The 56,782-nt window shown below is 56.8% G+C and carries 53 protein-coding genes and 1 tRNA gene (1 of these 54 only partly in view); 32 read left to right on the top strand and 22 right to left on the bottom strand.

The genetic code is table 11. The features are described 5' to 3' along the window. The 4 genes in view from BXY66_RS10045 to mraY are tightly spaced (at most 18 nt apart) and all read left to right on the top strand, a layout consistent with a single transcriptional unit that may run on beyond the window. Positions 1-812 carry the 3' portion of a peptidoglycan D,D-transpeptidase FtsI family protein gene (locus BXY66_RS10045; RefSeq protein WP_132859971.1) on the top strand. It extends 973 nt beyond the left edge of the window, so the window shows 812 of its 1,785 coding nt (coding positions 974-1,785); its start codon lies off the left edge, out of view; it ends in the stop codon at positions 810-812. A gap of 18 nt (positions 813-830) precedes the next feature. After that, positions 831-2,312, top strand: coding sequence for a UDP-N-acetylmuramoyl-L-alanyl-D-glutamate--2,6-diaminopimelate ligase (locus BXY66_RS10040; RefSeq protein ID WP_132859970.1), 1,482 nt, complete (start codon positions 831-833; stop codon positions 2,310-2,312). Next, the gene (locus BXY66_RS10035) at positions 2,309-3,751 is read left to right on the top strand and encodes a UDP-N-acetylmuramoyl-tripeptide--D-alanyl-D-alanine ligase (protein WP_132859969.1); all 1,443 of its coding nucleotides are present in this window, start codon (positions 2,309-2,311) and stop codon (positions 3,749-3,751) included. Before BXY66_RS10040 ends, BXY66_RS10035 begins: the two co-directional genes overlap by 4 nt. Further along, the gene (gene mraY / locus BXY66_RS10030; protein ID WP_132859968.1) at positions 3,752-4,834 is read left to right on the top strand and encodes a phospho-N-acetylmuramoyl-pentapeptide-transferase; all 1,083 of its coding nucleotides are present in this window, start codon (positions 3,752-3,754) and stop codon (positions 4,832-4,834) included. Positions 4,835-4,836: 2 nt separating this feature from the next. On the opposite strand, the gene BXY66_RS10025 is transcribed toward mraY, so the two are convergent. After that, complete coding sequence (locus tag BXY66_RS10025) at positions 4,837-5,292, bottom strand: hypothetical protein (protein WP_165929146.1); 456 nt, start codon at positions 5,290-5,292, stop codon at positions 4,837-4,839. Between the two features lie 258 nt (positions 5,293-5,550). Here BXY66_RS10025 and murD point away from each other — a divergent pair, with 258 nt between their 5' ends. Then, complete coding sequence (murD, locus tag BXY66_RS10020) at positions 5,551-6,951, top strand: UDP-N-acetylmuramoyl-L-alanine--D-glutamate ligase (protein ID WP_132859966.1); 1,401 nt, start codon at positions 5,551-5,553, stop codon at positions 6,949-6,951. Between the two features lie 164 nt (positions 6,952-7,115). After that, positions 7,116-7,436, top strand: a complete 321-nt coding sequence (locus BXY66_RS10015; protein WP_243694339.1) for an HPF/RaiA family ribosome-associated protein — start codon at positions 7,116-7,118, stop codon at positions 7,434-7,436. A 58-nt stretch (positions 7,437-7,494) separates the two neighbouring features. Here the strand turns inward: BXY66_RS10015 and BXY66_RS10010 are convergent, their stop codons facing one another. After that, positions 7,495-8,676, bottom strand: coding sequence for a BaiN/RdsA family NAD(P)/FAD-dependent oxidoreductase (locus BXY66_RS10010; protein WP_132859965.1), 1,182 nt, complete (start codon positions 8,674-8,676; stop codon positions 7,495-7,497). A 186-nt stretch (positions 8,677-8,862) separates the two neighbouring features. Here BXY66_RS10010 and ftsW point away from each other — a divergent pair, with 186 nt between their 5' ends. The 16 genes from ftsW to BXY66_RS09930 all read left to right on the top strand — a co-directional run bounded on the left by ftsW (position 8,863) and on the right by BXY66_RS09930 (position 26,423). Further along, positions 8,863-10,029 carry a putative lipid II flippase FtsW gene (ftsW, locus tag BXY66_RS10005; RefSeq protein WP_132860414.1) on the top strand — a complete coding sequence of 389 codons (1,167 nt, stop codon included), beginning with the start codon at positions 8,863-8,865 and terminating at the stop codon, positions 10,027-10,029. After that, positions 10,026-11,120 (top strand): UDP-N-acetylglucosamine--N-acetylmuramyl-(pentapeptide) pyrophosphoryl-undecaprenol N-acetylglucosamine transferase, encoded by a 1,095-nt coding sequence (locus BXY66_RS10000; protein ID WP_132859964.1) that lies wholly within the window; start codon positions 10,026-10,028, stop codon positions 11,118-11,120. Before ftsW ends, BXY66_RS10000 begins: the two co-directional genes overlap by 4 nt. Before the next feature lie 4 nt (positions 11,121-11,124). Then, a complete protein-coding gene (gene murC / locus BXY66_RS09995; RefSeq protein WP_132859963.1) occupies positions 11,125-12,531 on the top strand; it encodes a UDP-N-acetylmuramate--L-alanine ligase in 1,407 nt (468 codons plus the stop codon). Between the two features lie 64 nt (positions 12,532-12,595). Continuing rightward, positions 12,596-13,798, top strand: coding sequence for an APC family permease (locus BXY66_RS09990; RefSeq protein WP_132859962.1), 1,203 nt, complete (start codon positions 12,596-12,598; stop codon positions 13,796-13,798). Continuing rightward, the gene (locus BXY66_RS09985; RefSeq protein WP_132859961.1) at positions 13,799-14,056 is read left to right on the top strand and encodes a DUF2484 family protein; all 258 of its coding nucleotides are present in this window, start codon (positions 13,799-13,801) and stop codon (positions 14,054-14,056) included. Beyond that, positions 14,053-14,298 carry a DUF2484 family protein gene (locus tag BXY66_RS09980; RefSeq protein WP_132859960.1) on the top strand — a complete coding sequence of 82 codons (246 nt, stop codon included), beginning with the start codon at positions 14,053-14,055 and terminating at the stop codon, positions 14,296-14,298. Before BXY66_RS09985 ends, BXY66_RS09980 begins: the two co-directional genes overlap by 4 nt. After that, entirely contained in the window at positions 14,298-14,606 is a 309-nt protein-coding gene (locus BXY66_RS09975; protein WP_132859959.1) for a hypothetical protein, read from the top strand. Before BXY66_RS09980 ends, BXY66_RS09975 begins: the two co-directional genes overlap by 1 nt. A gap of 70 nt (positions 14,607-14,676) precedes the next feature. After that, entirely contained in the window at positions 14,677-15,603 is a 927-nt protein-coding gene (gene murB / locus BXY66_RS09970; protein WP_132859958.1) for a UDP-N-acetylmuramate dehydrogenase, read from the top strand. A 126-nt stretch (positions 15,604-15,729) separates the two neighbouring features. Further along, positions 15,730-16,644, top strand: coding sequence for a D-alanine--D-alanine ligase (locus BXY66_RS09965; protein ID WP_132859957.1), 915 nt, complete (start codon positions 15,730-15,732; stop codon positions 16,642-16,644). Continuing rightward, the gene (locus BXY66_RS09960) at positions 16,632-17,501 is read left to right on the top strand and encodes a cell division protein FtsQ/DivIB (protein WP_132859956.1); all 870 of its coding nucleotides are present in this window, start codon (positions 16,632-16,634) and stop codon (positions 17,499-17,501) included. The genes BXY66_RS09965 and BXY66_RS09960 overlap by 13 nt, the downstream gene beginning before the upstream one ends. Position 17,502: 1 nt before the next feature. Continuing rightward, positions 17,503-18,837, top strand: a complete 1,335-nt coding sequence (ftsA, locus tag BXY66_RS09955; protein ID WP_207911302.1) for a cell division protein FtsA — start codon at positions 17,503-17,505, stop codon at positions 18,835-18,837. A 354-nt stretch (positions 18,838-19,191) separates the two neighbouring features. Further along, positions 19,192-20,856, top strand: coding sequence for a cell division protein FtsZ (gene ftsZ, locus BXY66_RS09950; protein ID WP_132859955.1), 1,665 nt, complete (start codon positions 19,192-19,194; stop codon positions 20,854-20,856). Between the two features lie 209 nt (positions 20,857-21,065). Beyond that, entirely contained in the window at positions 21,066-21,989 is a 924-nt protein-coding gene (lpxC, locus tag BXY66_RS09945; RefSeq protein WP_132859954.1) for a UDP-3-O-acyl-N-acetylglucosamine deacetylase, read from the top strand. A gap of 109 nt (positions 21,990-22,098) precedes the next feature. Further along, entirely contained in the window at positions 22,099-22,953 is an 855-nt protein-coding gene (locus BXY66_RS09940; RefSeq protein WP_132859953.1) for an outer membrane protein assembly factor BamD, read from the top strand. A 36-nt stretch (positions 22,954-22,989) separates the two neighbouring features. Beyond that, positions 22,990-24,636 carry a DNA repair protein RecN gene (recN, locus tag BXY66_RS09935; RefSeq protein ID WP_132859952.1) on the top strand — a complete coding sequence of 549 codons (1,647 nt, stop codon included), beginning with the start codon at positions 22,990-22,992 and terminating at the stop codon, positions 24,634-24,636. A gap of 98 nt (positions 24,637-24,734) precedes the next feature. After that, the gene (locus BXY66_RS09930; protein ID WP_132859951.1) at positions 24,735-26,423 is read left to right on the top strand and encodes a chloride channel protein; all 1,689 of its coding nucleotides are present in this window, start codon (positions 24,735-24,737) and stop codon (positions 26,421-26,423) included. Between the two features lie 6 nt (positions 26,424-26,429). Here the strand turns inward: BXY66_RS09930 and BXY66_RS09925 are convergent, their stop codons facing one another. The 7 genes from BXY66_RS09925 to metF form a co-directional block, all read right to left on the bottom strand. Further along, complete coding sequence (locus BXY66_RS09925; RefSeq protein ID WP_132859950.1) at positions 26,430-27,083, bottom strand: DUF3299 domain-containing protein; 654 nt, start codon at positions 27,081-27,083, stop codon at positions 26,430-26,432. A 33-nt stretch (positions 27,084-27,116) separates the two neighbouring features. Beyond that, positions 27,117-28,361, bottom strand: coding sequence for an ABC transporter permease (locus BXY66_RS09920; protein WP_165929145.1), 1,245 nt, complete (start codon positions 28,359-28,361; stop codon positions 27,117-27,119). Continuing rightward, positions 28,358-29,041, bottom strand: coding sequence for an ABC transporter ATP-binding protein (locus BXY66_RS09915; protein WP_132859949.1), 684 nt, complete (start codon positions 29,039-29,041; stop codon positions 28,358-28,360). Before BXY66_RS09915 ends, BXY66_RS09920 begins: the two co-directional genes overlap by 4 nt. A 42-nt stretch (positions 29,042-29,083) precedes the next feature. Then, entirely contained in the window at positions 29,084-29,425 is a 342-nt protein-coding gene (locus BXY66_RS09910; protein ID WP_132859948.1) for a DUF427 domain-containing protein, read from the bottom strand. A gap of 94 nt (positions 29,426-29,519) precedes the next feature. Then, positions 29,520-31,328 (bottom strand): aminopeptidase P family protein, encoded by a 1,809-nt coding sequence (locus BXY66_RS09905; protein ID WP_132859947.1) that lies wholly within the window; start codon positions 31,326-31,328, stop codon positions 29,520-29,522. A 108-nt stretch (positions 31,329-31,436) separates the two neighbouring features. After that, positions 31,437-31,931: a PaaI family thioesterase gene (locus tag BXY66_RS09900; protein WP_132859946.1), complete on the bottom strand. Its 495-nt coding sequence runs from the start codon at positions 31,929-31,931 to the stop codon at positions 31,437-31,439. 70 nt (positions 31,932-32,001) lie between these two features. Beyond that, on the bottom strand, positions 32,002-32,868 hold the full coding sequence (metF, locus tag BXY66_RS09895; protein WP_132859945.1) for a methylenetetrahydrofolate reductase [NAD(P)H]: 867 nt from the start codon (positions 32,866-32,868) through the stop codon (positions 32,002-32,004). 98 nt (positions 32,869-32,966) lie between these two features. Between metF and BXY66_RS09890 the strand changes: the two genes are divergently transcribed. Beyond that, the gene (locus tag BXY66_RS09890; protein ID WP_132860411.1) at positions 32,967-33,872 is read left to right on the top strand and encodes a LysR family transcriptional regulator; all 906 of its coding nucleotides are present in this window, start codon (positions 32,967-32,969) and stop codon (positions 33,870-33,872) included. A 154-nt stretch (positions 33,873-34,026) separates the two neighbouring features. Then, positions 34,027-35,058 (top strand): Hint domain-containing protein, encoded by a 1,032-nt coding sequence (locus BXY66_RS09885; RefSeq protein WP_132859944.1) that lies wholly within the window; start codon positions 34,027-34,029, stop codon positions 35,056-35,058. Positions 35,059-35,186: 128 nt separating this feature from the next. Here BXY66_RS09885 and BXY66_RS09880 read toward each other — a convergent pair whose 3' ends face one another. Next, positions 35,187-36,227 carry an NADP-dependent oxidoreductase gene (locus BXY66_RS09880; protein WP_132859943.1) on the bottom strand — a complete coding sequence of 347 codons (1,041 nt, stop codon included), beginning with the start codon at positions 36,225-36,227 and terminating at the stop codon, positions 35,187-35,189. A gap of 183 nt (positions 36,228-36,410) precedes the next feature. Between BXY66_RS09880 and BXY66_RS09875 the strand changes: the two genes are divergently transcribed. After that, positions 36,411-37,202: an inositol monophosphatase family protein gene (locus BXY66_RS09875; protein WP_132859942.1), complete on the top strand. Its 792-nt coding sequence runs from the start codon at positions 36,411-36,413 to the stop codon at positions 37,200-37,202. A 46-nt stretch (positions 37,203-37,248) separates the two neighbouring features. Here the strand turns inward: BXY66_RS09875 and BXY66_RS09870 are convergent, their stop codons facing one another. The 3 genes from BXY66_RS09870 to putA are packed head-to-tail and all read right to left on the bottom strand — an operon-like array spanning position 37,249 to position 41,814. Continuing rightward, a complete protein-coding gene (locus BXY66_RS09870) occupies positions 37,249-37,617 on the bottom strand; it encodes a GFA family protein (protein WP_132859941.1) in 369 nt (122 codons plus the stop codon). Continuing rightward, positions 37,614-38,360 (bottom strand): rhomboid family intramembrane serine protease, encoded by a 747-nt coding sequence (locus tag BXY66_RS09865; RefSeq protein ID WP_132860410.1) that lies wholly within the window; start codon positions 38,358-38,360, stop codon positions 37,614-37,616. The genes BXY66_RS09870 and BXY66_RS09865 overlap by 4 nt, the downstream gene beginning before the upstream one ends. Before the next feature lie 31 nt (positions 38,361-38,391). Continuing rightward, a complete protein-coding gene (gene putA / locus BXY66_RS09860) occupies positions 38,392-41,814 on the bottom strand; it encodes a bifunctional proline dehydrogenase/L-glutamate gamma-semialdehyde dehydrogenase PutA (protein WP_243694338.1) in 3,423 nt (1,140 codons plus the stop codon). A gap of 104 nt (positions 41,815-41,918) precedes the next feature. Here putA and BXY66_RS09855 point away from each other — a divergent pair, with 104 nt between their 5' ends. From BXY66_RS09855 to BXY66_RS09845, 3 genes are all read left to right on the top strand, one after another. Next, the gene (locus tag BXY66_RS09855) at positions 41,919-42,392 is read left to right on the top strand and encodes an Lrp/AsnC family transcriptional regulator (protein ID WP_132859939.1); all 474 of its coding nucleotides are present in this window, start codon (positions 41,919-41,921) and stop codon (positions 42,390-42,392) included. A 36-nt stretch (positions 42,393-42,428) separates the two neighbouring features. Beyond that, entirely contained in the window at positions 42,429-42,971 is a 543-nt protein-coding gene (locus tag BXY66_RS09850; protein ID WP_132859938.1) for a tetratricopeptide repeat protein, read from the top strand. A 66-nt stretch (positions 42,972-43,037) separates the two neighbouring features. Continuing rightward, positions 43,038-43,124: transfer RNA gene (locus tag BXY66_RS09845), tRNA-Leu, on the top strand. Positions 43,125-43,129: 5 nt separating this feature from the next. Here the strand turns inward: BXY66_RS09845 and BXY66_RS20460 are convergent. The 4 genes from BXY66_RS20460 to BXY66_RS09830 form a co-directional block, all read right to left on the bottom strand. Continuing rightward, a complete protein-coding gene (locus BXY66_RS20460; protein WP_165929144.1) occupies positions 43,130-43,282 on the bottom strand; it encodes a hypothetical protein in 153 nt (50 codons plus the stop codon). Between the two features lie 155 nt (positions 43,283-43,437). Then, the gene (gene metG, locus BXY66_RS09840; RefSeq protein ID WP_132859937.1) at positions 43,438-45,153 is read right to left on the bottom strand and encodes a methionine--tRNA ligase; all 1,716 of its coding nucleotides are present in this window, start codon (positions 45,151-45,153) and stop codon (positions 43,438-43,440) included. A 90-nt stretch (positions 45,154-45,243) separates the two neighbouring features. Beyond that, positions 45,244-46,509 (bottom strand): MFS transporter, encoded by a 1,266-nt coding sequence (locus BXY66_RS09835; protein WP_132859936.1) that lies wholly within the window; start codon positions 46,507-46,509, stop codon positions 45,244-45,246. Between the two features lie 293 nt (positions 46,510-46,802). Continuing rightward, positions 46,803-47,705 (bottom strand): LysR family transcriptional regulator, encoded by a 903-nt coding sequence (locus BXY66_RS09830; protein WP_207911301.1) that lies wholly within the window; start codon positions 47,703-47,705, stop codon positions 46,803-46,805. Between the two features lie 83 nt (positions 47,706-47,788). On the opposite strand from BXY66_RS09830, the gene BXY66_RS09825 reads away from it, so the two are divergent. Further along, a complete protein-coding gene (locus BXY66_RS09825) occupies positions 47,789-48,271 on the top strand; it encodes a luciferase domain-containing protein (protein WP_132859934.1) in 483 nt (160 codons plus the stop codon). A 441-nt stretch (positions 48,272-48,712) separates the two neighbouring features. Here the strand turns inward: BXY66_RS09825 and BXY66_RS09820 are convergent, their stop codons facing one another. After that, the gene (locus BXY66_RS09820; protein WP_132859933.1) at positions 48,713-50,086 is read right to left on the bottom strand and encodes a serine hydrolase domain-containing protein; all 1,374 of its coding nucleotides are present in this window, start codon (positions 50,084-50,086) and stop codon (positions 48,713-48,715) included. A 215-nt stretch (positions 50,087-50,301) separates the two neighbouring features. Next, entirely contained in the window at positions 50,302-50,919 is a 618-nt protein-coding gene (locus tag BXY66_RS09815) for an ImuA family protein (protein WP_132859932.1), read from the bottom strand. Between the two features lie 112 nt (positions 50,920-51,031). On the opposite strand from BXY66_RS09815, the gene speB reads away from it, so the two are divergent. The 3 genes from speB (at position 51,032) to BXY66_RS09800 (ending at position 53,613) form a co-directional block, all read left to right on the top strand. Beyond that, a complete protein-coding gene (speB, locus tag BXY66_RS09810) occupies positions 51,032-51,991 on the top strand; it encodes an agmatinase (protein ID WP_132859931.1) in 960 nt (319 codons plus the stop codon). Positions 51,992-52,054: 63 nt separating this feature from the next. Beyond that, positions 52,055-53,098 (top strand): aldo/keto reductase, encoded by a 1,044-nt coding sequence (locus BXY66_RS09805; RefSeq protein ID WP_132859930.1) that lies wholly within the window; start codon positions 52,055-52,057, stop codon positions 53,096-53,098. A 14-nt stretch (positions 53,099-53,112) separates the two neighbouring features. Beyond that, entirely contained in the window at positions 53,113-53,613 is a 501-nt protein-coding gene (locus tag BXY66_RS09800; RefSeq protein ID WP_132859929.1) for a hypothetical protein, read from the top strand. Positions 53,614-53,634: 21 nt separating this feature from the next. On the opposite strand, the gene BXY66_RS09795 is transcribed toward BXY66_RS09800, so the two are convergent. Genes BXY66_RS09795 through BXY66_RS09785 form a run of 3 tightly spaced genes read right to left on the bottom strand, consistent with a single transcriptional unit; the run spans position 53,635 to position 56,530 of the window. Beyond that, positions 53,635-54,192, bottom strand: coding sequence for a TadE/TadG family type IV pilus assembly protein (locus tag BXY66_RS09795; RefSeq protein ID WP_132859928.1), 558 nt, complete (start codon positions 54,190-54,192; stop codon positions 53,635-53,637). Positions 54,193-54,197: 5 nt separating this feature from the next. Beyond that, entirely contained in the window at positions 54,198-54,734 is a 537-nt protein-coding gene (locus BXY66_RS09790; protein ID WP_132859927.1) for a TadE/TadG family type IV pilus assembly protein, read from the bottom strand. After that, a complete protein-coding gene (locus tag BXY66_RS09785; RefSeq protein ID WP_132859926.1) occupies positions 54,731-56,530 on the bottom strand; it encodes a TadE/TadG family type IV pilus assembly protein in 1,800 nt (599 codons plus the stop codon). Before BXY66_RS09785 ends, BXY66_RS09790 begins: the two co-directional genes overlap by 4 nt. Positions 56,531-56,782: the final 252 nt, after the last annotated feature.

The following is a 56,782-nucleotide window of genomic DNA, read 5'->3' as shown; positions in this document are numbered from 1 at the left end:
ACCTTGGCTTGGCGAACCCGTCGACCCTGATCAATACGGCGGGACCGCTGCGGTGGGGAAAATTCAAAATTCGCGATTTCCGCAACTATGGCGCCGAGCTTACAGTGACGAAGATCATCGTGAAGTCTTCCAACATCGGAACGGCCCGTATGGCGCAGGTGATCGGTGCGGCCCGTCAACAGGATTTCCTTGGCAAACTTGGGTTCTTTGAACCTACGCCGGTTGAGCTGGTGGAGGCCAAGGGTGCTGAGCCCTTGCTGCCCAAAAACTGGTCGGAACTGTCGACTATGACCATTTCCTATGGACACGGTTTGTCTGCAAGCCCTCTGCATCTGGCGGCTGGCTATGCGGCGATTGCCAATGGCGGCACCCAGGTTTTGCCGACCATTTTGAAACGAGATCGCGTGCAGGAGGGACCGCGGGTGCTCAGCGAAACCAGTGCGGCTGCGGCTCGCAAGATGCTGAGGAAAGTGGTTAGCGAAGGAACAGCGTCGTTTGGTGAGGTGCCAGGCTATGCGGTTGGAGGAAAGACTGGAACCGCGGACAAACCCAAGGAGCGAGGTGGCGGATACTATGACGATAAGGTCATCGCAACATTTGCGTCTATGTTCCCCGCGCACGACCCCAAATACGTGTTGATTGTGTCTTTGGACGAACCGGTGGAAACGTCTGGAACAGAGCCGCGACGCACCGCCGGCTGGACCGCCGTGCCGGTTGCGGCCGAAATGATTGCGCGTGTGGCGCCCTTGTTGGGTCTCCGTCCGCAAGTTGAACCCGCAGAGCTTGCTGATATAACCCTGACATCGAATTAAGCCGAAAAGGCGGGGCGGATGACAGCGGGCAAAAAACAGCTTTCGGAACTAGGACTTGCGGCGGCTGGCGGCGCGAATCCCGACATATTGGGTTTGGCTGTGGACAGTCGCGAAGTGCGAGAAGGCTTCCTTTTTGCGGCTTTGCCCGGCACGCGGGTTCACGGTGGGGAGTTCATTCAATATGCCTTGCGTCAGGGGGCGGCCGCGGTTCTGACCGATGCTGAAGGAGCTCGGATCGCTGCCGATGAGCTTGCGGAAAGCGGCGCCGCTTTGGTTGTCACGGAAGACCCGCGGATGGCATTGGCCTATGGTGCTGCGCTCTGGTTCGGTGCCCAGCCCGGAGTTATGGCGGCAGTGACGGGCACAAACGGCAAGACATCGGTCGCGACGTTCCTGCGCATGATCTGGCAGGAACTGGGACTGGAGGCCATCAATCTTGGTACCACCGGTGTTGAAGGCGATTTCACCGCGCCGCTCAATCACACAACTCCGGAGCCGATCACTTTGCATCGTACTCTTTCGGCTGCGGCCGAGGCAGACATTGCTTTTGGCGCGATGGAGGCGTCCTCTCACGGGTTGGCTCAGCGGCGGCTGGACGGTGTACACCTGAAAGCCGCGGGTTTTACGAATTTCACACAGGACCATCTCGACTATCACGCCACATTTGAAGAGTATTTCGACGCCAAGGCAGGACTGTTTGATCGTGTTCTGGCAGATGACGGCACGGCAGTGATCAACATAGACGACCCGCGAGGGCCGGACATGGTTTTGATTGCGAAGGACCGTGGTCAGGACATCATAACGGTCGGGCGCGAGGGTGCTGATCTGGAATTACTGGGCCAACGATTTGATGCGACTGGTCAGGACATCCGGTTTGCCTTTAGAGGCAAGACCTATATGGCGCGGTTGAACCTGCTTGGCGGTTTTCAGGCGGAGAACGTGTTGCTGGCGGCCGGTTTGGCGATTGCCTGCGGTGCCGAGCCTGAAAGGGTCTTTGAGGTTCTCGGGTCGCTCAAAACGGTTCGGGGTCGCATGCAACTTGCTGCGACACGAGAAAACGGTGCGGCCATTTTTGTCGACTATGCCCATACACCGGATGCGGTGAAAACGGCGCTGCAGGCGATGCGCCCTCATGTCATGGGGCGCTTGATTGCCATTGTTGGCGCAGGCGGAGACCGAGACGCCGGAAAACGTATTTTGATGGGGCAGGCGGCGGCGGAAAACGCAGACATTGTTTTCGTGACCGACGACAATCCACGCACCGAAGATCCGGCATCCATTCGTGCCGCCGTGATGGAAGGGGCACCGGAGGCGACGGAAGTCGGGGACCGTGCCGAGGCAATTTTGCGCGCCGTGGATGCTTTGCAGGCGGGGGACACGCTTCTTATCGCCGGCAAAGGGCATGAGAGCGGGCAGATCATCGGTTCAGATGTGTTGCCATTTGATGATGCGGAGCAAGCCAGTGTGGCGGTTGCCGCTCTGGATGGAGGGATCGCATGAGCTTGTGGACTGCAGAGGAAGCCGCGAAAGCCACGGGTGGTAGAGCAATTGGAAACTGGTCCGTCAGCGGGGTTTCCATTGACACACGTACCATTGAAACGGGTGATTTGTTTGTGGCTTTGACCGCCGCGCGGGACGGTCACGATTTTGTTGCGCAGGCTATTGGCCAAGGGGCCGGAGCTGCTCTGGTCAGCCGTATTCCTGAAGGTCTGTCAGAAGATGCGCCGCTTTTGATCGTTGACGACGTTCTTGCGGGGCTGGAAGCTTTGGGGCGGGCAGGGCGCGCGCGTACCGCCGCGCGGGTTTTGGCGGTTACGGGATCAGTCGGCAAAACCTCCACAAAGGAAATGCTGCGCGCGATGCTGTCTGCGCAGGGCCGAACACACGCTTCTGTTGCAAGCTACAACAACCACTGGGGTGTGCCGCTGACCTTGGCCCGCATGCCTGCGGACACGGAATTCGCCGTGATCGAGATTGGCATGAACCATCCCGGTGAAATCGCCCCGTTGGCGAAGATGGCACGGCCCCATGTCGGTTTGGTCACAACCGTTGCTGCGGTGCACCTGGAAGCATTCGATGATGTCGCGGGCATTGCGAGCGAGAAAGCGGCAATATTTGACGGTCTGGAGCCGACAGGGGTGGCCGTATTCAACGCGGATATTGAAACGGTAGATGTCCTGCGGGCGCATGCAGGAGATTTGGGGGCCGCAAAGGTCGAGTTCGGCAAAACTTCGGGCGAATGGACCCTAAAAGACGTCACCTTGTCTGGAAACGTCACAGTCGCGCGGGCAGTGGCCAACGGCGAGCCTTTGGTTTTCAAAGTGCAAAGCGCGGGGCAGCACTTTGCGATGAACGCTTTGGGTGCATTGGCTGCCGTTGAAGCGTTGGGGGCCGATTTGGCGCTTGCGGCGGCGGCGCTTGGAAACTGGACACCATATACCGGTCGCGGAGCCCGCGAAACTGTCGTGCTTGATCCGGTTGAGACCGATCGCGCAATTGACTTGATAGACGATGCTTACAATGCCAACCCGACATCGCTTGGTGCCGCGCTGGATGTTCTCGCGGCCGCGCATGTCCAGAACGATGTGGGCCGGATCGGGAAAGGACGCCGCATTGCGTTTGTCGGTGACATGAAAGAACTCGGTCCGCAGGAAGTCGCTATGCACGCAAACATCGCGCTGCACCCGGCGCTGGACAAGATCGATACGGTTCATTGCGTTGGCCCCTTGATGAAACACCTTTATGAAGCTTTGCCAGAGGCCAAGAGGGGTCTTTGGACGGAAACAAGCGACGAAATGGCAGCTGATGTCAGGCGTCTTGTGGATGCAGGAGATGCCGTGCTTGCCAAGGGCTCTTTGTCCATGGCGCTGGCCAAGGTGGTTGACGCAATTCGTAAACTCGGTCATCCCGCCGCAAACAAAAAGAACGAGGACACCTGAATGCTCTATTGGCTGACGCAACTGTCGGAGGGCGGGGATTTTTTCAACCTGTTCCGCTACATCACTTTCCGTGCGGGCGGGGCGTTTATGACGGCCTTGATCTTTGGTTTCCTGTTTGGGCGGCCCCTGATTGATGTGTTGCGCCGCAAGCAGGGCAAAGGCCAGCCGATCCGTGATGATGGTCCAGAAGGACATTTTGTGAAGGCGGGCACTCCGACCATGGGCGGCTTGTTGATTGTGGGCGCGTTGGTGACCTCGACACTCTTGTGGGCACGCTGGGACAACGGTTTTGTCTGGATGATCCTCTTTGTGACACTGTCCTATGGTCTGATCGGCTTTGCCGATGATTATGCCAAAGTGAGCAAGCAGAACACCAAAGGTGTGTCCAGCAAAGTGCGTTTGCTACTCGGTTTTGTGATCGCCATGGTGGCGGGTCTTTGGGCCACGTTCCTCCAGCCCGAACTATTGCAGAACAAGCTGGCAGTGCCGGTCTTTAAGGAAGTGCTGTTTCACATGGGCATTTTTTATGTGCCCTTTGCCATGTTCGTGATTGTAGGGGCTGCGAACGCTGTGAACCTGACCGACGGTCTGGACGGTTTGGCAATCATGCCGGTTATGATCGCGGCAGGCGCGCTAGGTGTTATCGCCTACGCCGTCGGTCGCGTCGACTTTACGGAATATCTGGATGTGCACTATGTCCCGGGTACTGGCGAAATCCTTATCTTTGTGGCCGGGCTCATCGGTGGCGGATTGGGCTTCTTGTGGTACAACGCTCCGCCAGCTGCGGTGTTTATGGGTGATACAGGCTCGCTCGCGCTGGGTGGTGCCTTGGGGGCGATTGCTGTGGCGACCAAGCACGAGTTGGTGCTGGGCATCATTGGCGGCCTGTTTGTGGTGGAAGCGCTCAGCGTGATCATTCAGGTGCTCTACTTCAAACGCACCGGCAAGCGTGTGTTCCTGATGGCGCCGATCCATCACCACTACGAGAAAAAAGGCTGGTCGGAGCCGCAGATCGTGATCCGATTCTGGATCGTGGCGGTTATTCTGGCGATGATTGGTCTGGCGACGTTGAAGTTGCGGTGAGGTTATTTGTCAGCCGGTGGCGGCAGCAAATCACTCAGCGTTGATCGCAAATAGATCAAGCCATCCGAATAGAGCGCCTTTGGCTGTGGAGGATCACCCATCCAATCCGATCTTCGAAGTGGAGTCGGTAGGTTCAGTGCGTCAGAATCCGAACACCGAAATAGGATAATCTCCACGGCAAAACGCTCGGCACCATCGCTCGAAAAGTGATCAGGGTAGACAAAAGAAGACGCGTTTATTGTTGTGCCCGGAGGGAACCTCTGCACCTCAAATTGAAACGGGGGGTCTTCAGGGGCGTGATACAAAAGCCAATGGGGCGGGAAGCCCCACCAAGTACCTTCCGGGTTCTTTGCAATGGTCAGCGCCCAAAGCCGATTGGCGGGATTTGGGTCCAGTGGCCCAACTGACATAAGATTGCAGAAAGCCTCGCCGGTATCGTTGGCAAGTACCCAATCCATGCGCGCTCTGTCTGGACTTTCCCACTCGATGTTCGAAACTTCGAAGCGGGGCAGTTTAGAGACTTGTGCTTGAATAGGTTGGCTCAAAATGAACGCGGCACAAATCGTGGCTAGCCCATTGGCAAAAGTCTTCATCACTCATCCTTTTGGTGAAACCCTAAGCGTAGTTTCGCGTGTTGAAAACTGGAGATTTGCTTTGCTTGTGCATCCGTGTGTCACAAGGCAGTCTGGGCGCGACGAGACGATGGGGAACGAGCGATGATTCCGGTACAAGGCTATGAAGGTGCGCAGGTGGCTGTGCTGGGGTTGGGACGTTCCGGCTTTGCCACGGCGCGGGCGCTGCGCGATGGCGGGGCGGAGGCGATCTGTTGGGACGACAACCCTGTGGCGCGCGAAAAGGCTGAGGCCGAGGGGTTTGCCTGTCGGGATTTGCTGAAGCAAGGCGCGTTTGAGGGCGTGGCGGCGTTGATTGTCAGCCCGGGCATTCCGCATCTTTACCCAGAGCCGAACCCGGTTGTGAAGGCGGCCTTGCTGGCGGGTGTGCCGGTGGACAACGATATTGGGCTCTTTTTCCGGTCGTTCGCGACGCGGGAGTGGGACATGTATGAAACCACGCCGCAGGTGGTGGCGGTGACGGGGTCAAATGGCAAGTCGACCACGTCCGCGTTGATCCATCATGTGTTGACCGAGGCGGGGCGGCGCACGCAACTGGCGGGCAATATCGGGCGCGGGGTGCTAGATCTTGAACCGGCAGAGGATGGCGAGGTCGTGGTGCTGGAGCTGTCGAGCTATCAGACCGATCTGGCGCGCAGCCTGACGCCGGATGTGTGTGTCTTCACCAATCTCAGCCCTGATCATCTGGACCGGCATGCGGGCATGGGCGGCTATTTCGCGGCCAAACGTCGGTTGTTTGCCGAAGGCGGGCCGGATCGGGCCGTGGTGGGTGTCGATGAGGACGAAGGGCTTTATCTGGCAGGGCAGTTGAGCGAAGGCGCGGGGGATGATCGGGTGATCCGCGTATCGATCGAGCGCAAGTTGACCGAGGCGGGGTGGAATGTGTTCGCCCGCAAAGGATTTTTGAGTGAATACCGCAAGGGACGGCAGGCTGGCTCGATTGACCTGCGCGCGATCAAAGGCCTGCCGGGGGCGCACAACCATCAGAATGCCTGTGCCGCTTATGCTGTGTGCCGGTCCTTGGGATTGGCGCCGAAAGTGATCGAGAAGGCGTTTGAGAGTTTCGGTGGTTTGCCACACCGCAGCCAGATCATTGCCGAAGCAAATGGCGTGACCTTTGTGAACGACAGCAAGGCCACAAATGTGGATGCTGCGAAGATGGCGCTGTCTGCTTTCAAGCGCATACGATGGATCTGTGGCGGGTTGGAGAAAGAAGGTGGTTTGGGGACCCTGACGGAGAGCGCCGGAGAGGTTGTGAAAGCCTATGTCATCGGGCGGGAAGCTGCCGGCTTTGCGATGCAGTTGAAAGGCGTCGAAGCCGAGGTGTGCACCACCATGGAGACAGCAGTGGAACGGGCAATGAAAGAGGCGCAAAGCGGTGAGGTTGTGCTTTTGGCGCCAGCTGCGGCCAGCTTTGATCAATACGACAGTTTTGAGAAACGCGGTGAAGATTTTGTCGCCCAGGTGCAGGCGCGATTGAATTAAAGGTGTGTCGCATTTGATGGTTTTTGCGGGTTGGGTTTGACCTCTGTCAAAGTGGGCGAAAAGGCGCCGAACTATCGTCAGGTCGAACAGCGATTTTCCCTGTTCAAACCTTGTTTTAGCAAGGGGCTGACCATAGGTCAGTAGTGTAACAAAGAGAGGATCTGATGATGCAAATTCAGGTGAACACCGACAACTTTATTCATGGTGACGAGCGTGTGATCGAAGTGGCCGAACTGGCCGTTCAGAACGATCTCGAACACTTGAGCGATCGGTTGACCCGTGTTGAGGTGCATCTGAAAGACCAGAATGCGGACAAGCATGGGCCGGATCATATTTTGTGCACCATGGAGGCCCGTCCGCGGGGCATGGACCCGATGTCGGCACACCACGAAGCTGCGGATATTCAGGCAGCTTTGAAGGGGTCTGCAAAGAAACTTCGGACACGTCTGTCGAGCGTCTTTGAAAAGGCAGATGCGCATCGCTGAGAATTGCTGTAATGGACAACACGGCCTCTCTGGTTTCAGAGGGGCCGTTTCTTTTTGTTTAGTGTCGGGCGCGTATGGATTGACCCGCGGCCCAGCCCGAGCTCCAAGCCCATTGGAAATTGAAGCCCCCAAGCCAACCAGTGACATCAACTGCCTCGCCGATGGCAAAGAGGCCAGGCAATGATTTGGATTCCATTGTTTTGGAGGACAGCCCGTCGGTGTTGATCCCTCCAAGGGTGACTTCGGCGGTACGATAACCTTCTGTCCCGGAAGGGCGCAGTCGCCAGCTTTGCAAAGCCTCGCAAAGCGAGTTCAGGGCGCTGTCTGACTGGTCGGCAAGATTGCCTCGCAAATCGAGGCTTCCTGACAAATGGTCAACCAGTCGAGCCGGCAAGAGCGTGGCGAGTTCGGTTGTCAGGTTACGGCGACCCTGTTCCTGACGCCGGCTGCGCAGGACGCTGAGAGGGTCAGAGTCCGGGAAGAGATTTACAATTATCTCTTGGCCCTCCTGCCAATACGAACTGATTTGCAACATGGCCGGCCCGGAAAGGCCGCGGTGAGTGAACAGCATGGCTTCTTCAAAAGAAACGCCATTGGCGGCTGCGCGGACCGGGAGTGCCACGCCTGATATGTCCTTGAAGCGTTGTTCCGAGAAGGTGAATGGAACGAGGCCGGCGCGGGTTTCTGTGAGCGACAAGCCGAATTGCAGGGCGAGGTCATAGGCGAGGCCGGTTGCACCCATCTTTGGGATCGACTTGCCTCCTGTCGCAAGAACAAGGTTCGTGCAATTTTGAGTTTGGCGTTGCCCCGCTTTTTCGGTCTCAACAGTGAAAGCTGTTCCATCATGGCGCACGCTGACGACAGATGTTTCCAGGCGGAGCTGTGCGCCAGCTTTTGTCATTTCGGCGCGCAACATCGCGATGATGTCCTTTGCCGAGTTGTCGCAGAAAAGCTGGCCTAGTGTTTTCTCGTGGTAGGGGATGCCGTGGGCCGCGACCAAATCGACGAAATCCCATTGCGTGTAGCGGCTGAGCGCGGATTTGCAGAAATGGGGGTTGCCGCTCAGAAAATTCTCTGGACCGGCGTACATGTTGGTGAAGTTGCAGCGCCCGCCGCCGGAGATGCGGATTTTCTCTCCCGGAGCCTTGGCGTGATCAAGCACAAGCGTGCGCCCACCTGTTTGTGTCGCGCACATCATGCCGGCTGCACCAGCGCCAAGAATGATTGTATCCCATTTCATGTTTGCGGGGTGCCTCATGAACGGCGAAGCGTCAAGGGCGTGCGGTCGCGCAACTTATCGGGTTCTCTTTACTTTCCATGAAGGGTTTTGGGTGTTAAGGTTCCGCTCAGACCCGGCAAACGGGCAGCTTGTGGAACCGAGAAAACCGGCCACGGGCAAACAGAGGCAGAGATCGGCGGTTATCCGATGACAGAGATGGTTTATGGTGCGCTTCCTGCGCACGAGCGTGAGCCCGTATTGCCCAAGTGGTGGCAGACGCTGGATAAATGGACGATGACGTCCATCCTTTTGCTGTTTGTGATTGGGATTATGCTGGGAATGGCGGCGAGCCCTCCGTTGGCGGCAAAAAACGGGTTCGAACCCTTCCACTACGTTAAAAAGCAGGCGATTTTCGGCGGCGCAGCTTTAGTCGCAATGTTGTTGACGTCCATGATGTCTCCCAAACTTGTCCGACGCTTATCGGTGCTTGGTTTTGGCGTGACAATGATTGCGTTGGTGCTGCTTCCATTTTTTGGCACCGACTTTGGCAAAGGCGCGATGCGATGGTATTCGCTCGGATTTGCGTCAATTCAGCCGTCTGAGTTTCTGAAACCCGGATTTGTAGTTGTCTGTGCGTGGATGATGGCGGCGAACGAAGAGATTAATGGCCCCCCGGGGCGCATGTGGTCGTTTCTTTTGATGATCACGATTGTTCTGATCCTCGCAATGCAGCCAGACTTTGGTCAGGCTTGCCTGATCTTGTTTGGCTGGAGTGTGATGTACTTTGTGTCCGGCGCGCCGATGATGTTGATCGGTGGCATCCTGCTGGCGTTGGTCCCCGCGGCGCAGTTGGCCTATTCCAGTTCGGAACACTTTGCCCGACGGATCGACGGGTTTCTGGACCGGTCGCTCGACCCCACCACACAGATTGGCTATGCCACAAACGCCATCCGCGAGGGTGGGCTGTTCGGAGTTGGCGTGGGGGAAGGCACGGTGAAGTGGTCTTTGCCCGACGCGCACACTGATTTCATCATTTCGGTTGCTGCAGAAGAATACGGACTGATCCTCGTGTTGCTGATCATCGCGCTTTACGCGACCGTGGTTCTGCGCAGTTACTTCCGTTTGATGCGCGAACGCGATCCATTTATCCGGCTTGCCGGTACCGGATTGGTGAGCATCTTTGGCGTTCAGGCGATGGTGAACATGGGCGTTGCAGTGCGTCTTTTGCCATCCAAAGGCATGACTTTGCCGTTCGTGAGCTATGGCGGGTCTTCCCTGATTGCAGGGGGGATTGCAGTCGGCATGATTTTGGCGTTTACCCGCAGCCGGCCTCAGGGCGAGATCGGTGATATTCTGCGGGGAAACGTGAGATGAGTAGACAGCCACTTCTGGTGATTGCAGCAGGCGGTACAGGTGGACATATGTTCCCGGCGCAGGCGCTGGCCGAGGTGATGTTGCGCAAAGGCTGGCGTGTGAAACTGTCGACCGACGCGCGGGGTGCGCGTTACACTGGTGGCTTTCCGCACACTGTCGAGATCGAGCAAATGAGTTCCGCTACGTTCGCGCGTGGCGGTGTTCTTGCAAAGATTGCTGTTCCGTTTCGCATTTTGGGCGGTGTTTTTGGCGCGGTCATGAAAATGCGGCGCGACCGTCCAGATGTCGTTGTTGGTTTTGGCGGCTATCCGACCATACCAGCGATGGGCGCGGCGTGGCTGATGAAGTTGCCGCGTATGATCCACGAGCAAAACGGAATTCTGGGGCGGGTCAACGAGGTTTTTGCCAAGCGCGTAGACGTTGTGGCATGTGGCACTTGGCCGACAACTTTGCCGGATGACGTCGAAGGCCAGCACGTGGGAAATCCAGTGCGAAAAGCAGTCATGGATCGCGCTGGCGCAGGCTATATCGAGCCGGGCGACTACCCCATGTCGATGCTTATAATAGGCGGTTCGCAGGGCGCACGAATTCTGAGCGACGTGGTTCCGGCTGCAGTGGCGTCCTTGCCGCAAGAAATTTTACGAAACCTGCGCGTAAGTCATCAGGCACGTGACGAGGATTTTGACCGCGTGACGTCTTTTTACGCGGAACACGGAATCGCGGCAGACGTGCAGCCGTTTTTCAATGATGTACCTGCTCGGATGAGTGAGGCGCAGTTGGTGGTTTCGCGTTCGGGCGCATCCAGTGTTGCAGATATCAGCGTGATCGGTCGTCCTTCGATTTTGATACCGTTCGCCGCCGCAGCCGGAGATCACCAGACTGCAAACGCAAAGGGGCTTTCTGAAGCGGGTGGGGCGATTGTGATCCCCGAAAGCCTGCTGTCAGCGGAAAGCTTGTCAGAACAAATGGCGCTGATACTCGGTAACCCTCAGGGAGCCAATCAGATGGCGGCCGCAGCACTGCGGGCCGGCAAGCCAGACGCGACCGAAGCACTGGTCGCGCTCGTCGAAACGCTTGCGCACAAGGAATAAGAACATGAACGCAGCGACGAAACTTCCCGGCGACGTGGGCGCCATTCACTTTGTTGGTATTGGTGGAATTGGCATGTCAGGCATTGCCGAAGTGCTAATCAATCATGGCTATCAGGTGCAGGGTTCTGATCTGAAATCGACAAAGATCACCGAGCGGCTTGCGGGAATGGGCGCAACGATCTTTGAAGGTCAACGTGCAGAAAACCTGGAAAATGCAGAAGTGGTGGTGATTTCCAGCGCAATCAAACCGGGCAACCCGGAGTTGGACGAAGCGCGCCTCAAGGGTTTGCCGGTGGTGCGCCGCGCCGAGATGTTGGCCGAATTAATGCGGTTGAAATCCAATATTGCGGTTGCGGGAACACACGGCAAGACAACGACCACGACGATGGTCGCGGCGTTGCTGGATCACGGCAAATTTGACCCAACCGTTATCAACGGCGGCATTATCCACGCCTATGGTTCCAATGCGCGAGTGGGGGATGGCGAATGGATGGTTGTCGAAGCCGACGAAAGCGACGGGACGTTCAACCGTCTTCCCGCAACCATTGCTATTGTGACAAATATTGATCCGGAGCACATGGAGCATTGGGGGACGGAGGAAGCCTTGCACAAGGGCTTTTATGACTTCGTTTCCAACATTCCATTCTACGGATTGGCAGTGTGCTGCACCGACGATCCGGATGTTCAGACGCTGGTTGGCAAGATCACCGATCGCCGCGTAGTGACCTTTGGGTTCAATGCGCAAGCCGACGTCCGCGCTGTGAATTTGACATACAAAGCGGGCGTTGCGCACTTTGACATTCAGTTGCAGGCCGAGAACAAGGTCATCGAGAACTGTTCTCTTCCAATGCCGGGTGATCACAACGTATCGAATGCCTTGTCCGCCGTTGCTATTGCGCGGCATTTGGGAATGAAGCTGGATGAAATTCGTGATGCGTTGGCAAGCTTCGGCGGCGTGAACCGGCGGTTCACCAAGGTTGGTGAAATCAAAGGGGGAGTGCCGGTTATTGACGACTATGGGCATCACCCTGTGGAGATTGCCGCAGTATTGAAGGCTGCGAGACAAGCAATTGGTGACAGCGGCGGCCGTGTGATCGCGGTACACCAACCACATCGCTACACACGCCTTCATTCTTTGTTTGAAGATTTTTGCACCTGCTTTAACGAGGCGGATGTGGTTGGCATCGCAGATGTGTTTGCCGCCGGAGAAGCTCCGATTGAGGGCGCAAGCCGTGACGACCTGATCGCCGGCCTTGTTGCGCATGGTCACCGGCATGCCGTAGCGATCAGCAACGAAGACGATCTGGTCAGGTTGGTGGACGACGCGGCAAATACGGGTGATATTGTTGTCTGCCTTGGCGCCGGCTCGATCAGCGCTTGGGCCAACGCGCTTCCAAAACGTCTCAGTTAACTAAAAACCACTGGAAATTTCCGTTCATTTGACCTCTTTTCTAGAAAAAGACTTGAGGGCAGACGTGTCGGAACATCTCAAACGCAATGTGGGTCTGGGCCTGCTCATCGCTTATGGCGTTGGCGTTATGGTGGGTGCGGGGATTTACGTGCTCGTCGGTGCTGTGGCGGGCGAAGCCGGGATCTATGCACCTATAGCGTTTTTGCTTGCCGGCCTTGTCGCGGCTCCAACGGCATTAAGCTACGGCGAGCTGTCTGCCCGTATCCCCGAGGCGGCAGGAGAGGCTGCTTTTGTTCATAAGGCCTTCCGGTCGCAAGCTGTGGCGGTGATCGTCGGTCTTGCGATAGTCGCTACCGGTGTTGTGTCGGCCGCCGCAGTACTGCGTGGCGGTGCGGGGTATTTACTGGCGCTGGTGACAGTCCCTGAGGTGGCAGCGATTGTCGTCTTGGCCATTCTCCTGACAGCCGTTGCCCTTTATGGGGTTATGGAAAGCCTCGCTCTCGCGGCGGTGTTCACTATCGTCGAACTTGCAGGGCTTGCTCTGGTTGTCTGGGCCGGATGGGATGCGCCTCTGTCGCCCGACTGGCAAAATGCAACGGCTCCCGGTTTCACCGAATGGCCTTGGGCTGCGATCGGGACGGCGGCAGTTTTGGCGTTCTTTGCTTTCATCGGGTTTGAAGACATCGTGAACATGGCGGAAGAGGTGGAGCGCCCCGAACGGAATATTCCCAGAGCAATTGTGGTGTCGCTTGTATTGACGACGTTGGTCTACGCCTTGGTGACGTGGGTTACAGTAAGGGTTGTTCCAATGCAGGCGTTGGCAGGCAGCGAGAGTCCATTGGTGCTTGTACTGCAAACTCGGGACAGCGCGGCGACCGGCGCGATCCTTGCTGGAATTGCTGTCTTTGCGGCACTGAATGGCGTTTTGGCGCAAATTGTGATGGCCAGCCGTGTTCTATTCGGTTTGGGGCGTCGCAGCCGCGCACTGGCTGTGTTTCACCATGTGCACCCAAAACGGGGCACGCCCTATAGCGCCACTGTTTTGGTGGGGGGCTTGGTCATTGCCGCCGCCATGAGCGCCAATGTGGCAAAGCTGGCTGAGGTCACGTCTATTATATTGTTGAGCGCGTTTGTTGTCATGAATGGTGCTTTGATCGTGTTAAAACGGCGAGAGCCGGAATCCCCGTTTCGGGTTTCAATGGCAGTGCCCGTTCTGGGGTTGGTGCTGTCTTTGGGCGCCTTGGCGCTGTTCTTGGGAGGAATATGAATGAGTCTGGCACTAAAGCTTGCCTGCTTCTGGGTTTTGGCAGCGACGGGTGTCGCGATGCTACCGATGCGATACCAGTATGTGCCGGGAGTGGCGTTGTTACTGGTTGCTCCGGTTCTGATCGGTGTGATTTGGCATGACCACGGTTTCTGGTTTGGCGCTGCGGCTTTGTTTGGTTTTGTCTCGATGTTCCGCAAGCCGCTGGTCTTTTTTGGTCGCAAGGCGCTTGGGCTTCCGACGGAAGAGGTGCCGAAATGACCCTCTCACTTGGTCTGGCGTGTCTTTGGCTGGTGGCTGCCAACTTCAGGGCGATGTTTCCCAGTAAGGACCATCTCTGGAAATTCGCGTACTTCATGATCGCGATTGGCGTGCCAATACTGATTGGCGTGTATGTCCAAAATGGTCCCTGGGTCGCTTTGATCCTGCTGATCATGGGCGGATGGATTATGCGCTGGCCGGTGTACTACGCTTGGCTCTGGCTGAAGAGGCGGGTGAGCTGATGTTGGACCTCGCATTAGGCTTGAGTGCTCTGATCTGGTTTTGCGTGTTGTTGTTTCCTGTCTACGGCTTCGTGGCAGGCAAGCGAGATCGGCGTGAGCATTTGAAGAGGGCACAGGGCATTGTTTTGAGCCTGGCGGCGCTTTTGTTGCTCTTTGACCTAACCTTGGGTGTCATGGTCACCGAAGAAGAAATGATCGAGCTTGAAAGGTTGCAAGGCTATCGCTGGTGGATGCTGGGCGCTTTGGCGGTCTCTTTGGCGACGGCTTGGCTTTTGTTCGCCCAGGGACAAAAACGGCGGGTTGGCTGACAACGCGCATGGGCTTGCTCAGGACTAGCGCCTTCGGTATCGCTTCGTTCAAATTCACAGGAGTTTCCAGATGACAGCAATGCCCCGGCCGCGTGGTAAACTGACCGAAAACAAGGTGCTCTCCGATTTAACGTGGCTGCGTGTAGGCGGGCCTGCGGACTTCCTGTTCCAACCCGCAGATATTGAGGATCTGTCTGCATTTCAGAAGGCCTTGCCTGCTGGCATAGACGTTTTTCCGATGGGTGTCGGAAGTAATTTAATTGTGCGCGATGGCGGGCTAAGGGCGGTCGTGGTCCGTCTTGGGCGTGGGTTCAATGGTATTGAAATCGAAGGCAACCGTGTTCGTGCGGGTGCGGCGGCACTGGACGCCCACGTAGCGCGAAAAGCGGCGGCAGCGGGAGTTGATCTCACATTTTTGCGCACGATCCCGGGTGCAATCGGCGGCGCGGTTCGCATGAACGCCGGTTGCTATGGCAGCTATATAGCGGACGTTTTCGTCGAGGCGACAGCCGTTACGCGTGCGGGTGAGATTGTAAAATTGACCGCAGAAGACCTTCAGTTTCAATACCGGCAGACAGACCTGCAACACGGTTGCGTGCTGGTTGAAGCCGTTCTTGAAGGGCCAAGTGGAAATCCGGAAGACCTCGAAGCTCGAATGATTGATCAACTGACCAAGCGTGATGCAACGCAGCCCACAAAAGAACGGAGTGCTGGTAGCACCTTTCGCAATCCCGCGGGCTTCAGTTCAACAGGCAAATCCGATGATGTACATGATCTCAAGGCCTGGAAAGTCATTGACGATGCAGGAATGCGTGGTGCGCGGGTAGGTGGAGCCCAGATGAGCGAAATGCATTCCAACTTTATGATAAATGCGGACAACGCAACTGCCTCGGATCTGGAAAATCTGGGTGAGGAAGTGAGAAAAAGGGTTTTCCAAAACAGTGGAATAGATTTACAGTGGGAAATCATGCGCATCGGTGAACCGATAAGCGAATGAAGGCAAAGCTGAACCGGCAACAGGCACAAAATTATGGCCGGACAGCGAACGCAGGTAACGGGCGAAACGCCCTAAATAACAAGAGCCAGACAAAGATCGGCTCGGGACATTGAGGCACGTAGGGTTATGTCGAGCGGGACAAACCCCAAAGTGGCGGTATTGATGGGTGGACCCTCTGCTGAGCGCGAGGTGTCACTGTCGACAGGGCGTGAATGCGCAGCCGCACTGCGGGAAGCAGGCTATGAAGTGGTTGAGGTCGATGCCGGCCCCGACGTTGCTGCGCGCCTTGGTGAAATCTCTCCTGATGTGGTTTTCAATGCCCTGCATGGCCGTTGGGGCGAAGACGGCTGTGTGCAGGGTTTGCTCGAGTGGCTGAGGATTCCCTATTCGCATTCCGGAGTGCTCGCCTCTGCGCTCGCGATGGACAAGCAGCGCTCAAAGGACGTTTTCAAGCGGGCAGGACTGCCGGTCGTTGAGAGCGTGATTGCCGCAAAGAAAGAGGTCTCTGCGCGCCACCTGATGGAGCCGCCATATGTGGTGAAGCCCAACAATGAGGGCAGTTCTGTTGGCATCTATATTGTCAACGAAGGTGCCAACACCCCTCCAAAATTGTCCGAGGACATGCCTGAGAACGTGATGGTCGAAACCTATGCGCCCGGTCGGGAGCTTACGACCACAGTGATGGGCGATCGTGCGCTTGGCGTGACCGATATCATCACCGATGGCTGGTACGACTACGAAGCCAAATATGCAGAAGGCGGGTCGCGTCACGAAATTCCGGCAAACGTACCGCAAGAGATTTACGATGCATGTCTCGAGTATGCGATACGGGCGCACAACGCGCTGGGGTGCAAAGGTGTCACCCGTACCGACTTTCGATGGGATGAGGCCCGAGGGCTGGACGGCTTGATCCTGCTTGAAACCAATACCCAACCTGGAATGACGCCGACTTCTCTTTCGCCGGAGCAGGCCGCGCATGCCGGTATGACCTTTCCCGAGTTCTGTAGCTGGATCGTGGAGGACGCGTCATGCGACAGGTGACCCACCGCGCCGATCCGGCGCCTTCGCGCTGGAAATACCGCATGGAGCGGCTTTTCCTGACACCGTTGTTTCGCTTGGCACTGCGGACGGTTTTGCCGTTTGCAGTCGTTCTTGGGGCGGGTATGTGGTGGCTATCGGATGAAGGTCGTCGGGATCAACTGAACCTGACAATTGCAGAGTTCCGGCGCGAATTGGCGACCCGACCGGAGTTCATGGTCAATGCGATGGCCATTGACGGTGCGTCGGAAAGCACTGCGGAAGACATCCGCGAGGTTCTGTCTTTGGATTTTCCGATCAGCAGCTTCGATCTTGAGCTGTCAGAAATTCAAGAGCGCGCCGAGGAGTTGCCGGGGATTGCCAGCGTCGCGGTGCGCATTCGTCCAGGCGGCATTTTGCAGTTCAATGTTGAAGAGCGCACGCCGGTTGCCCTCTGGCGTACGCATCAGGGCCTCGCGTTGGTCGACATCGAAGGCAATGTCACACAGCCAATGGTGGCCATGCTGGATCACCCTTCAAAACCGTTGATCGCGGGCGAAGGCGGCGACGGCCATGTGGGCGAGGCCATGAAGCTTTTTGCGGCAGCTAAGCCGCTCGGAGACCGTGTCATTGGCCTTGTGCGCGTTGGGCAGCGCCGTTGGGATCTCGTGCTGGATCGCAAGCAGCGCATTTTGTTGCCCGAGACAGGCGCCGTGCAGGCTCTTGAACGGGTGATCGCTCTGAACGGCGCTCATGACATGTTTGAGCGTGATTTGGTGGTGGTGGATATGCGCCTTGCTGCGCGGCCGACAATCCGGCTGACGCAGGCGGCGGTAGAAGAATGGTGGCGGATTAGCCAGCTCTCTGCAGGGAATAATTGAGATGACAGAGCTTTACGAATCCCAACGGGCCATGCGCAACATGCGCAAAGCGGCGATGCAAAGGGGCGTGGTTGCGGTTCTGGATGTGGGTAGTTCCAAGATCGCCTGTCTGGTTCTGCGATTTGACGGCACAGACCGGTTGAATGCGGCTGACGGCATCGGATCGATGGCCGGGCAAAGCGGGTTTCGCGTGATTGGTGCGGCGACGACAAGGTCGCGCGGAGTGCGATTTGGCGAGATCAGCGCAATGCAGGAAACAGAGCGCGCAATCCGAACTGCAATTCAGGCTGCCCAAAAGATGGCGAAAATCCGTGTTGATCACGTGATTGCCTGCTTCTCGGGAGCCGAGCCGCGGTCCTACGGGCTGGATGGCAGCGTTGATGTGGAAGCTGAAGTTGTTTCAGAGCAGGATGTGGCGCGTGTACTGGCGGCATGCGACGTTCCAGACTATGGCGCAGGGCGTGAAGTCTTGCATGCACAGCCGGTGAACTTTGCTTTGGACCATCGTTCGGGCCTTGGTGATCCACGCGGGCAAGTTGGGCAAACTCTAACGACGGACATGCATATGCTGACTGTAGACGAGGTTGCTATTCAGAACCTCGCCTATTGCGTAAAGCGCTGTGACCTTGAGCTCGCAGGGATCGCAAGTTCGGCCTATGTGTCCGGCATGTCGGCTCTGGTCGAAGACGAGCAGGAGCTTGGCGCGGCGTGTATCGACATGGGTGGTGGAGCAACCAGCCTTTCCATTTTTATGAAGAAGCACATGATCTATGCGGACACTGTTCGTATGGGGGGAGAGCATGTCACCAGCGACATCTCGATGGGACTCCAGGTGCCGACTGCCAACGCCGAGCGGATCAAGACATTTTACGGCGGCGTTCACGCCACGGGCATGGATGACCGCGAAATGATCGAGCTTGAGGGCGACACGGGTGATTGGGAGCATGACCGACGTACAGTAAGCCGCGCTGAATTGATCGGGATCATGCGGCCGCGCGTTGAGGAAATTCTTGAGGAAGTTCGTACCCGACTGGACATTGCCGGTTTCGAGCATCTGCCCAGCCAGCAGATCGTCCTGACAGGTGGCGGGAGCCAGATTCCTGGTCTGGATGGGCTCGCCTCCAAAATTCTTGGGCAGCAAGTCCGGCTGGGGCGTCCGATGCGTGTGCACGGCTTGCCGCAGGCGGCCACGGGTCCTGCTTTTGCCAGTGCAGTCGGAATGTGTCTGTTTGCGACGCACCCGCAGGATGAGTGGTGGGACTTCGACTTGCCTGTGGAGCGCTATCCGGTTCGGTCACTCAAGCGTGCAGTGAAATGGTTCAAGGACAATTGGTGAGACGTCATTTTCGGGGGTGACGGCTGATTGGCCTTGGGATAAGCTTGTGGATAACCGTGTATAAGTGCGGGCAAGCAGGCCGAGCAGTGGCCTCCAATAGTGCGATGTGAGTCTCTCCGTTTGGGTGTTTCCGACGGGAGTATTTCTCGTGTTTGTGGGGGATTTTTGAAAACCCGCAAAATCTATGCATTTGAGCGAAATGCCGCGGATTTCATGGCTTTTTTGGCTATATTTTGTGGTCTTTCGTGCTTTTGGGGATGACGATTCCTGAAAGCGTGGGTAATAATACCTGTTGAGAAGGCAGAATAATTCCCGGCGTAAGCGGGGAGAGAAACAAAACAGGCGGACAGTTCTATGGCTTTGAATCTGACGATGCCCGATGAGGGTGATCTGAAACCCCGTATCACCGTTTTTGGTGTTGGCGGTGCTGGTGGTAACGCGGTCAACAATATGATCGCCAAAGAGCTCGAAGGCGTCGAATTCGTCGTTGCCAACACCGACGCTCAGGCGCTCCAGCAAAGCGACGCCGACAAGCGCGTGCAGCTTGGCGTGAAGGTAACCGAAGGGCTTGGCGCAGGCGCGCGCCCATCGGTGGGCTCTGCCGCTGCAGAGGAAAGCATCGAGCAGATCGTAGATCACCTCGCGGGCGCGCACATGTGCTTTATCACTGCGGGTATGGGGGGCGGCACCGGTACTGGCGCTGCGCCGATTATTGCACAGGCTGCCCGTGAACTGGGCGTTTTGACGGTGGGCGTTGTTACCAAGCCGTTCCAGTTCGAAGGCGCTAAGCGTATGCGGCAGGCTGAAGAGGGTGTCGAACAGCTTCAGAAGATGGTCGACACGCTGATCATTATTCCGAACCAGAACCTGTTCCGTCTTGCGAATGAAAAGACCACCTTTACCGAAGCCTTCTCGATGGCAGACGATGTTCTGTATCAAGGCGTAAAGGGTGTAACGGACCTTATGGTGCGTCCTGGCTTGATCAACCTCGACTTCGCGGACGTTCGCGCCGTAATGGACGAGATGGGCAAAGCGATGATGGGGACCGGTGAGGCTGAAGGTGAGAACCGTGCCATTCAGGCTGCCGAGAAAGCGATCGCAAACCCGCTGCTGGACGAGATTTCGCTGCGGGGCGCGAAGGGTGTGCTTATCAACATCACGGGTGGCCACGATCTGACACTGTTCGAACTGGACGAAGCGGCCAACCGCATTCGTCAAGAGGTCGACGAAGACGCCAACATCATCGTGGGCTCTACGATGGACGGCTCTCTTGAAGGCGGTATGCGCGTCTCGGTTGTTGCAACCGGAATTGATGCATCGGAAAGCACAAGCCCGATGCCGCTTCCCCGCCGTAGTATGGCGGCGCCACTGCCGACAGCAGAGGTTGCCGTTCCCGCAACAGAAACTCCGGTTGCGCCGACTGTAACGGCTGCGACACCGATGACCGCGGAAGCCAACGAGACACCGGTCGTGGCGGGCGAACCGGGTCTATTCGACACACTTGATCCGCAAACAGCGGCTGCGGAAGACCAGATGGAGCACATCTTCGAAGAAGAGGCGCCTTCGGCACCTGTCTTCGATGCGACCACAGCAGGTGGTGACGATGTTCCTGCACCGGCTTACCAGCCAGCTCCAGCCGAGCCTGCAGTGATGCAGGCGGAAGAGACCGAAGAGTTTGTTGCCCCGCAGCGCCCCGCGCCGGGAACGCCGACGCCGCAACTGATGGCGCGTCTGCAGGCAGCTGTCGAAAAAGCGCCGGCTGCCCCGGCCCGTCCGGCGGAACCGGCAGCGACCGAGGCTCCTGAAGGTGACGAACGTCCGCGCTTCGGTATCAACAACCTGTTCAACCGCATGGCGGGTAATCAACAGGCGGAAGCCCAAGCGCCACGCGCCGCGCAACAACCGCGTGTGCAGCCTTCTGTACAGCCCACGGTTCAGTCCGCGGAACCCGCTCAGCAGGCTGACGCAGAGCAGGAGCGGATCGAGATTCCGGCATTCTTGCGTCGCCAGGCTAACTAATCTCAAAAATATTTCGTCAAAAGCCGCTCCCAATCGGGGCGGCTTTTTTCATTGTTTTATAGGTGTTTAGGAGGCAATTGGCGATCTTCTGCCGATTTGTTTCAGCCATGTTTCAGAGCGTTACAAAGATTGAGTTGAGGTGACAGCGCTGACCTTTTACCTCAATGATGCGGCCAACTGGGGTGTGCCGCGTCACTTAGGGGCAACCTGTGCAAGCCACGCTTAAAACAAACGTCACATTTAATGGAACCGGCCTTCATTCGGGGCAGCCAGTGCGCATGACTGTGCAGCCGGCATCAGCGAATTTTGGTATCTGGTTCAAGCGGATTGATGTGATTGGCAAGGATGCATTGGTTCCAGCCCGCTGGGACGCCGTTGAGCAAACCGCCTTGTGTACCCGCATTGTGAACAGCGCTGGCGTTTCCGTTGGTACGATCGAGCACGTTATGGCTGCTCTGGCGGGGTGCGGTATTCACAATGCACTGATCGAGATAGACTCCTCCGAAGTACCAATCATGGATGGCAGCTCGGCAGACTTTGTACGCGCTTTCCTGCGGGCCGGCCTTGTAAAACAGGACGCGCCTGTGCGCGCAATCCGCGTTTTGAAGCCGATCTCGGTGACACGTGGTGATGCGCGCGCCGAACTGATCCCTGATCGGGACATGCAAATGGAGTTCCATATCGACTTTGAAGATGCCGCAATTGGTCAGCAGACCAAGGGCATCACGCTGTCGAACGGGAGTTTCGTTCGTGAGTTGAGCGACAGCCGCACTTTCTGTCGGCAAGCAGACGTTGAAGCCATGCAGGCCAACGGTCTCGCTTTAGGTGGGAACCCCGAAGAAAACGCTGTCGTATTTGACGGTGATAAAATTCTGAGCCCTGGCGGGCTCCGCCACATCGATGAGCCGGTGCGACACAAGATGCTGGACGCAGTTGGCGATCTGTATCTGGCAGGCGCACCGATTCTGGGTCGTTATCGGGGGTTCCGTGCTGGGCACTCCCTGACAAACGAATTGCTGCGCACATTGTTTGCCGATCCTGATGCCTGGTGTTTCGAAGATTGTGCGCCTGATCAGGCCGCCCGCTTGCCCGGTGCGGGTGTGCATATCGGTGAAATTCCCGCGGTCGCCTGATCCAAGTGCCCGAAATGACGCCAAAGGCGTTTTGCACCGCAATTTTCTGTGCTAACAGCTTGTCCTAGGGCGGGGAATTGCCGTCAGGAAGATCAAGAGGTTGAGCACTATGGCAGGCATCAAGACACGCGTTCGCATTGCCGGATCGATTCTTGCCTTGATGGTGGTCACTGCGTGTGGAGATACGACAACGGATCGTGTCAAACGCGGCGACTTCTCCCTTGACGGATTCACAGCTGAACAGATCTATGGCCGCGGCGAATGGGAACTTGGTCGAGGTCGCGGAGAGGATGCGGCGTTCTATTTCTCGGAGATCGAACGTCTGTATCCATACTCGGAGCTGACCGAGCGTGCGATTATCATGCAGGCTTTCAGCTATCACCAAGAGAAGCTCTATCCTGAAAGTCGCGCGGCGGCTCAGCGGTATATCGACTTTTTCCCGGCGTCGGAGGATGCGGCCTATGCGCAGTATCTTCTTGCGCTTAGTTACTATGATCAGATCGACGAAGTCGGCCGCGATCAGGGGCTGACTTTCCAGGCTCTGCAAGAGTTGCGCAAAGTGATCGAGATCTACCCCGACACCGAATATGCTCGTTCTTCAATTCTCAAATTTGACCTAGCGTTCGACCACTTGGCATCCAAAGAGATGGAAATCGGCCGCTATTATCTTCGTCGGGATCACTACGGCGCGGCCATCAGTCGTTTCCGCGTTGTCGTCGAGGACTTCCAGACCACAACGCACACGGCAGAGGCGCTGCATCGTTTGGTTGAAGCCTATTTGTCCATTGGTCTGACAGCGGAAGCCCAGACAGCTGGTGCAATTCTTGGACACAACTTCCAAGCCACAAGTTGGTACGAGGACAGCTACAAGCTTTTGACCGGGCGTGGCCTCGAACTTGAGGCGGCAAGCGACGGCTGGTTGAAACAGGTTTACCGCCAAACGCTCAAGGGCAAGTGGCTGTAAGGGGCAGCAAGGCTTTGCCTTGCGGATTGGCTGACGATGCTGCGCGCGCTTGATATTCGAGACATGCTGATCATTGACCGGTTGGAGCTCGCCTTCCAGCCGGGCCTGAATGTGCTGACCGGTGAAACTGGCGCGGGCAAGTCAATCTTGCTGGACAGTTTGGGCTTTGTGCTGGGTTGGCGTGGACGCGCGGAACTGGTCCGCGCAGGGGCGGAGCAGGGCGAGGTTGTCGCCGAGTTTGATTTGCCCAGCGGGCATCCTGCACACGCGATTCTTGAAGACGCCGGAATCCCGGGCGGTGATGAGCTGATCTTGCGTCGTGTGAACCGAGCTGACGGCCGAAAAACGGCTTGGGTCAACGATCGCCGGTGTTCGGGCGAGGTGTTGCGACGTCTTTCGGAAACCCTGATTGAGCTGCATGGACAGCATGATGACCGTGGTTTGCTGGACCCGAAAGGTCACCGTGCGCTGTTGGATGCGTTCGCGGAGACAGAAGGCGCTCGGCGGGACGTGCGGAGCGCATGGTCCGCCTTGGGAACGGCACGCAAGGCTTTGGCAGACGCGGAGGCCGAGTTAGAGGCCGTGCGTTCTGAGGAAGATTTCCTGCGCCATGCAGTCGGCGAGTTGGATCAACTTGATCCGCAACCCGGCGAGGAAGCGGATCTGGATGCGCGTCGACGCATGATGCAGGGGGCGGAGAAGGTCCGCGAGAACGTTGCGAGGGCTCATGACATGATGGGCTCAGGTGGCGCCGAGGGGGCGATAGGGGACGCTCTTAGATGGTTGGAGAGCGCTTTGCCTGAGACCGGAGATCATCTGACCGCTCCGGTGGCCGCTTTGGAGCGAGCTCTCAACGAACTCGGAGACGCCGTTGATGGCGTCCAGAGGACTTTGGAGGCTCTCGAATTCAACCCGCATGAGCTGGAGCAAACGGAGGAACGTTTGTTTGCGATCCGGGCACTCGCTCGGAAACATGATGTCGCCCCTGATGTGCTGGGCGAGTTTGCCGAAGAATTACGAAATCGTCTCGCGGCTTTGGACGCGGGCGAAGGGCATATCACGTCGCTGAAAGATGAACTTCGTAAAGCTCAGTCGGATTACGAAACGGTTGCAGAAGCACTGAGCGCAATGCGTCGGGCTGCTGCGGGGAGGCTGGACGCGGCGGTGATGTCAGAACTTGCGCCATTGAAAATGGAGCGGGCGGTCTTTGAAACGCGTGTTGAACGCGCCGAGGCGGGCCCAGAGGGGCAGGACCTTGTTGAATTTGTCGTGGCCACCAACCCTGGAGCGCCGGCAGGACCGCTTGGAAAGATCGCTTCGGGCGGGGAATTGAGCCGGTTTCTTCTGGCGCTGAAAGTGTGCCTGACTTCCGAAGATCAGGGAATAACCATGATCTTTGATGAAATTGACCGCGGAGTGGGCGGAGCGACCGCGGACGCGGTTGGTCGGCGTTTGAAAGCTTTGGCAGATGGCGGACAGGTATTGGTCGTGACTCACTCTCCGCAAGTTGCTGCTTTGGGTGCACATCATTGGCGCGTCCAGAAGCGCATTGTAGACAACATCACTTTGAGTGAGGTTGTGCCGCTGGCACCGGAAGCGCGAGTAGATGAAGTCGCACGCATGTTGTCTGGCGACACCATCACCGCTGAAGCACGTGCTGCCGCCAAGTCGCTTTTGGGCTAAACGCGCGAAAAGGTGAGTGGTTTTTGAGGGTTTCCTCTTTGCGCCTGCCTGCAAATCGGACTAAACCGGAATAAGAACTCCGAAACCGCCGAGGCACTATGGCGAAGTCCGTTGGCTCGTTCCTGAAAGAAAGCGCGCATGAGGCGGCAGAGACCTGTCGCGGCGGGTGGCGTGTGCTGGTGGACAAGGGGCCAAGCCAGTTCCAGTTCTGGCTAATAGCATTGGGCATCGGGATTGCCGCAGGGTTTGCCGCTCTGGCCTTCCGCAAGGGCATTCATTGGCTACAATCAACGCTCTATGGCACTGAAGACCTGACGCAGTTGCACACTTTTGCAAACACTTTGCCATGGTTCTGGTTGCTCGTCATTCCGACGGTTGGCGGGCTTGTTGTCGGTATCATTCTTCACAACTTCACGCCAGACGGCCGGGTTCGTTCGGTCGCGGACGTGATACAGGGTGCGGCTCTGTATGAGGGGCGTGTTGAGCGCAAGGCCGGTGTGGCCTCGGCTTTGGCGTCTCTGATCACTTTGAGTTCCGGTGGCTCAACCGGGCGGGAGGGACCCGTTGTTCACATGGCTGGCGCGATCGCGACGTGGGTCAGCGATCGTATCAAGGCGGACGGGATCACTGGGAGAGATCTGCTCGGCTGTGCTGTGGCAGCGGCGGTTTCGGCATCTTTCAACGCGCCCATAGCGGGCGCATTGTTCGCTTTGGAAGTGGTCCTGCGCCACTTTGCTGTGCATGCATTTGCTCCCATTGTCATCGCCTCAGTGGCGGGTACAGTGATCAACCGGCTGGAGTTCGGGGACGTTACGGAGTTTACGCTGCCTACGGCAACGGCGTTGCAGTTTTATCAGGAACTGCCAGCGTTTCTGATGCTGGGTGGTTTATGCGGACTGGTTGCAGTGGCTCTTATGTGGACGATCTTCTGGTCCGAGGACATGGCTAGCCACTTGCAGGAAGACCTGCGTATACCTCGCTGGCTCCGCCCTGCAATCTCTGGTGCCTTACTTGGCGGGATCGCCATTTACTTTCCGCATATCATCGGAGTTGGGTATGAAACCACTTCTGCTGCACTCACCGGACAACTCGTTTTGCACGAAGCTGTGGTGTTTGCGGTTCTGAAGGTTATAGCTGTGTCGATCACAATGGCCGGCCGCATGGGGGGCGGAGTGTTTTCTCCCGCGCTCATGGTCGGAGCGTTGACCGGTTTGGCTTTTGGTCTGATTGCCACTGCGATTTTCCCCGACGTTTCGGGAACCACCACGCTTTATGCGCTTGCGGGATTGGGGGCGGTTGCCGCCGCTGTGTTGGGAGCGCCGATTTCCACAACACTTATCGTGTTCGAAATGACGGGAGACTGGCAAACGGGGCTGGCTGTGATGGTTGCCGTGTCTATCTCCACGGCGCTGAGTTCGCGTCTGGTGGATCAATCGTTCTTTTTGACCCAACTGGAACGGCGCGGAGTGCACATCGCAGCTGGACCACAAGCGTATCTCTTGTCGATTTGTTCAGTTGCGGGTGTCATGCGATCGCAGAGTGATCCTAAGGCCGCGCCCGAAGAACGGTGTTGGGAAATGGTTGCCGAAGGCAGCTATGTCGATGCCAGCGCCACATTGGAGAGTGTGATGCCGATGTTCGAAGCTTCGGGTGCCGCGTTTGTACCTGTGGTGACGCTTGGCGGAGAAGGGCAACCTCCAGAGCTATTGGGGGCAGTGTTTCACGTCGATGCCTTGCGGGCTTTCAACAAGGCCCTCTCAGATACCGCTGCGGAAGAGCATTCCTGATCCGGCTTATTCGGACGCCGAATAGAGTTCGACGGATGTCGCATTCATCGTGTATGTGACGTCTACATTGGTGTTGCCATCCACCAACCAAAGCGACTTTTGTTGATAGTCACTGACGAGTTCCCCAGAAAGCCAGATGGGTGTGTAGAGGCCCTTCGTTTCGAAGCCTTCAGGATAGGAAACGTGGACAATCTGGTTCGCTGGAGGCGGCGGCGTATGGATGCAAGCCCCCACCGTCGGAACCAACAGAAAATCGACAGCCCGCCCGTCCTTGATCTCCAGTGGAAGCAAGTATCCCGGGATCCGAATGTTTTTCCCGACCACCTCTTCGTTCGGCGCGGTAGCGTCGTTCATGCGAACGTTCATGATCCGCTCGCGTTCTGCGAAAAGGAAATCCACATCCAGCCCGTCTGCGATGAGTTCCTGTTCCAAAATTTGGGCGTCTTCCGCTGCCGTAGCGTCGGTTCCCGTGTCCGCAAGTGTCCGCAATTGCAATAGATGCGCCAGACGATTCATTTGCTTGCTGGAAAGCGCTTCAAACGGGTTTTCGTATGGGGTGACAGGCGGTGCAAGATCAGACCACCCGACGGCCTGTGGCTCGGAAGCCTGTGCGATTGATGCCACCAACACAAATGCCGCAGGGATTAGGAATTTTTTCATTGCCGCCTCATTTTCCAAACGCACTGAAACCAATCATAAACGGGCCGTCAACCCGTCGGACAAAGTCGTGCGATACACCCGCCATGCTGGCAGAAGGCTTGCCAAAGCAGCAAAACAAAATACCGCGAGCACTATCAGCATTTCGTGGGCGCTGAAGGCGGCCAATTGCAACCGAAAGCCGAAGTTTGCGGACAGGATCGGGTTGGCAAGAAAGACTGCTACAGTCAGGAGCAACAAGCCTAGCAGAATTCCCATAAGCGCCATCATCAGGGCTTCCGAGACAATCAAACCAAAAACTGTTCGCGGAGCGGCGCCGACTGACCGCAGGATGGCAAACTCGCGACGACGTGCCTCCAGAGCCGCTGAGAGCATCACCACCATGCCGATCAAGCTCGCAGCAGCCACCGCGATCGACATGAGTTGTAGGGCGCCTTCTGCGGTGCCTGTGATTGACCAGAGCTGCAGGAGGGCCACGTTTGGCATTACGGCACTAAGCGCCTCATCGGACTCGGTCTGCAAGGCACGCTGAATTCCGAGGATCGCCGTCCGCTGCGAAAGTCCTAAAAAAACGGCGTTTATCTGTTGAGGGTGTTCCTGTGTTTTCGCATCAGCCGCAGAAGAGAAGGGATCGGCCGCAGGCTGGCGATATCCTTCGTGCAGGGCGTCAAAGCCGTTCGTGCTAATGAAGACCATCCGATCAACAGCAGTGCCGGTGGGTTTCAGAATACCGGAAACGGAAAATGGCGCATCGTCGTGCATCTCGAAGGAAACCGCTCCTGCGCCGTGAGCATTCACCAGCGAGTCACCGATGCCGTAGCCAAACCGGACCGCCACTTCGCTGCCAATGACAGCTTCATCACCTGTTCCGAATGGCCTGCCGTCCGAAAACATCAATTGACTTCCGCCGCTGTGGCGGAAGTGCTCGAAATAGCTGGGCGTGGTTCCTATCACCGGATAACCGCGATGGTTGTCGCCCATCATCAATGGAACCGTCCAGCCAACTCCGGGCATCCGGGAAATTTTTTCGTAGCTCTCCCATTGCATGGCAGTGCCCGTGGAGCCGACACCGAATACAGTGGCCATCAATATCTGAACGTCATTACCGCGCGGGGCAATAATCAGGTCGATACCCGAAGCAGTGTTGGCAAATGAAGCGCGAGCGCTGTCGCGCAGCCGTTCCACCCCAAGAATAAGAGCAATCGCCATTGCCAATGAAAGGACTGTGAGAGCGACGACCAGACGGCGGTTCCAAAGACTTTGGAAGGCATAAACAATCATCGTGCCACCACCGCTGCATTTATGTCTGTCATGTGCACGGTCCGATCAAAGTGCCGTTCCAAGCCGGGATCATGACTGACCACGAGAAGAGATGCGCCGGTTCGAGCTGCCTCGGCGCTCAGCAATTCCATAAATCGGTCCTTTGCCTCTGGATCGAGTGCAGAGGTTGGTTCATCCGCCAACACCAATTCCGGAGCGCCGATCATGGCACGTGCCGCAGCGACGCGCTGTTGTTGACCGATACTTAGTGTGCCGGCTTTCGAGTCCGCTTGATCTTGCAAACCCAAAGCGTCGAGGAGGGCAGTCGCAGTTGTTGTGGCCGCATCGGACAGGCGTCGGCGTCGGACAGAAGAAAACCTGCAGGGCAAAAGAACATTGTCACGGGCAGAGAGCCAAGGGATCAGATTGAACACCTGAAAGATCAAGCCGATATGGTCCGCGCGAAATGCGTCACGCTGCGAACCCGCCAATGCGCCCAAGTCTTGTCCTGCAATGCGCACACAGCCACCGGGAACGTCGATCACACCGGACAGTGCTGCCAGTAGCGTTGATTTTCCGCATCCGCTTGGCCCGCGTAACAAAACGCGTTCACCTGCATTCACAGTAAAGGATTTTATGTCGAGAACCGGTTGCGAGCTTCCGGGCCACGTGTATCGCAGATCGATCAGTTCAACTGTCATAACCTGATTTGTCGGTCACTGACTTGCCTACGTCAACAGGGATCAGACACGCTCAACGGCGACGAGGTCAGTCGAATAAAACGCGATGTGGTCCTTGATACTCTCGACTGCCTCAATTGGCGTTTCGTAGCTCCAGGCGGCGTTCTCGATCGTTTGGCTTTTGGTCACAATCGAGAAATAGGATGCGTCGCCTTTGTACGGACAATGCGTGCTGTGTGCACTTTCGTCCAGAAACGCCATTGCGATATCTTCACGCGGAAAATAGATCACCGGCTCGTAGTCACCTTCGCTGAGTTCCAGCGCGTTGCTGCTTTCGCCAATAACGGCACCGCCAGCGCGGATTGTCCAGTTGCCGGGTGCTTTGCGTATTGTGATCCGTGTCATCGTATTCCCCTCGGTCGCGTCCTTGTCGTCCGCCTTCTATCCCCGCGCAATGTATCAGAACTATGTCAGCGGGCAGTCTGTCCAGAACGCTCTTTTACAGTGGAGCGGTGGCTTGAGCCAACCATAACCGCGCGTCGCCAACCAGTCTTGGCTCCAAAACGTGACGGCATGTCTCGTGATAGGCGTTAATCCAGTCGACCTCGGCGGGTGTCAGCATGTGCAGGGTGATCAGATTGCGGTCGATCGGAACGAATGTGAGCGTTTCGAATTGGAGCATGTCGCGATGTCTGTCGCTGTCGGCCGTCGACGGGGCTTCGTCTACGACAACAAGGTTTTCGATACGAATGCCAAACTCTCCCGGACGGTAATAGCCAGGTTCGTTTGACAGGATCATGCCTTTTTCCAAGGGCACATGACCTGCCCGTGACAGTCGTTGTGGTCCTTCGTGCACGCACAGGTAAGCTCCGACGCCGTGCCCTAAACCATGGTCGAAGTCCTGGCCCGCGTTCCAGAGCGGCGCGCGCCCAAATGCTTCCAGATGGCTGCCAGCGAGCCCGACCGGCCATCGCAGTTTCGAAACGGCAATCATGCCCTGAAGAACGCGGGTGAACGCTCGCTTGGCTTCTTCGTTTATGTCACCCACGGCGAGAGTGCGTGTTATGTCGGTCGTGCCGTCGCGGTACTGACCTCCGCTGTCCAGAACAATCAGGTCGCCTTCCTTTAACTGACGATTGGTGTCTTCGGTCACGCGGTAGTGCATGATCGCGCCGTTGGGGCCGGCTCCGGCGATGGTGTCAAAACTGATTTCGAGAAGCGCGTTTGTTGCGCGTCTGCACTCTTCGAGTTTTGTGACAAGGTCAATTTCTGTGAGTGTTGTTTTGTCCTGTGCGTCGAACCATGAGAGGAAGTTCGCAACAGCGCTTCCGTCCCGCAGATGGGCTTCGCGCATACCCGCGATCTCTGTGGCGTTTTTGCGCGCTTTTGGAAGGGCGCACGGTGCCGGACCAAAAACCGTTTCTATTTCCGCGGCGTCGAGTGCAGTTTTGACGGCGACAGGGACGCTATCTTTGTCCAGACGCACAGGGCCTTCTTTGCCGGACAGTTTGGTTGCAAGTGAACCCCAGAAACTGTGTTGATCATGTAAACGGACCTCGGCGCTCAAGTGGTCTTTGACGTCTACAAGTTTTTGAGGGTCCATCCAAAGATCTACGTGCCCGTCTGCGTGCAAAGCGGCGAAGCCTTGGGCGAGCGGATTGCGGGCAATGTCGGCGCCTCGAATATTCAGCAGCCAGCAGATTTCGTCGGGCAACGTGATAACTGCAGCGCTGTGCCCATCCTTTTTCAAGGACTTAGCAAGGCGCATTCGTTTGTCTTGGTGCGATTCGCCGGCAAATGAGAGCGGCTGTACGACGGCCGGTTCCGACGGTGGAGCGGGACGGTCCTCCCAGATGCGGTCAATCAGGTTTTCCGAGGCAACCAGTTCAACAGCGGATCCTTCCAGAGCATCTTGAATCGCCGCAATTTGCCCTACGGTATAGAGTTTTGGATCAAATCCAACGCGACCAGCCTTGAGTGCTGCCCTGATCCAGGGCCCGGGCAGCACTTCTGGCCAATTAACCGGGGTGAAGCAATCAGCGACCTGTTCGCGCACCTGCGTGCGGTATCTGCCGTCAACAAATACGCCTGCTACGTCAGCCAGTACAACGCAGAACCCTGCGCTGCCAGTAAACCCCGTCAGCCATGAAAGGCGCTCATCACATGGCGCTACATATTCGCCTTGATGGGCGTCCGCACGGGGGACCAGAAACCCATCCAACCCTCGTGCTGACATAACCTCACGCAAGCTGGCAAGGCGAGCTGGTCCAAATTCCGGATTGGCAGATGTGGTGAAGTTCTGAAACATGGGCTTGGCTCCTTGGAATTGCGCCAGTGTTACGCGTGACAACGGCCAAGGCCAATGCCTCGAAGATCTAGAAGTGACGAAAACCCGGAGATCCGCCAGCTTTGTCGTTCAGCGTTTGGGCCCATCCATCACAATGCAGGTGGTTGAGCCCGTCGCATATAGGCGTTTGTCTTCTTTCCCACGGATTTCGCCAACCGCAACGCCGGTTGATCGACCACTGTGTTGCACCTTGCCAACGGCATGTACGGTGGTGCCAATCGGAATGGGGCGGATGATGTTCACTTTGTACTCGAGCGTTGTGTAGATTTGCCCAGCCTTAAGGGTGGTTTGTACGGCACAGGCCATGCAGCTGTCCAAAATTGTGCCATACCAGCCGCCGTGTACGGTTCCCAAAGGGTTCATGGTGCGGAACTCAGGTGTGCCTTCGAACGTGACCATGCCTTCTTCGGCTATGATGGGGCGAAACCCCAAAGCCTGTCCGATAGGAGGTCCCGCAACGCGGCCTTCGATAATGTCACGCATGAATTCCAGACCCGTTTTGGACAGGACCGTTTCCAGAGTTGCCAGATCATTGGGGCTTTCGGCGTAGTGGTGTTGCGTCATAAAAGAGATCTCCCGCGTTAAACGCAGGAGGCCGGATTTGGACTTTCGCCGCAAGTGGCCGAATGGCGTGTTACGCCACGTTTTCCAACCGAACCTGAGGCGTAACCCCCAGCGCATGGCATACATCGCGGGTCAGCTCCGGACGATTGAGCGTATAAAAATGGAGCGCCTCAACGCCTTCTTCCAACAAGTCGGAACAGAGTTCTGTGCAAACGGCGGTCGCCAGCAGATCCTCGCGGTTGTCTCGAGTTGCCTTTTCAAAAGCGTCTTCAAGCCAGGTTGGCACGGTTGTACCGCAGCGCTTCGCAAAGTTGCGAGCGCCTTTCCAGTTTTCGATAGGCAGGATGCCAGGGACGATGGGGGCATCAATCCCGGCATCAGCACACGCATCGCGGAAGCGCAAAAAACTATCCGCTTCGAAAAAGAATTGCGTAAGTGCCTCGGCAGCTCCCGCGTCTATTTTCCGTTTCAGCCAATCTATGTCCGCTTTCATGTCAGAGGCTTCGGGGTGTTTTTCGGGGTATGCGCCTACGCGAATGGTAAAATCACCTGTCGCAGATAATGCCTCGATCAACTCCACTGAGTTTGCGAAACCATCGGGATGCGGTTCGAAACGGTTGGCGCCCTTGGGCGGATCTCCTCGTAGAGCGACCAATTCGCTTACACCGGAAGCAGCGAAGCCGCGTGCAATTTGGAGGGTTTCGGTTTTGGATGCGTTCACGCAAGTGAGGTGTGCTGCGACGTTCAGGCCTGAAGACTTGTGCAGAGTTGCCACCGCGTCACGGGTCAGGTCTCGTGTTGTGCCACCGGCACCATAGGTCACCGAGACAAACTTCGGGTCGAGCGGAGCCAATGCCTGAACAGTGTCCCACAACCGAAATGACGCTTCCAGATTTTGAGGAGGGAAGAATTCAAACGAAACTTGAGGCGTGGTCATAATCGGCGATCCTTAACTTGCGGTTGTCCTCAAGTCCCATAGATGGCAGTTTTAGGCAAATTCATAATCCTCAAGAAGGTCATGAGCTTCACATGAAGATGCACATCGAATTTCGACACTTGCGCACGGTGCGCGCCATTCACGAATGTGGCGGATTGGCCCGTGCCGCGGAACAACTCAACATCACGCAATCGGCGCTGTCCCATCAGGTCAAAGGGCTTGAGGAACAGGCCGGGGTCGAACTTTTTGTGCGTAGATCAAAGCCGATGAAGCTGTCCGCAGCCGGGTTGAGGTTGCTTCGGTTGGCCAATCAGGTTTTGCCCGAAGTCGAAAAGCTTGAGGCGGAGTTTAACGGACTTCGCGATGGTCGATCAGGGCGCTTGCACATCGCAATCGAGTGTCATGCCTGTTTTGAATGGCTTTTCCCGGTATTGGAGCAGTTTCGCAAGGATTGGCCGGACGTGGATGTGGACATCAGACCGGGCCTTGCGTTTGACGCGATGCCAGCTTTGCAAAAAGAAGAAGTTGACCTTGTCGTCAGTTCCGACCCGGAAAACCTGAACGGGGTTTCGTTTTCGCACCTGTTTGACTATGCGCCCGTTTTTGTTGCGTCTGCAAATCATCCTTTGGCCCAGAAAAGCTGGATAGACGCCGAGGATTTTCGGGGCGAAACCCTGATTACGTATCCCGTGGAACGATCCAGATTGGATGTGTTCTCGCAACTCTTAACTCCGGCCAAGGTCGAACCCGGATCCGTCCGGCAGGCAGAGTTAACGGCAGTAATTTTGCTGTTGGTGGCCTCCAATAGAGGGGTTTCTGTACTGCCTGACTGGGTGGTGCGAGAGGTTAAGTATTCATCAGACTACGTCACAAGACCCCTTACAAATCAGGGGCTTACTCGACAACTCTTCGCGGCGACGCGCGATGAAGATCTGGAAAAGCCCTATATGCAGGATTTGATCCGACTCGCAGGCAAAGAGGCGCGCCGTTTGCAAGGTGCGTAACCCTTTATTGACGATTATTTGCGTATTCTCCCCCTGACGCTGGCTGTGTCCTTGCGGCATGAAAGGTCAGTTCTGTTCTTACTAGGGGGAAGGGATGGATTGTTTGTGAGGCGCCTGTCGGTGGCTCGCGGTCCATGCCTTTGTGCAAAGTTACATGCCAACGACGTTCAACGTTATCTCTATTGGTCAATTGGCCGACATCGATACGACCGAAGGTAACAACACTGCGGAAAACGCCAGTGCTCTGGTAGGGATGACCTTCGGAGGCGAAGGCGACGCTTTGGTGAATGATTTTGTGGAACTCTCGCCGGTCGGTGATCCCGGTTCCTTCTACAACATGAACAACTCGCCCAACGATCAATTCAGCATTGATGGCGGTCCCGCTCAGACGTTTGATGCGACGTCGGTCTATAACGCGACAATCACGTATATTGACGGAACGACAGCGACGTTCACGGCAGTTGTCATGCAGGACACGGACGGCAATACCTACATTGCTCCGGAGTTTTCAAACAATGCGGATCAAGCCGCGCTTGAAGCGGGCGCAATCCGTTCGATTAGTTTTGATAGTCTGCTTGGGAATTCTTACACCGGAACAACGGCAAATCGCGAAGAATGGGATTTCGTCCCCTGTTTTACGGCGGGCACGGAAATCGTCACTCACAAGGGTATGCGCAAGGTCGAGGACCTCGAGCCGGGTGACCTCGTTCTGACCATGGACCACGGATATCAGCCGGTTCGTTGGACCGGCAAAAGGACGGTGCCGGCGCGAGGGACGATGGCGCCCATTCAATTCGAGCAAGGCGCGATCGGAAACGATGTGCCGCTCCGCGTGTCACCGCAACACCGGATGCTGGTGACTGGCTGGCGAGCAGAAGTGAACTTTGGCGAGAACGAGGTTCTTGTCCCGGCTGTCGGCATGGTGAACGGAGAAAACGTCCGACAGATCGAAGGTGGTCAGGTGACGTATGTCCACATCATGTTTGACAGTCATGAGATCGTCTATGCCGCAGGTGTGCCTAGCGAGAGTTTCATGCCGGGTGAGATTGGCCTGACCGCGATGGGGCAGGACGTACGCGAGGAGATTTTCGCAATTTTCCCCGAACTCGAGGAAGAAGGTTTGGCGGCTTATGGCACGGATGCGCGACCGAGCCTGAAGGCCAGCGAAGGATATTTGCTGCACTAACTCCGGAAATCCCGCAAGGGAGAGGGCGGGGGCAAGCGGGGATGGTCAAGCCCACCCGACCGGTCGCGCACTGCGACCCGCCCGACGAAAAGCAAACGGCACCGATATACTCGGTGCCGTTTTGTGTTTCAGATCAGTTTGACCAACTGCTTGCCTTTGTTGCGCCCCTTTAGGAGGCCGCGGAAGGCTTCGGGCGCGTTTTCCAATCCATCGGCAATATCCTCGACAAAGGCGATCTTTCCCTGCGCCATCATCGGACCGACGGCCCGGAGAAAGTCCGGATATTTGTCGAAGTGGTTGGAAATGATGAAGCCGTTCACAGACAGGAAGTTCACCAGAATAGACCGCCACATGCGCGGTCCGGTCAAGGCTTCGGCAGAGGCTTCCGCACCGAGCGCGCCAGCATTGTACCAAGCGATCATGCCGCAGAGCGGGATGCGACCAAACGGGTTCATCATTGGCAAAACGGCGTCCAAGACTTTGCCGCCAACGTTTTCAAAATAGATGTCGATCCCTTTTGGACATTCTGCTTTGAGCGCTTTGCGCAGGTCGCTGGCCGTTTCGAAAGCGTAGTGGTCGATGCAAGCATCAAACCCATAGGTCTCCACGGCCATCTTGCATTTCTCGGCACCACCCGCGATACCCACAACCCGCAATCCAAGATTTTTGGCAACTTGGCCAACCATTGACCCAACCGGCCCTGTTGCTGCGGCAACCACCAGAGTTTCGCCTTCCTTGGGTCTGCCGAATTCCATAAGACCGAACCAGCCCGTGAAACCAGGCATGCCCAACACGCCCAAGGCGGTAGTTATCGGTGCAAGATTCGGATCAAGCTTGCGCATCTCCGCACCTTTTCCGACGCCGTGCGTGGCCCATCCCAGCATACCGAAAGCGAAATCACCCGGAGCAAAGCCTGGGTGGTTGGAGGCGATCACCTCGCCCACGGTGCCGGCTTCCATTGTGCCGCCGATCGGAACTGGGGCCGCATAGGATTTTGCGTCATCCATGCGACCGCGCATGTAGGGGTCGAGCGACATATAGTGATTGCGCACCAAAACTTCGCCTTCGCCAATGTCTGGCACGTCCAGAGTCTCCAGATTGAAATTCTCGTCGGTCGGCTCGCCGACTGGACGGCTGGCAAGCGTGATACGCTGCATTTTCTCAGACATGTGTCTCTCCCTTTGTGGCTTGGCGAAAGTGTGCGCCTGCGGGGGCTAGGACGCAAGCATGGGGGGGAATCCGCACTGTTTCGTGACGCGGCGTTCCAATTGGGTGTTGCCAGCCCAGATATGGCCTTGGCAAATAGGGTTTGGGGGCGTATACGCGCGCTCTGAGCCAAAAGGAGCCGTTCCATGCCCACGAGCGCAAACCTGAACATCATGATGAAAGCCGCCCGCAAAGCAGGTCGGTCTCTGGTCAAAGACTTTCGCGAGGTAGAAAACCTGCAAGTCTCGATGAAAGGGGCAGGGGACTTCGTCAGCCGCGCCGATATTGCGGCGGAAAATATCCTCAAGGAAGAACTCCTGGGCGCGCGTCCTACCTATGGATGGCTTGGCGAGGAAGGTGGCGAGATCGCAGGCAAGGACCCGACCCGTCGCTGGATCGTTGACCCATTGGATGGCACCACCAACTTTTTGCATGGGATGCCGCATTGGGCGATCTCGATTGCTTTGGAACACAAGGGTCAAATTGTTGCGGGGGTGGTCTTTGACGCAGCAAAGGACGAGATGTTCTATGCGGAAAAAGGCGAGGGTGCATGGCTGAACGACAGCCTACGTCTTCGGGTTTCAGGCCGTCACCGTATGGTGGAGTCGGTTTTTGCGACCGGTCTTCCCTTCGGAACACGGCCGGGTCTTCCGGAAACACTGCAGGACCTGGCCCGTATTCTGCCGGCAACAGCAGGGGTCCGTCGCTTCGGATCCGCCGCGCTTGATCTGGCTTATGTCGCCGCAGGCCGATACGAAGGTTATTGGGAACGCGGACTACACTCTTGGGACCTTGCTGCGGGCATGCTGATCGTGAAAGAGGCCGGTGGTCTCGTAGAACCGATCAACGACGGCGCGGACATCCTGGAAGATGGCGAAATTCTTTGTGCAAACGAACCGGTTTTCAGCCAGTTTGCGAAGGTCATCCGTCAAGGCTAGGCGAGCCTCTGGGGATTTCGGTGCTATTGAGCGCACACCTGCGTTATCAGGTGTCGCGATCTGAGGGATGGTTGACGCCATCTACCCAGCCGATGTCGCCCAGATCGCGCGGGTTCACCCCTTCCAAAGCACCCAGATTGACGCCGAACTCGTTCGGATTGGATCGACGTTTGTGGTGCGTATAGATCCCACAAGTCTTGCAGAAGTAATGCTGTGCCGTGTTTGTGTTGAATTGATATAGCGTCAGATTGTCTGCGCCTTTTACAATTTCAATGCCATCCAGAGGCGCGCTTACCGCAGCTGCGCCACGCCTTCGACAAAACGAGCAATCGCATCGACGCGCTGTACGGAGGTCATCCGAAAGAGTAACTGCCAGTTCCACAGCTCCGCAGTGACATGTCAGTTTGTGCCTCATTTGCGTCTCCTCACACTTGGGACTGATGAGCGGCTCAAGCGGTACTTCGCCTCGGGGTGCGGTGGGTGGCCTTGAGTGCGATCCCAAAATTTGGATGCGCCCCGTTTGAGCCAAACAGGCAAACACAGAATCGCGCCTACAACAAAGCCGCCTGCGTGCGCCCAGTACGCAACTCCGCCTCCGGACGCGTCGGAAGCGATGCCACTAAAGAGCTGAAGGCCAAACCAAAGCCCCAGCATCAACCACGCAGGAACCGTGAAAATACGGAAAATAATGATCAGTATCAGAAGGATATCCACGCGTGCCTTAGGGAACAGCAGGAGGTAGCCGCCCATCACGCCTGCGATCGCACCTGATGCTCCGACCATTGGAATTTGGCTCGCTGGATCAGCGATGATTTGAGCGATCGCTGCGCCGGTCCCGGAAGCGAGATAAAAAACCAGAAAACCGACGTGCCCCATCTCGTCTTCCAGGTTGTCGCCGAAGATCCACAAAAACAGCATATTGCCTGCGAGATGCATCCATCCCCCGTGCAGGAACATCGAAGTGAGGACACTGTGCAGATCAATGCCTCGAGTGACTTCGCCCGGGACCAAAGCCCATTCATCAAAGAACGCGTTCAGGGCACGCGCATTGTCCATAATAGGCTGATAAGACAGAAAAATAGCGACGTTCAGCGCAAGTAGGGCATAAACAACATAAGGCGTACGCCCGGACGGGTTATGGTCACGGATTGGAAACATGGGCGCAAGGTGAAACGGTCTCGCGGTGAGGTCAACCCGCCCCACCCAAAAGCGCGGCGTTTCCACCTGCGGCGGTTGTGTCGACACAAACGTGCCGCTCGGCCATAACGCGCGCGACGTCAGGTTGCGTCGTCACAAGCGGTATTAACGGTCCTTCCCGCTCTGCGAGGGCAACATCGAGCGCTCGCGCTGTGTTGGCGTCCCCCCAGTAAATAACGCCCGAGAAACCGTCGATCTCGGCAAGCACTTCGGGGGACACAGACCCCTTGGAAGACACGGCTTTCCCTCCCATTGCCGTTACTGCCTCAACTTGTTGGTTTGCCAGCTCTTCACCGGGGCCGAGACACAGCAGTGGTGGCCGAGACACTGTAGTCAGCCTGTTGGATTCGCCGGTCGGTCCGGGAAGCAATGTGTGATCGCTGCTTGCACGGGTTTGAGTGTTATCGATCCGAGATTGCAAAGCATCCGGAGCGACGTCGTGATCCCATTCCACAGACGACTTCTCGGCAGGCGCCGGTTTGCAAAACCGAGTAAGATAAAGTGGACCACCTGCTTTTGGACCGGTTCCAGAAAGTCCTTCGCCGCCAAAAGGCTGGCTGCCGACGATTGCGCCAATCTGGTTGCGATTGACGTAAATGTTGCCGGCGTGAACACGTTCGCAGACGTGTTGCACGCGGTCGTCTATGCGGGTTTGCAAACCGAAGGTCAGGCCATAGCCCGTGGCGTTTATCGCATCGATCACGTCGTCCAGTTCGTCCGAGGCAAATGTTGCAACGTGAAGGACGGGACCGAAGATTTCTTCTTTAAGGTCGGCGATGCTTCCGACTTTGATCAGAGTGGGTGCAATGAAATTCCCGTTTTTCGGAGCCTTCGTCTGAAACAGCAGTCTGCCTTCCGCTTCCGCAACTCGGATGTGGGACTCTATTTTTGTTTGGGCGGTTAAATCTATGACCGGGCCACTGTCGGTCGAAAGCGCCCAAGGATTGCCTAGCCGCAGTTCTTTCATTGCGCCTTTGAGCATTTCTAGAAGCGACTCGGCGATATCTTCCTGCACATAAAGGCACCTGAGCGCAGAGCAACGCTGTCCGGCGGATTGAAAGGCGCTCTCAAGTATCGACGTAACGGCTTGCTCCGGTAGAGCGGTCGAGTCGACGATCATCGCGTTCAGACCACCGGTCTCGGCGATCAAGGGGGCGCCAGGTGCCAAGTTTTGCGCCATTGTTCTGCGGATGCGTTGCGCCGTTGCCGTGGAACCTGTGAAGGCCACGCCATCCACTCTGGGATCGGAGGTAAGCGCCGCGCCAATTGTTGCCCCGTCGCCCGGGAGCATTTGAAGTGCGGAAACGGGGACGCCCGCCTCATGAAGGAGCTTAACGGCCTCGAAGGCAATCAATGGCGTCTGGTCTGCGGGTTTGGCGAGCACAGCGTTGCCTGCAGCCAATGCAGCGGCGATTTGGCCGGTGAAGATTGCCAAAGGGAAATTCCATGGAGAAATACAAGTAAAGGTGCCGACCGGTGAGGCGTCAGAAATGCGCGCTGCGTAGTATCGCAGAAAGTCCACTGCCTCGCGCAGTTCGGCGACGGCGTCTTGCGGGGTTTTGCCCGCCTCTCGTGCCAGCAGCGCGAAGAGGGCGCCGAAGTTCTGCTCGTACAGGTCCGCAGATCGGTTCAGGATCGCAGCTCTGTCCGACGGCGGGGCGGACCAAGGTTTGGCGGCGTTCAGCGCGGTTTCAACATCTTCAGCGCTCGCTGTGGCAATGGTGCCGGGAATGTCTTCGTCTGAAAATGGGTTATCCACCGGTTGAGGCGGCTCGGGCCGACAGCTTCCGTCAACAAGCGGATGCGCTGTTGTTTTTACGGACTTAAAATTCGCGCGGGCGGTATCGATGGCGTCAAGCGTTGGCAAATCGGAGAGGTCGAAACCCATGGAATTCGGTCGCTCCGGAAAAAATAGTTCCGGTCCTGTGGGCAGCTGGGCCAGCGGATCAGCGAGCGCGGAAAAAGGATCACGGGCGACAGTTTCTGCGGAAACATCGTGGTCAACAATCTGGTTCACGAAGGAGCTGTTCGCCCCGTTTTCTAGCAGGCGACGCACCAGATACGCGAGCAAGTCACGATGTGCCCCGACCGGAGCATAGATGCGACAGCGGGTGTTTTCACGCTTTAGAACGATGTCGTGCAAAGCTTCACCCATGCCATGCAAGCGCTGGAATTCAAAAGAGGATTTGTCTTTTGCCATGTGCAGGACAGCAGCAACAGTATGCGCGTTGTGCGTCGCAAATTGCGGGTAAATGCGGTCCGTCATTTCAAGCAGTTTACGAGCATTAGCGATGTAGGAGACGTCGGTTGCCACCTTTGAAGTAAAGACTGGAAACCCAGAAAGACCTTCGACTTGCGCTCTTTTGATCTCGGTGTCCCAGTAAGCACCCTTGACCAATCTGATCATGATTTTGCGATCAAGCTTGGTCGCAATTTCATACAGATAGTCAATCGTTGCACCGGCGCGTTTGCCATAGGCCTGAACGACCACGCCAAATCCGTTCCATCCGGCCAAAGCTGGTTCTGCCAAAACAGTTTCGATCACGTCCATTGAAAGTGATAGCCGATCAGCTTCTTCTGCATCGATGTTGAGCCCCATGCCCGCTGACTTGGCCAGCAGGGCCAAGGACCGCAAGCGCGGTACAAGTTCGGACATTACCCGGTCCCTTTGAGAGACTTCATAGCGGGGGTGCAACGCGGAAAGCTTTACCGAAATACCGGGATTTTCCCGAATATCGGAGTGGGTACAAGCCGTGGCAATCGCCGAAATTGCGCGCGAGTATGCAAGATGATATTGCATCGCGTCTGCATCTGTTTTTGCGGCTTCCCCCAGCATATCGTAGGAATAGCTGTAGCCTTTTTTCTCCATTGATTCAGCGCGCTGCATCGCGGATGTGATGTTTTCCCCCAAAACAAACTGACGTCCCATTTCTTTCATCGCGCGGGCAACCGCGGTGCGGATTACAGGTTCGCCAAGCCGCTTTACCGCACCACGAAGAGTGCCGATCAAACCGCCGTCCCTGTCGTCCATGACACGCCCCGTCAACATGAGAGCCCAGGTGGAGGCATTCACCAGAGAGGAAGATGACTGACCCAAGTGCCGCCCCCAATCCGAAGGGGCGATCTTGTCTTCGATCAGTGCATCGATGGTGTCGGCATCCGGCACGCGCAAAAGTGCTTCGGCCAAGCACATCAACGCGACGCCTTCGTCTGTTGAAAGGCCATATTCTGCAAGGAAGACTTCCATCATGCCCGGGGTCGTAGTCTCCCGAATTTGGCGGACGAGATGCGCACCTTCGGAGGAGATTGATTTACGGTCCGCTTCGGAGAGGGACGCAGAACCCTTCAATGCGTTCACCAGTAAAGTTTCGTCAGCGTAGGTTTGGGTGTCGATCAATTTGCGGACTTGGGACATTTTGCGCTCCTCCATTTTAGGAAGTATACAGGAGCAACATCGGGTCAATTCACTGTTTTTGACCAAAATGGAAGTCAAAATGATTCTAGAAATAGGTTTGTGCAGTGCAAAATGAACAGATTGATCTCGACCACTTTGATCACGCGATTCTTGACGTGCTCGCGCGGGATGGCCGGATTTCCATAACAGATCTTGCACAGGAAATCGGTTTGTCCAAAAGCCCGACACAAGCGCGGTTGCGTAAGATGGAAAAGGACGGGGTTATCAAAGGATACCGAGCCATGCTTGATCCGATCAGATTGGGACGGGATCACGTTGCTTTTGTGGAGGTTAAGTTGTCTGAAACACGCGAAAAGGCGCTTCAAGCCTTCAACGCCGCGGTTCGCGAAGTCCCTGAAATTGAGCAGGCACATATGATTGCCAGTCATTTTGATTACCTGCTGAAAGTGCGGACAACCTCGATGAGTACGTATCGAATGGTACTGGGCGAGAAGATTTCCACGTTGCCGTACGTTGCCAGCACATCCACTTACGTCGCCATGCAAGCCGTAAAAGAAAGCGGGCTCGCAGAGTTGTGACTTTGGTCGTTTGGCTGTTCGTGGCAGCGTTGGTGCATGAAACACCTTCTTTTCCTTTTGTTTGCGGCAGGTCCGGTGTGGGCCCAGACCTGTCCTGAGGCGCCAGATCACACGGTCCCGGTCGCGGAGCTGTTGTTGCAGGTGCAGGAAGCCAGAGACGAAACATCAGCGAAGATTATTTCCAACAAACTGTGGGAATACTATGCAGATGCACCGGACGAGGTGTCACAGGAGATTCTTGACCGTGGAATGCGGAAACGCGCGTCGTGGGATTTACTAGGCGCCAGAGACGACTTCGATGCTCTGGTTAAGTATTGCCCCAACTATGCCGAGGGCTACAATCAGCGGGCCTTCGTGAACTTTTTGCGCAGTGACTTTGCTGCGGCACTTCCCGATCTGGAAAAGGCCATTTCCCTTTCACCCCAACATGTTGCAGCGATGTCAGGGCGCGCGTTGGTCTTGATAGGTTTGGGTCGGGATGACGATGCGCAAGAAGCGTTGGCAGAGGCGCTTGAATTGAATCCCTGGCTGCCTGAGCGAAGTTTACTCCGGACGGACGATTCCGGCGAAGAACTCTGATTTCGTGACTTTACACCAAAGCGCGAGGCGCTATGGTCGCGCGGCTGGCAGGCTTCGCCTGCCGCTGCCCGCGTGGTGGAATGGTAGACACAGGAGACTTAAAATCTCTAGGCCGAATAGGCCGTGCCGGTTCGAGTCCGGCCGCGGGTACCACCTGATTACTTGCCTTCTTTGCGCAGCGTGATTGCACCGACGACGAAGAGCAGAACAAGTGCTGCGAAGCCGCTGATAAAAAGCATCATCAAAGAAGCTGTCAAAACCGGGGGCAGCGCGTCGATCAGTCCCCAAAACAAGTTCAGAATGGATTCCATGTGTCGTATTCCTTCTGGCGTACAATTCTGCGGCAATAGCCTTGTTGATGAATTTACCCACCGAACGTTGCTCTGTCACTGACGTAAATCAAATGCGCCGATCGCGAGAATGCCAAATGAAAACAGGCCCCGAAGGGCCTGTGAAATTTGAGGGATCAGGTTTCGCGTTTTCCGGCAAACTTTTCTTGCCACTCTTCCCGCTCGTCATCCGAAATTTTACGGAAAGTTACATCGGGGACTGAAAAGGCGTGGCCGGGTTCTAAAGTGGAAAGCGAAGCGGACACGTCTTCTGGCCAACTGGCGTCATCCGTTTGCATCGCCGCCATCAGGGTTGCAGCGGCGTCCGGGATGAACGGGGCTGAGATAACGGCATAGAACCGGATCAGGTTGAGTGCGAGGCGGATTTGCGCCGCAGCTTTTTCCGGATCTTCCTTGAAGGTGGACCACGGCGCCGCGGATTGCAGGTATTCATTACCGGCTACCCAGATCGCGCGCAGCTCCTGAGCCGACTTGCGCACTTCCATGTCCTGCATGTGTTGTTCATAGGCGCGAATGCGTTTGGTCAGATCGGCAATAAGCGCCTCTTCGGTCTCGCCAAGCGTCCCGCCGGCGGGCACCTGTTCACCGAATTTGGAACGGCAGAATTTGGTGACGCGGCTAACGAAATTGCCAAGCACATCCGCAAGGTCCTTGTTGACGGATTGCTGGAAGTTCTCCCACGTGAATTCACTGTCAGAGCTTTCCGGCGCGTGGCTCAGGAGCCACCAGCGCCAATAATCGGACGGCAGGATTTCCAGCGCCTGATCCATGAAGACACCGCGACCGCGCGACGTGGAGAACTGACCTCCATCGTAGTTCAGGTAGTTGAAGGATTTGATGTAATCCACTGATTTCCAAGGTTCTTCAGAACCCAGGATCGTTGCCGGAAAAGAGAGGGTGTGGAAGGGAACGTTGTCCTTGCCCATGAACTGGGTGTAGGTGACGTCTTCTGCACCTTTGTCGGTTCGCCACCAGCGCTGCCAGTCGTCGCCTTTGCCTGCGTCCACCCATTCCTGGGCACAGGCGATGTATTCGATGGGAGCGTCGAACCAGACGTAGAAGACCTTGCCTTCCATGCCGGGCCAGTCCTCACCGCCCTTTTTAACGGGAACACCCCAGTCCAAATCCCGCGTGATTCCGCGATCTTGCAGGCCATCGCCGTCGTTCAGCCACTTGTTGGCGATCGACGTTGTCAGGACGGGCCAATCGGTTTTGCTGTCGATCCATGCCTGCAGTTTGTCGCGCATTTGCGACTGACAAAGGAACAGGTGTTTGGTTTGGCGCAGTTCCAGATCGGTAGAGCCGGAAATGGTCGAATAGGGATTGATCAAATCCGTAGGGTCAAGCTGTTTGGTGCAGTTGTCGCACTGGTCTCCGCGCGCACTTTCAAAACCGCAGTTCGGGCAGGTGCCTTCGATGTACCGATCCGGCAGGAACCGGCCATCGGCGTTGGAATAGACCATCTTTTCAGTGACTTCTCGGATCAGGCCCATCTCGGCCAAGCGGCCCGCGAACTGCTGCGTCAGTGCGTGGTTCTGTGGGCTGGAAGAGCGGCCGTAGTGGTCAAAGCTCAGGCGGAATCCGTCGGCGATTTTTGCCTGAACGTCATGCATCTCGGCACAGTAATCCGCGACGTCCTTGCCCGCCTTTGCGGCGGCGAGTTCGGCGGGGGTACCATGTTCATCTGTTGCGCAAAGAAACAGAACTTCATGGCCGCGCGCCCGCATGTAACGCGCAAAAAGGTCGGCGGGAAGCTGACTGCCCACCAGGTTGCCGAGGTGTTTGATGCCGTTGATATAGGGCAGTGCCGAGGTGATCAGATGACGCGCCATGTGCATTTCCAAGCTGTTACTTGGGTTTCCTCTAGCCCAAAGCGCGGAGCGGTTCCAGTGGCAGAACGCGCTGACTGCAAAACGTCGGCATCACGTCGGTTTTTCGTCGGTATTGCTTTCGGCCTCTTCGACGCGTGTCGGTTTCTCTCTTTGTCGTCTTGTGATGCGCCCGATCGTGAAGGACGTGCGGGGCGCGTAAACATAACGCGTGCGGTGTTCGACGGTCGGACGGGCGAGCATGCGCGACAATCCGAAAACGATCAGCAGGGCGTGACCGGCGGCAATTAGGATGAAAAGGGCTTCGGGGCCGAAGGCCTGAATGAGGCGCGAGGCAAAGAGAGGTGCGCCGATGGCACCGACTGCAAAGAAAAACATCAGAGCGGCGGACAGTTCAACGCGCTCCTCGGATGTCGCGAAGTCGTTGGCGTGAGCCGCGGCAACGGAATAGATCGGAAAGGCTGTGAAACCGAAGAACGCGGCATTTAACATGATGGTCGTTGTGCTGCCGCCCAAGATGACCGTTGTTGCGCAGGAAATGGTCGCGGCGGCAGAAAGCCAGATCAGCACCCAGCGACGGTCAAATTTATCCGCGAGCCAGCCGACAGGATATTGTGCAATCGCGCCGCCAAGTACGAACGCAGCGAGAAACCATGCGATCTGGCTTGTCGCAAGGCCGACTTCGGCGCCGTAAACAGGGCCGACCATGCGGAAACTGGCCGAGCTGAGCGCTGCGACGATCACGCCTGCGACGGCGAGCGGGGAGCGGGACCATGCGAGTGCCGGGCGCAGGCGGGGGGCCTCGGGGGTTTTGGGTTGCTGCGAGGTGGTAAGCGTCAACGGCAGGATCGCGGCACAACAGATCAGCGCGAGGATGTTGTAGGAGACATATTCGGCGGGCGACAGGACGGAGATCACCAACTGGGCGGCGAGAGAGGCGACCATGTCGACCACGCGATAGGTGCCCATGGCGCGGCCACGGGTTTCGTTGGTGACTTTGGATTGCAGCCATGCTTCGACCACGGTGAAACAGCCCGCCACACAAAGGCCGGAGGCGATGCGCATGACGGCCCATGCGGTGGGGTCAACGATAATGAAATGGCCGATGATGCCGATGGCCCCCATGGCGGTGAAAACGGCGAATGCGCGGGAATGGCCGACCGAGCCCATCAGGCGCGGTGCCCACCAGCAACCGATGAAGAATCCAAGGAAGTGGGCCGAGCCCAAGAGACCGATCTGACCAGTGGTGAAGCCGAGCGTCAGACCGGAGAGCGCATCCATCGGCCCGAGGCCGCCGGAGCTGAGTTGCAGCAGGATGACGGAGAGGAAGAGGGCCGAGAAGGAAATGATCATGCGCATGGGGGCAGCATGACGGATTTTGTGGCGGGGACTAGAGGGGAATCGACAGAGGGGAGTCGTTTTTGGGTTTGGCGTCATGTTGGCCGTTGGACCGGCTCGGATCAGCGCCGCAGGTGTCCGGGCGAGCGCACGATCGCGGTCGGGTGCTCAGGCTAGAGTTGGGAGCGGTGGAGTATGCCGGAGTTGGTATTGATGTCAGGTGTGCGGGACTTTGCTGACATCGAAACTGCCCAGAGTTATGCCCGGAATGAATGCAAAAGCGGTACATCGGCACCACAGAACGGACTACGGGGCTATGGCGTCCCCAACACTTGGTCGCCGACATTTTTCGCCGCGAAGTCATAAAACGCATTTACCCGTGCACTGCGCCGAACGTCTGGATGCGCCAAGAGCCATAAGTGCCAATTGGCGCTGTCGTCGGGGTCATGGATGCGTATGAGGTGCTTGTGTTTCTCCCCGAGATAACAAGGCATCGCAGCAATGCCGAAGCCAGCGCTCACCATTTCAAACACACTCATCATCGTATTGAGCACTGTGGACTTGGCTCGTCGGTGTTTGCATCGAAGGGTGAGTTTGCTCATCGGGGATTGGTTCAAATCGTCGCCGAGCAGCACCCAATGATAGGCCTCGGGTTCTTTATCTTGGACGGCCCGCCAGTAGTCCCCATGGGCATAGGTTGCAAACGACAGTTTTGTCAGGTCGCGTCCAACCCAATGGTCGGGGGGCGCCTTTGTCGGTCTGATCGCAATATCCGCGTTCCGCTGAATGAGGTCGAGCGACTGGACATCTGACATCAACCGCAGTTCGATATCTGGGTGCATTTGTTGGAATTGCGCAAAGAGACCCGAAAGACAATGCAGAAGCGAGTCCGTTGTTGTGACAGTCAGTGGGCCTTCCAAGCGCAAATCCTGTCCGCCCAGTTCACGCTCAATCTCGTCCATACCAGCGCACAACTGAATGCCAAATTCATAGAACCGTTCCCCTGCCGGAGTCATCACGTATCCCCGCGCAAGGCGTTCAAAAAGGCGAACGCCAAGGCGTTTCTCAACCGCCTCGATGCGTCGGTAAACCGTCGAATGGTTCACGCCAAGCATTCTCGCTGCACCCGCAAGGCTACCAGCCTCACAGACGGACAAGAGGTAAGGCATGTCGGCCCACTCAAGATTTTGGTTCACTCTAGACTTCTGTGCTTTCATGCAAAGCTTGTTTGCTGATTTTTGAAATTTATTTGTCTGAGTACACGCATATCTTGATTCCAAGCAACACTATGGAGTCGACAATGCGCACTTCCCTCAACCTTCCAGCACGCTCTGGGCCAGCGCCGAAGACGCTTGGACAACTTCCTCATTCTCAGCTGACCCAACACGGGCCGGACGAGATCATCGACAAGCTGCACGCGTGGTGCTTTGCGCTGCCAAACATCAACAACGAGGCCAGCGGCATTTCGGTTCCCGGATCGCGTGCCCTGATTTTGCAGGATGGAGTGCCGGGCAATCATGCTTCTTTCATGATCGGACGAGAGTTTGCCCACATCCATCCGAAGCCCGACAACGGCAGCATGCACCTTGTCTTACCTGCCGAGGTTGTGCCTGAGATCAAGAGCGCGGGATGGGGCGAAGACCACTATCTGGTGTCACAGGGGCAGTGGCCAACTGGGCTGGTGATGATTTTCTCACCGCGTGATGAAGACGAATTGACGGTTGTGAAACAGATCGTCGCTCGATCTTACGAGTTTGCGACCGGTAAACAAATTTTAGATTGATTAGCCGACATTCGTCCGCAGTGCAGAATCCACAATTTGGGCTCATTGCTGCTGTTCGCCGCAATTGCGAGTACCCCAGCAGCCGCAACGGTTAGCTACACGGACCAGTCTATTTTTAAGCACGGCCCGGAACAGTATCGCAGGCGCCTGGGCCAGCGCACCATTGCCCGATAGAGGCTCGCGCAGCGAGCGCTCGAAAGGGGGCGTCCCTGGGCGTGAAGCGATGTTGGTGAAAGTCGATACCGCGCCCGATCCGAAGGGGGGAAGCGAAGCGCCCGCGTTTTGCCACAGGCAATCCTCCGGTTTGACGGGGGCGGTTCGGGCGCTGCCAAATCGGAGATTTGGCATCAGGATGGCCCCAAGGTCGAGCGCTGACCTTCTCGGAGCAACAAAAAAGCGGCGCGGAGGAGCCGCGCCGCTTTTCGTTTCTTTTGAAGCGTCTTACAGGCCGTTGAGTGTTGTCAGGACGCCTTCTTCCCAGTTGAAGAACGAGGAGTAGGACCCGTAGTTGTCGTCCAGATTGGGCGTGCCTTGCAGGATGTAGACGTAGCCGTCGCCGGTCTCGACATCGAAGTAGAGGCCGGACAAAAGGCCGTAAGCTTCGCCGGCGTGGCCGGAGAGGCCGCCGGTGTAGCCTTCCCACGTGATGTCGGAGCCTTCGTCGGTGGCTTTGCCCAGCAGGTTCTGCACCGAGAGGCCGTATTCCTGCATCAGGCCCCAGTAGGTGTGGCCGTTATTGCCGTCAAAGGTCCAGACCGGTGCGATCATGGCGTCTACGGTTTCCGGTTTCAGCAGGCGCACGCCGTCCAGTTCGCCGCCGTTGATGAAGAACTGGCCTATGCGGGCGAGGTCGCGGGCAGAGATGCGCAGGCCACCTTGCGGAGAGAAGATCGTGCCGTTGGTTCCGATCACATAGTCTGACAAGGGAATTTCAGCAGCGCCTTGCGTGTCATCGCCGTCCGGATTTTCCACACGCAAAACATCGTCCGGCCGTTCGCCCTGATAGTCGTCCACCTGTGCGACCCACGCGCCATCCACCGGACGGTACAGCGGAACCAGATTGGAGAAGGCTTCGTCTGAAAGGGTGCGCGGGTTGTAGGAAGCGTCGATGTTTAGCGGCATCAACACGCGGTCCCGCATGAAATGGTCAAAGCGCTCGCCTGTGATGCGTTCGGCAATGGTGGCGAGAACACCGAAATTGAGGTTTGTGTACTTGAAGTATTCGCCTGGCTTCAGACCATGAGTGTCCTCGGCGGTGGCGAAATGGGCGCCTTTCTCATAGTAGGCCCCACCCTCGGTGAAGAAGGCCTCAAGCGTGTGCGGGATCGGGATCGAATAGACCGAGCCGTCGCGAATGGAAGAAGTATGTGACAACAACATGCGTGCCGTGATCGCTGTGTCGGGAAAATTTGGATTGCGGAGCGGGAAACCGAGGTACTCGGATACATCTGCGTCGAGATCCAGTTGGCCGGATTCGACAAGATCCATCACGCCAATTGCGAAGACCATTTTGGAGATGGATGCGACGCGGTAGAGCGCGTTCTCGTCTCCGGCGACGACGCCGTCGCGGGACAGGCCGTCTATAGAGCCGGAATGGTATTCATAGGCGATTTCGCCGTTCTTGATCCGGATCGCAGCGAGGCCTGCAAGCGCCTTGTCTGCATTGCCCCACCCATTAACGATTTCAGTTAGCTTCACGTCGGCTTGTGCCGGTGTCATTGCGGCTTCGGCGGCGAAAGCACCAGCGCCGGAAAACGCGACGCAGGATGCAGCTGTCATGGCGAGGAGAGTGCGACGGGTGATGGGGCGGAACATTTTGAACTCCGTAGGGAAATTTGGTCTGGGGATGCCTTGGGGCCTTGGGCCGTAAGGTGTGTTTTTTTACCAAATTCATGCGGGGCCCGCCAAAATTAATTTCACTTAATGAAGTGTTTTGGCGGCTTATTGCCATCTTTGACTGTGGTGGCGGATTTTCGCTTTTGGCGGTGTGAATCCCGCTATTCGTGGTGTGCATGGCTCACTGGTTTGGTTCAGGCCAGCGCGGATTCCGGGACTTCCGAACGCAGGTGGGGTTTCTCAGGCAGTCCGGTGACCTGCCAGCTTGCAGGAGGGGCGTTGCGGGCGCGCAGGCGGGTGAGCCGCCAGGCACCACCCTCGTGCATGTGTTGCGGGGTCATGTGCCAGCGGCTTTCGATGCCCTGTGCGCCGCCGTCACCGGGAGTGAGGATCAGCCCGAGAGGTTTCTGCCCTGTTTCGCTGGCACCGGTCTCCGCTGCCAGGTGCAGGCGGCGTACAGGGGTGAGGCCGGGCAGGCCGGGGATATCGGCGATCACCAGAGGCACGATGCCGGCGCGCAGCACTTCTTCCATGCACCATAAGAGCTCCTCGGGGCGGCGCGGGGCGAGGAATGTGAAACGGCCTGGATGTACGAAGCGCTGCATACCATCGGGGTTGAGTGGGGCGGTGCCCCAATCCGGCGCGATCCAGAATACAGGCCCCTGAGTATGGCGCGCCAGCCAGAGGGCAAAGGTGTAACGCGCGCTACCACAGGCTTCGTGCAGGCGGCATAGGGTCAAGGACACCTCGGGCGCGGGTGAAAGCGCGGGGCGTGGGCGTTCGGAGCGGCGGCCTAGCAAATGAGTCGACATGGCGGCAATGCTATCATGTTCACTTTTTGTTCTCAATATTGGTGATACGGCTTTGCGGGTTTACCGGATCAGGGAATTCGGTCAGGCTCGGCCGGATACATGGGAGAACAGCATGAGTGCACACGGCTATGAAAGCGGGCGACTGAACCTGCCATTCGTCGGGATTTCGACATTTGGCAAAAAACCCTATGTCGAGAATTGGTCGACGCTGGATGCAGACGTCGCGGTGCTCGGTGCGCCGTTTGATTTTGGCACGCAATGGCGCAGTGGAGCACGGTTTGGGCCACGTGCTGTGCGGGAAGCAAGCACACTGTTCAGCTTTGGCCATGCCGGGGCTTACGATCACGAGGACGACGCCACCTATTTGCCGGCATCTGTTCGGATCGTCGACATGGGCGATGCGGACATCGTGCATACAGACACGACAAAAAGTCATGCAAACATAGAGGCTGGCGTGCGGGCGGCGCTGGCGGCGGGCGCAATGCCGGTCACGATTGGCGGGGATCATTCGATAAACATTCCGGCAATCAATGCCTTTGAAGGGCAAGGGGATATTCATATCCTCCAGATCGATGCGCACCTGGATTTTGTCGACGAGCGCCATGGGGTGCGGTTTGGGCACGGCAACCCGATGCGGCGCGCAGCCGAGAAGGACTATGTAACCGGTCTGACGCAGGTGGGTATTCGCAATGTGAGTTCGACGGCCAAGGAAGGGTATTCGGACGCGCGTAACATGGGCAGCGATATTCTCAGTGTGCGGCAGGCGCGGGCATTGGGCCCTGAAGGTGTAATCGATCGGGTTCCTGAAGGCGCACGGGTTTACGTGACGATTGATATTGACGCGTTCTGTCCCTCAATTGCGCCTGGCACAGGTACGCCCAGCCATGGCGGGTTTCTGTACTACGACGTTCTGGAGATGTTGCAGGCATTGGCGAAACGCAACGAGGTCGTCGGCATGGATCTTGTCGAGGTTGCGCCGGACTACGATCAAACAGGATCCACCGCCATACTCGCAGCGCAGGTGCTGATGAACTTTCTCGGGTTCATTTTTCACGCACGGGGTTATCGCTGAGGGCATCGGGTTGCGCCTGTTCCCTCAGCGCGTAAAGTCGCGCGCGACAAGAGGAGCGCAGCGATGAAAACCATTCCACTGGGGCAAAGCGGCATTATAGTGCCGGAGTTTTGTCTCGGCACAATGACCTTTGGCACACAGACCAACGAGTCCGAAGCCCACAAGCAGATCGAAATGAGCATCGAGGCCGGTGTGAACTTTTTGGATGCAGCCGAGATGTATCCGGTAAATCCAATCACAGCGGAAACGCAGGGTCGGACCGAAGAAATCATAGGCAACTGGATTGAGAAAACCGGGCGGCGCGACGAAATAATTGTGGCGACAAAGCATTCCGGTGCGGGGCTAAAGCACATACGCGATGGCGCACCCATTACGGGAGATCGTGTTGCGGAAGTCGTCGAAGGCAATCTGCGACGCTTGAAGACAGATGTGATTGACCTCTATCAGCTGCACTGGCCCAACCGTGGCAGCTACATGTTCCGCCAAAACTGGACTTTTGACCCATCCAAGCAGGACAAGGGCGCGACTTTGGCGAATATGGTCGAGGTGCTCGAGGCGCTTCAGGCTCAAGTGGAAAAGGGTAATATCCGAGCTTTTGGCCTGAGCAATGAAAGTGCATGGGGTACGGCGCAATGGCTGCGTGTGGCGGATGAGGTCGGTGGGCCGCGTGTGGCATCGATCCAGAATGAATACTCTTTGTTGTGCCGAATGTTCGACACAGATCTGGCGGAGCTGAGCGTGAATGAGGATGTGACGCTTTTGGCCTTTTCGCCCTTGGCAACTGGTCTTTTGACTGGGAAGTACCAGAACGGGGCAGAGCCTCAAGGCTCACGCAAAGCCATCAACGGCAATCTGGGCGGCAGGGTGTCGCCGCGTGCTTTTGATGCGGTTGATGCCTATCTGGCCGTTGCGAACAAACACGGTCTTGATCCGGTACATATGGCGATGGCCTTTACTGTGCAGCGACCGTTTTCCTGCAGTTCGATTTTTGGCGCGACAACGGTCGCGCAGCTGGAGCATATCCTTGCCGGACGCGATCTGCGGCTGAGCGACGAAGTGCTGACGGATATCAACGAAGCGCATCGGGCGCATCCGATGCCTTACTGATCTGGGACAAGAGAATGACGAAGACTAAAGCTAAGACAGACGAAGTTCTCAGTACTGTGGCTGCGAGCGGTCCGCGGCGCTGGTTCGGCGTGGCGACAATGGGCGGGTTGGGCGCGATCCTGATCTACATTGCCTTCACCACGACCCCGGCTTTCGGGTGGCAGGTTTTTCTGGTGGTTATGGGCGTCGGTGCAGTTGTTCTGGCCGACGCAACACGGCGGGCCACGGAAAATGTGATCGAGCTTACGGAAACGGAGCTTCGGGTGTCCAACGGTGAAGTGATCGCCACCCTTGACGAAATTGATGTCGTGAGGCGGGCGATGTTTGACATGAAGCCGTCAAACGGATTTGCCCTGAAGCTAAAGCAGCCCCGCCTGCGCAGATGGCAGCCGGGGCTGTGGTGGGCATTGGGCCGCCGGGTAGGCGTTGGCGGCGTGACACCCGGATCTCAGGGCAAAGCCATGGCTCAGACGCTGGAGGCGTTGCTGGCTGAAAGAAAAGCGGGGCGCGAATAACGCGCCCCGATATCCATTCGACTAGGTGTTGGTCCAGGCCAATTGAGGGCCAAAACGAGGACGGGTGAACACGAAGGTGTCCATATTGACCTCGCCGAGCCCGACATTGACCGGCGCGTTATAGTCGCCGAAGGTTTCCACCAGTATCAGACGTTCGCCCGCCACAAGGATCGGCAAGCGGTCCTCAAGGTCGGCCAGGTCCACGTCGGTCAAACCGTTGTCGACGTCGCCGGTCGAGTGGGACCAGTCCAGGAAATACTGTTGGGTGTCGGGATTGTAGGCAATCACGGACACACGCAACTCGCCAACCTCGTCCAACGAGGACATTTCGTCATATAGAGCATGCATGCTGTCCAGATAGTTCAGGTCGACCGCAGCGGTTTCACGCGACAGAGTGTCGGAAATCGTGAAAGCCGCTTTTTCCGAAGTCGACTGTGCCCGGTACATGTCGAAGAAAACCGACATTGCCATGAAAGCCCAGAACAGTGCTGGCAGCATGATCACTGCCTCGACCGCCACCGTGCCGCGTGTATCTTCGCGGAACGATTTTGCGAAAGAAGAAATCTTGTGCAAAGCCATCGGAGTTACCTCGGTTCCTGAACAAATGCGTTGGTGACAACGAGAGCAAAGTCGCCCGCATCATCGGTTGCAAAGTTGGCGCCCAGACCTGTGGTCGGGAACAGCGGGGCCACTTTGGCGCAGGCGCGCAGAACCATCAGTTCGTTCTGAATACCATGCGTGAAGGTGGTTACCGGCTGTGCTTCCAGCGACTGGTCGGTACAGATCGTGTTCTGCGGGATGCCGTCCCAGGCGCGCGGATCCAAAGCAACCATTTCCAGTTTCAGGTTGTTGTTGCAATCCGGGATCATGGTCGCTTCGTCGCAGATGCGGGTGATCATGTCATCGTGGTCCGGGTTGTAGCCGGTGTTCAGGCGGATGTCGCGCACCACGATGTCCAGCGAACGCTCGAGCATCGAATAGCGCAGGGTCATCACACCCAGTTCGACTGCGGAAACCAGAGTGACCAACAGGATCGGCACCATGATCGCGAATTCGGTCGAAACGTGACCTTCTTCGCGCCGACGGAATTGGCGGAACAGGGAAGTCATACGCGTAATCATTGTGTCAACCTCAGCTGGCGGATGGACGTTGCAATTGCCGCGAACGCATCCTTGATTTCCAGACCTTCCACGTCGAAATAGTGGCTGTCTGCACTTGCGCAGTCTTTCAGCACGACGCGGGCGGAGTCAGGGGCCTCGAAGCCGATGGCGAAGACGATAGCGCCTTGCTCCTTGATGACGTCACAGACCTGTTTGGTGCGGGTGTCCTTGGCGCCATAGCTGACTTCGTCAATGGCGTTGTAGTACCACTCGTCCCATGCTGCGTCGCCGCCAACCAAAGGCTTGTAGATGTGCTCGGCGATGTAGCCGGGCGGTGTGTATGCCCAAAGGTCGGGATAGGTCACCACTTCTGCGTGGCCGGGTTCATCCACAGTCACAGTCTGCGCGATCTTGGCGTAGTTCTTACAGCGCCAGCCGTTGCGACGGGACCATTTCCACGACAAACACTCGTCGGTTTCGACGTATTCGGTGCTTTCGTAAGTACCTTCGCCGTAGGCGTGATCGACGTAAAGGTTCTCGGAAGGCCAGAAGTACATCGGTTCGTTGGTGATGCCGTCTGTGTCTTTGTCCTCTTCGTCAAGGCCAAGATAGATCGAGTAGAAATCTTCCTGCTCGTTGTACCAGACGGGGCTGTCGCCTTCGCGGTAGCCATCAACAATGTTGTGCTGACGGGTGTTCTGACCGTCTGACATCACAACCACAACCTTGAGCGAGTCGTTGGTGCCATAGTCATAGGGGCGGTCTGCGAAGACTTTGCTGACCATGCCGTTGTCGGTCTCTTCGTTCTGGTCAACGAGTTGCTCGATCACCGGACGGAAGGTCGGATCAACCAGAGCCGCGCCCCACTTCATACCTACATCGATGGATGTGTTGCCGTCGGCATACATGTTTCGGATGAAGGTTTTCAGTGCTTCGGTGTCGCTCTGAAGGATAGCCACTTCGCGGCTGGACGACGTGTTACAGTCGATATAGCCATCGTTCAACTTGGTCTTCGGGTTGTTGTCACGGTTGTCTCTGTCGGAGTTCGAAGAGCTCGACCAAGAGAAGTGCATTGTGCGGTCATAAGAAGCCGTCGGCGAGATTCCCGGCTCGTCATAATCCGAATTGGTGAAATTCAAGCAGTTCGCAAACTGGTTTTCACCTTGCACGTTCATATGGTCAAAAACACCGTCGGGCAGGGAAACCTGTGCCGCGTAGGGAACAATCGAGATCGACAGGGTGCCGTCCTCGGTATTGTCGTCCATCGTCTGCACGAATTCCTGGGCCGCGGTTTTCAGGTTGGTCAGGCGGTTGTTGTTGCCCATCGAACCCGAAACGTCGAGAACCATCGAGATTTCCAGATTGCCGATGCGCTCTTCCGCGGTACCGGCGGCGGGCACTGCCAGAGTGTCAACGCCGACCATTTTCATGAAGTTGGTCTGGTGCGTCCAGTTGGCAGTTGCGGACACGGTGCGGAAGTTCAGACCGCTGTCGTGCTGCACGTCCGTCAGGTAGCCGCTCATGTTGGATTTGTCGAAATAGTCCTCGACAACTTCTTGAGCGTCACGCGTTTGGTCCATGTCTGCAGCCGCAAGAATGGCACGGTCCAGCGTATGCTGTAGACGTGTGCGCTTCATCTCGGAGTGCATGACATCGACGCCAATACCGCCGACCATCAGGATCATCAGGAAAAGGAAAATGCCGAACCCTACGATCGCACCATCCTCATCCCGTGCAAACACACGGGACGTGTTCCGGAGTCTTGCCAGAACAGAGTGGGGGGCGTCCGCGGGCCGTGGGGCCTCGAACTGTTTCATCTTACGTACCTCGCCTCGACGCGCGTTAAAAGAATGCCCATCGCTGGGCAGAATGCGTCCCCACCTTTATTGGGGTTGATTACGGCCAAATTGGGGCGCAATAAAGTGATATTCGTGACTGATTTGCAGAAATTTCCGTTTATTGTCAGTATCTTGTGTACAATAATCGCTGTCAGTGCGCTTCTGTTTCCAAAGCGTCAACTTCGGCCGAATCCCGATTAGCTTTCCGTTAGGTGAGATCACCCCTCGTAT

The sequence above is a fragment of the Shimia isoporae genome (genome assembly GCF_004346865.1).
In the GTDB taxonomy this organism is placed as follows: Bacteria; Pseudomonadota; Alphaproteobacteria; order Rhodobacterales; family Rhodobacteraceae; genus Shimia; species Shimia isoporae.
This window is presented reverse-complemented; position numbering and strand designations above follow the sequence as displayed.

Bases quoted from the DNA above. Each gene is read 5' to 3' on its own strand.
- BXY66_RS10040 (WP_132859970.1), top strand. From the start codon at position 831: ATGACAGCGGGCAAAAAACAGCTTTCGGAACTAGGACTTGCGGCGGCT.
- BXY66_RS10035 (WP_132859969.1), top strand. From the start codon at position 2,309: ATGAGCTTGTGGACTGCAGAGGAAGCCGCGAAAGCCACGGGTGGTAGA.
- mraY (WP_132859968.1), top strand. From the start codon at position 3,752: ATGCTCTATTGGCTGACGCAACTGTCGGAGGGCGGGGATTTTTTCAAC.
- BXY66_RS10025 (WP_165929146.1), bottom strand. From the start codon at position 5,292: ATGGATTGGGTACTTGCCAACGATACCGGCGAGGCTTTCTGCAATCTT.
- murD (WP_132859966.1), top strand. From the start codon at position 5,551: ATGATTCCGGTACAAGGCTATGAAGGTGCGCAGGTGGCTGTGCTGGGG.
- BXY66_RS10015 (WP_243694339.1), top strand. From the start codon at position 7,116: ATGATGCAAATTCAGGTGAACACCGACAACTTTATTCATGGTGACGAG.
- BXY66_RS10010 (WP_132859965.1), bottom strand. From the start codon at position 8,676: ATGAAATGGGATACAATCATTCTTGGCGCTGGTGCAGCCGGCATGATG.
- ftsW (WP_132860414.1), top strand. From the start codon at position 8,863: ATGACAGAGATGGTTTATGGTGCGCTTCCTGCGCACGAGCGTGAGCCC.
- BXY66_RS10000 (WP_132859964.1), top strand. From the start codon at position 10,026: ATGAGTAGACAGCCACTTCTGGTGATTGCAGCAGGCGGTACAGGTGGA.
- murC (WP_132859963.1), top strand. From the start codon at position 11,125: ATGAACGCAGCGACGAAACTTCCCGGCGACGTGGGCGCCATTCACTTT.
- BXY66_RS09985 (WP_132859961.1), top strand. From the start codon at position 13,799: ATGAGTCTGGCACTAAAGCTTGCCTGCTTCTGGGTTTTGGCAGCGACG.
- BXY66_RS09980 (WP_132859960.1), top strand. From the start codon at position 14,053: ATGACCCTCTCACTTGGTCTGGCGTGTCTTTGGCTGGTGGCTGCCAAC.
- BXY66_RS09975 (WP_132859959.1), top strand. From the start codon at position 14,298: ATGTTGGACCTCGCATTAGGCTTGAGTGCTCTGATCTGGTTTTGCGTG.
- murB (WP_132859958.1), top strand. From the start codon at position 14,677: ATGACAGCAATGCCCCGGCCGCGTGGTAAACTGACCGAAAACAAGGTG.
- BXY66_RS09965 (WP_132859957.1), top strand. From the start codon at position 15,730: ATGTCGAGCGGGACAAACCCCAAAGTGGCGGTATTGATGGGTGGACCC.
- BXY66_RS09960 (WP_132859956.1), top strand. From the start codon at position 16,632: ATGCGACAGGTGACCCACCGCGCCGATCCGGCGCCTTCGCGCTGGAAA.
- ftsA (WP_207911302.1), top strand. From the start codon at position 17,503: ATGACAGAGCTTTACGAATCCCAACGGGCCATGCGCAACATGCGCAAA.
- ftsZ (WP_132859955.1), top strand. From the start codon at position 19,192: ATGGCTTTGAATCTGACGATGCCCGATGAGGGTGATCTGAAACCCCGT.
- BXY66_RS09940 (WP_132859953.1), top strand. From the start codon at position 22,099: ATGGCAGGCATCAAGACACGCGTTCGCATTGCCGGATCGATTCTTGCC.
- recN (WP_132859952.1), top strand. From the start codon at position 22,990: ATGCTGCGCGCGCTTGATATTCGAGACATGCTGATCATTGACCGGTTG.
- BXY66_RS09930 (WP_132859951.1), top strand. From the start codon at position 24,735: ATGGCGAAGTCCGTTGGCTCGTTCCTGAAAGAAAGCGCGCATGAGGCG.
- BXY66_RS09925 (WP_132859950.1), bottom strand. From the start codon at position 27,083: ATGAAAAAATTCCTAATCCCTGCGGCATTTGTGTTGGTGGCATCAATC.
- BXY66_RS09920 (WP_165929145.1), bottom strand. From the start codon at position 28,361: ATGATTGTTTATGCCTTCCAAAGTCTTTGGAACCGCCGTCTGGTCGTC.
- BXY66_RS09915 (WP_132859949.1), bottom strand. From the start codon at position 29,041: ATGACAGTTGAACTGATCGATCTGCGATACACGTGGCCCGGAAGCTCG.
- BXY66_RS09910 (WP_132859948.1), bottom strand. From the start codon at position 29,425: ATGACACGGATCACAATACGCAAAGCACCCGGCAACTGGACAATCCGC.
- BXY66_RS09905 (WP_132859947.1), bottom strand. From the start codon at position 31,328: ATGTTTCAGAACTTCACCACATCTGCCAATCCGGAATTTGGACCAGCT.
- BXY66_RS09900 (WP_132859946.1), bottom strand. From the start codon at position 31,931: ATGACGCAACACCACTACGCCGAAAGCCCCAATGATCTGGCAACTCTG.
- metF (WP_132859945.1), bottom strand. From the start codon at position 32,868: ATGACCACGCCTCAAGTTTCGTTTGAATTCTTCCCTCCTCAAAATCTG.
- BXY66_RS09890 (WP_132860411.1), top strand. From the start codon at position 32,967: ATGCACATCGAATTTCGACACTTGCGCACGGTGCGCGCCATTCACGAA.
- BXY66_RS09885 (WP_132859944.1), top strand. From the start codon at position 34,027: ATGCCAACGACGTTCAACGTTATCTCTATTGGTCAATTGGCCGACATC.
- BXY66_RS09880 (WP_132859943.1), bottom strand. From the start codon at position 36,227: ATGTCTGAGAAAATGCAGCGTATCACGCTTGCCAGCCGTCCAGTCGGC.
- BXY66_RS09875 (WP_132859942.1), top strand. From the start codon at position 36,411: ATGCCCACGAGCGCAAACCTGAACATCATGATGAAAGCCGCCCGCAAA.
- BXY66_RS09870 (WP_132859941.1), bottom strand. From the start codon at position 37,617: ATGAGGCACAAACTGACATGTCACTGCGGAGCTGTGGAACTGGCAGTT.
- BXY66_RS09865 (WP_132860410.1), bottom strand. From the start codon at position 38,360: ATGTTTCCAATCCGTGACCATAACCCGTCCGGGCGTACGCCTTATGTT.
- putA (WP_243694338.1), bottom strand. From the start codon at position 41,814: ATGTCCCAAGTCCGCAAATTGATCGACACCCAAACCTACGCTGACGAA.
- BXY66_RS09850 (WP_132859938.1), top strand. From the start codon at position 42,429: ATGAAACACCTTCTTTTCCTTTTGTTTGCGGCAGGTCCGGTGTGGGCC.
- BXY66_RS20460 (WP_165929144.1), bottom strand. From the start codon at position 43,282: ATGGAATCCATTCTGAACTTGTTTTGGGGACTGATCGACGCGCTGCCC.
- metG (WP_132859937.1), bottom strand. From the start codon at position 45,153: ATGGCGCGTCATCTGATCACCTCGGCACTGCCCTATATCAACGGCATC.
- BXY66_RS09835 (WP_132859936.1), bottom strand. From the start codon at position 46,509: ATGCGCATGATCATTTCCTTCTCGGCCCTCTTCCTCTCCGTCATCCTG.
- BXY66_RS09830 (WP_207911301.1), bottom strand. From the start codon at position 47,705: ATGAAAGCACAGAAGTCTAGAGTGAACCAAAATCTTGAGTGGGCCGAC.
- BXY66_RS09825 (WP_132859934.1), top strand. From the start codon at position 47,789: ATGCGCACTTCCCTCAACCTTCCAGCACGCTCTGGGCCAGCGCCGAAG.
- BXY66_RS09820 (WP_132859933.1), bottom strand. From the start codon at position 50,086: ATGTTCCGCCCCATCACCCGTCGCACTCTCCTCGCCATGACAGCTGCA.
- BXY66_RS09815 (WP_132859932.1), bottom strand. From the start codon at position 50,919: ATGTCGACTCATTTGCTAGGCCGCCGCTCCGAACGCCCACGCCCCGCG.
- speB (WP_132859931.1), top strand. From the start codon at position 51,032: ATGAGTGCACACGGCTATGAAAGCGGGCGACTGAACCTGCCATTCGTC.
- BXY66_RS09805 (WP_132859930.1), top strand. From the start codon at position 52,055: ATGAAAACCATTCCACTGGGGCAAAGCGGCATTATAGTGCCGGAGTTT.
- BXY66_RS09800 (WP_132859929.1), top strand. From the start codon at position 53,113: ATGACGAAGACTAAAGCTAAGACAGACGAAGTTCTCAGTACTGTGGCT.
- BXY66_RS09795 (WP_132859928.1), bottom strand. From the start codon at position 54,192: ATGGCTTTGCACAAGATTTCTTCTTTCGCAAAATCGTTCCGCGAAGAT.
- BXY66_RS09790 (WP_132859927.1), bottom strand. From the start codon at position 54,734: ATGATTACGCGTATGACTTCCCTGTTCCGCCAATTCCGTCGGCGCGAA.
- BXY66_RS09785 (WP_132859926.1), bottom strand. From the start codon at position 56,530: ATGAAACAGTTCGAGGCCCCACGGCCCGCGGACGCCCCCCACTCTGTT.